We start from the raw sequence: 57671 nt of genomic DNA, 5'->3' as shown, positions 1-57671 counted from the left end.
CTATTTAAGAAAGTGTGTGGTTCGGGTAGATGGGTTGAATGAGATGATAAATGACTTATTTGATCTTGCTCAACTTGATTCGGGACAATTCAATTTTAACTTTGATATCGTACCAGTGGATCGATTGCTTAAACGGTTATGTGAGCAGTTTGAATATGATGTAAAAAGAAAAGGTTTATTTTTCTCACTTGAGCTTGAACAAATTGGGGAGGAGAGTTATCCAATGGTTCAAGTAGATGTGAGGAGATTCAGTCAAGTTTTCTCTAATATTGTATCAAATGCAATTAGACATACGAATGCGGGAGGAATTTCAATTTCTTTGCGCATTGACAATAATCTCGGAGATGCATACATGTCAATCAAAGACAGTGGAGAGGGGATAATAGCCGAAGACATCCCTTATCTATTTGATCGTCATTTCACCAAATCAAGACATGGCAATGGATTAGGTTTAGCCATATGTAGAGAAATCATCCTATTACACGAAGGTGAAATCTGGGCTGAAAGTAAGCCTGTTGAAGGTTCAACCTTCCATATAAAACTACCAGCTTTTCAGGTTGATCCTATACTTGTTTAGAATTGCGAGTTTTTTCAAAAAGATTTAAGGAAATCAAAGCTTTATTATTCTAAAGATTTATCATAGAGAATATATTGACTAGGTGTTTGTGCAGATATTTGATTGTGATAGGAGGTTAAGGTCATCGAACAACAAAATTATCAGAATCATAGAAAAGCAGATCCTGTATTTCTAGGTATTGTATTAACTTCTTTTAGTGTGGTTATCTTATCAATTTTCTTCTTTATTAATCATGTTAGTAGTGATTGGTTATTAAGTACAATCGTTACATTAATTGCGATTATCATTTTACTCTTGTCAGTAAAACTTAGAGGTTATGCAGTTTATCTTCAAGACCGAATTATTCGTAACGAAGAAAATTTTAGGTATTACCGATTAACAGGGGAATTATTAGATTCTAGGCTTACTTTGAAGCAGGTGATTGCCCTTCGATTTGCTGATGATGAAGAATATCTAGGATTAGTTGAACGTGCATTGTCAGAGAATCTGTCACCAGATGGAATCAAGAAATCTGTTAATAATTGGAAGTCAGACTATCATCGCGTATAATAGGATTTAAAATAAACAGCTCAATAAGGGCTGTTTATTTTTTGAAAAAATAAAAAGTGAAGCTATTCACATTTAGTATATATCTAGGAATGCTGTTCTCAAAAGTGTTAAGGAAATGACCAGGGAGGCTAGTTCATGATTAATGAAACAATGGTTGAAGTAAAAGGACTTGTTAAAAGGTACGGCTCCTTTGTTGCCGTTAAAGGCGTTGATTTCCAAGTGAAGAAAGGAGAAGTTTTCGGGCTGCTTGGGCCAAATGGCGCGGGGAAAACGACAACAATTGAAATGCTTGTTGGTCTCAGAAAGCCAGATGAAGGAACAGCCATACTGGCGGGATTTGATGTCAGGAAAGAAGTGAATAAAGTCAAAGAGGTAATTGGTGTACAGCTTCAGTCTACATCATTATTCGAGCTATTAAAGGTAGATGAGATTTTACGATTATATGCAAGTTTCTATCCGAGTCATGTGAACATTGACGGACTAATAAATGATATGCTACTAACTGAAAAGAGTAAAGCTAGAATTAAGGGCCTATCAGGTGGACAAAAGCAACGGCTTGCGATTGCTTTAGCTCTTATCCACGATCCAAACATTGTATTTCTCGATGAGCCAACAACAGGACTTGACCCCCAAGCAAGAAGAACATTATGGGATATAGTCCTCAGGTTAAAGGAACAAGGAAAAACAATTATTCTATCAACTCATTACATGGATGAAGCTCATGTTTTATGTGATCGCATCGGAATTATGGATCAAGGGGAACTTATTGCGCTCGACACTCCAACGAATTTGGTGAAAAACTTACAATCTACCAGCACGATAGAATTCCACTTGAACAATCCTCCTGAGCAAGACTGGTTTACGAAAATGAACGGAGTGAAAAAAGTTTCAATGAAGGATACTTTTATACAGCTTTACACGGACGATCTTCAGATCGCATTAACATCTCTTATTCAACTATCAACTGAACATAACCTAGAGATTGAGGATTTGCAAACTCGTCAAGCAACTTTAGAAGATGTCTTTATACATATGACAGGAAGGAGTATAAGAGAGTCATGAGTGCATATTGGCAATTAACTTTAGCGCAATTACGAATTTTTGCTCGTAATAAACAAGTGTTATTTTTCACGCTACTCTTCCCAATTATATTAATGCTGGCACTTGGTTCATTTATCGGCGGTGCAAATTCGATAGAACTTACAATAGGAATTATAGATGCTGACCAAACAGATTCATCGAAAGATTTAGGGCAGTTATTCTATGAAAATGAGGGAATTGAAACCATTGATTACGAAGAAGTTGAAATAGGGAAGGAAGCGATTGAAAATGGTGATATTCAACTGCTGATTGAAATACCAAAAGGCTATGAAGATAAATTAGAGAGCGGTGACCAGCCTTCCTCACTTCCTGTTTATTATAATGAAAAAAACCTTACTGTTTCAGAGCTTGGGCTGACGGTTGTTAACGGGATAGTTGATCAATTTAGTAAAGATCTTGTTGACTATAAGCCTTTGGTGACGATTGAAAAGGTTGGGATTGAAGCCCTAAATATTCGATATGTCGATTTTTTAGTACCTGGCATTGTTGCGATGATGATCATGAGTAACAATATGAATGGTGTCGCAGGCCAAATTTCAGCTTGGCGTGAGAGAGGTATATTAAGGAGGATGCAGGGCACGAGATTGAAAGCATCAACCTTTATAGCGGCACAAATAACGGCGCGTTTACTTCTCAATGGATCACAAGCTTTGTTAGTCGTGTTAATCGCAAATCTCATTTTTAAAATAGAGGTTGTTGGTTCATGGCTGGCATTAATCTTTTTTATCATTCTTGGAACACTAGCATTTATGTCACTGGGTTTTATCATTGCTGGAATTGCAAAAAATCCAGAAAGCTCTGGACCGATTGCTGGTTTTGTTACATTTCCAATGCTGTTTCTTGGTGGAGTCTTTTTTCCGATAAGTAATATGCCTGACTTCATTCAACCTATTGTGAAGGTCTTACCAATTGCTCACCTTAGCTCAGCCCTAAGAGAGACGATGAATATAGGAACACCATTCCTTCAATTAGGAACTGAAACTCTAGTTCTAGGAGCCTGGCTAATAGGAGGATTTACCTTAGCTAGTTATGTGTTTAAGTGGGAATAGTTAATGGGGACGTTATTAGGCGCAATCCTTGAAAAGGATCGCGCCTACTTTAGACTTATAAAGTTGCCTTGATTGAAAGAAGCGTTCTTGTTACTGGTTTTTTTTGTTCAAATTATACTTCTATCTAGATGCAATCGGTAGATCGGCGCCATTCTTTAAAAACAACGGAATTCGCTCTAACGGAGCTTCCACAGTCAAATATTGTCCACCTTCAAACGTTTGTCCAGAATAAGGATTCTTCCATTCGGCACCATAAGGTAAATATACACGACGATTTCTGTGCCCTTCATTCAAGATAGGGGCTACTATGATATCTGGACCAAACATATATTGATCATCAACTTCCCATGCTTCCTTATCGTTTGGAAAGTCATAGAATAATGGACGCATAGGAGGTGTTCCTTTTTCATGAGCTTGCTGCATAAGCTCTGAAATATAAGGACGAAGACGCTCACGTAGGTGTAAGTATTCCTTGAAAATTTCATAAGCTTCTTCTCCATAACTCCATACTTCATTCGCCGCACCACTATGACATTGACCTCCGCCAGTCGTACCTATCGGTTTCTGCATCGGCATTCTGTCACCATGTAATCGAAAGACAGGACAAAATACACCATACTGGAACCAACGAATCATACATTCACGAAAGGAAGGATCATCTGGATTCCCTCCATGGAAGCCTCCAATATCCGTTGTCCACCATGGAATGCCCGCAATAGCCATATTTAAACCAGCACGAACCTGATTATTTAGAACCTTAAAACTGGAGTGAATGTCACCAGACCAAGTTAGAGCACCAAACCGTTGGCTCCCAGCCCATGCGCAACGAACAAGATTTATAATGTTTTCTTGTCCTTCAGCTTTCATTCCATCATAGAATGTCTGGCTATATTTGCTTGGGTAAATATTACCCACTTGTAAGCTAGAACCAAGATGATAACGATATATATCATGGTCATAAACGGTAAATTCAGGCTCTGCTTCATCCAACCAGAATACTTTTATTCCTTTATCATAATAATTTTTCTTTATTTTATTCCATAAAAATTGGCGAGCTTTCGGGTTGGTCGCATCAAAGATTGCATTTTGACCTAAGAATTGGAATTGGGTGCGAACACCTCGATCAGATCTAACAAGATATCCTTTTTCAATCATTTCTTGATAATTCTCACTCTCTGTTTGCACTGTTGGCCATACGGATATCATCAGTTCAATCCCCATCTCCCGAAGCTCTTTAACCATTCCCTCTGGATCAGGCCAATAGTCAGGGTCAAACTTCCAATCTCCCTGATTTGTCCAGTGGAAGAAATCAACGACAATCACAGAGATAGGAAGCTCTCTTTTTTTATACTCTCTTGCAACTTCCATTAATTCTTCTTGTGTTTGATACCTCAATTTACATTGCCAAAAGCCCATCGCATAATCAGGCATTATAGGTACAGTTCCGGTCACAGAAGCATACGACTCTTCTATTTCTTGTGGAGTATCTCCAGCAGTAATCCAATAATCTAATTGTTTAGTGGAAGGAGCCTGCCATTCGGTTACATTTAGATTAAAGTTAACGCGCCCCACTGCAGGATTATGCCAAAGCATACCATATCCTAAGTTAGACAAAACGAAAGGTACGCTTGCTTGGCTATTTCGGTGTGTCAACTCTAACATACAACCCTTAAGATTTAGAAAAGGCTGTTGATATTGACCCATTCCATAAAGTTTTTCGTTTGGATCAGACTCCAGGCGAAGCGTTAGTCGATAATTACTGCTTCCTGGATGTGGGATTAACTCCCTACCACCGTATTTTAATTGGTATGTGTTTTCTGATTCTCTAATTAATACTTCATCCTTGTGGTTATAAAAAGTAACTTGGCCAGTACGCTTTATTTCAGCTTTTATTTTGCCATTTACAATCGTTGCGACTTCCTCATCAATCTTAATTTCGGTTTTTATATCATTCATAGGCAAAAGCGCCCAATCGGAATCTTCTATTGTCGTGTACGATGCACGCACACGTAGAGAATTCTCCCCCCAAGGCTCGATCCATAATTTTTCTGAGTCAAATTCTCGGACGAGGCGATTTCGATCTGCTTTAAACATAGTACTATTCTCCTCCTTGCAGATAGGTTTCTATCTGTTTACTTCAAAGTGAAAATCATATTACAATTAGAAGTATACTAATCATATAGAGTAATAATCTATGTCGAGGATTACGGAAGGCTCGAACAATATTACGTTTTGAGGAGGTTATACATTGGAGATTACGTTATCGAAGAAAGAGCATACTGTGATTCCTGACCAAACCTTTCCTATTAATATCTTTCATATTCATTACCCTGACCCTCACATTATTCCACTTCATTGGCATGAGCATCTAGAATGGATTGTTATTGCTAAAGGGTCGTTTCGTGTTCAAGTAGGCTCTACATTTCAAGACTTACATGAAGGCGATCTTATATTTGTAAATACAAAACAAATACATTCTGCCTTTCCTGAATCAAAGGATAGTGAGCTATATGCAATTGTTTTTAATGAGTCCCTAATTAGAAATACCGGGTTAGACAATACAGAAAAGAAATACATATTACCCTTACTATCAAACGATGTAAGCGTACCGACCTATTTTAAAGCTAATGAGCCCCAGTCACTAATAATAGAGAATTGCTTAATGAAATTAAGGGATGTCTATTCTGAAAAGCCATACGGTTATGAACTAATAGTAAAGGCAAGACTGCTAGAATCTATTGGCTATGCTTTTCAAAAAGCGGAAGAAATGCCCCTTCGAAAACGGAATCAGGATAAAGGCTCTATTGATCCGGTTCTGGTACATCTGAGTAATCATTTCCATGAGCCTCTTTCTGTAAAGCAAGCGGCGAGCATATGTTGTATTAGTCCTAATTACTTTTGTTATCTTTTTAAGAGGGCAACCGGGAAAACTTTAACGGAATACATGAATATGCTACGTATTCATGAAGCTGAACGTTTACTTCGAACTCATCACTACACAGTGCAACAGGTTGCTTTTACAGTTGGATATACGAACTTAACTTATTTTGGACGTGTCTTTAGAAAATTGAAAAATGCTTCCCCAAGTGAATTTCTAAAAAATAATTAAAAGATTCTGAAAAACTAACCTATAGTTGGAATAAATCCCACAAAAATAGCGTTGAATCCCTTAAGGGGTCAACGCACTTATTAGCTGAATATCTTCTAGATATTTTTTTGATGCGAAAGTCTATACTGGTGTGGTGTTGTTCCGATTGTTTTTTTAAATAAATGGATAAAGTATGACACATTTCCGATACCGACTTGTTCACCAATTATTTCAACAGGGTCATTCGTCATTTGTAGTAAGTGACAGGCTTGTTTTATTCTGCGAACAGTTAAGTATTCAGTAAGGTTACTTCCGGTTTCGCGTTTGAAGATCCTCGAGACATAAGGCTTTGATAAATGAAGCTCAGTAGCAAGCTTTTCCAAGTCAAAGCTTTCCATATAATGCTCTTCAATCCACTTCATAATCGTTTCCGAATATCGAAGAGAACGTAACTTATTATGCTGAAGCGAACTTGATAAATCTTGGGTGTTTAATCGGATGCAAGAGAGGGTTTGCATAATAAAGAGCTGACAATCTTCCTCCCAATTATTCGTTATAGTGGATTGGTTAAAAGCATCAACCATCTCAGAAAAATAGTTAAAACGATTGGATAAGTCAAATGCTTGATTTTCATCTATACCATTCTGAAGTCGATTTAATAAGGAATTTAGCCCTGGGAATTCATGTAGATTTCTCCCTTGGGATATTGGGTCAAAATGTAAGATACTTCGCTCGTAAGGGGTCTGCTTTGATACTTCAACATGTACCATATGTAATTGAAAGGGTTGGAAAAAGAATAGCATACCTGGTTTAATATCATAGGTCTGTTGATTTACAATAACACGTCCTTGTCCACGGTGAACGAATAAAAATTCACAGCCTTGATGCCAGTGGTAGAATCCTCTAAAATTATCATCTGATACCCGTCGATAAACCCAATGAAAAGGCTTTATATCGAACAATATAGATTCAAATAAACCATTCATGATATCCCTCCTAATAGAACAACAGAACCATATTATTAGTTATTATACTACAACTTTTAATTGTTGAGAGAGGTTATACTTTATTTATTAACAGATGTAGGAGGGAAAACATGCACAAGCTTAATCAACAAGAAATATTAAAAATGCTTGAAGAAAAAGTAGAGCGTATGGTAGATCAAATAGGTGATAAAGCACCACATGTAGCAAGGGCTGATGGGGTTTATGACGATATGCCTCATGTTTGGTGGACATCAGGATTCTGGCCAGGGTTACTGTGGGTATTATATGATATGACTGAAAATGAGAAGTTTAAGAATGCTGCAATGCATTGGGATGAGGAGCTGCAAAAATGTTTATTTAAGCACCCAGTTGGATTGGATCATGATGTAGGTTTTCAATTCCTACTAACAGCTGTAATTAAACATGAAATTCTAGAAAATGAGAGTAGCTTTGGAATAGGAATGCAAGCAGCGAACTATTTAGCAGGACGTTTTAACCCGGTTGGGAAATTTATCCGAGCTTGGAATGGTGATAAAACAGGTTGGGCGATTATCGATTGTATGATGAATCTTTCGCTTTTATTCTGGGCAAGTCGTGTAACTGGGGATCCTAGATACAAGCATATTGCTACACTTCATGCGGACACGATCTTGGAGCATGGTGTTCGAGAAGATGGTTCAGTTTGTCATATTCTATCATTTGATCCTGAAACAGGTGAGTTTATTGAATCGATTGGTGGTCAGGGAAATGCATCAGATTCAGCATGGAGCAGGGGAAATGCATGGGCGGTTTATGGATTTGCTAACACATACCGACATACCGGAGATTCCCGTTATTTAAATGCGGCTAAACGAGTTGCAAATCATTTTATTGCTGGTCTTCCAGATGATCATGTTCCATATTGGGATTTCCGTCTAGATTCAATTGAAAATGAACCAAGAGATAGTTCTGCTGCAGCAATTGCCGCTTCTGGTTTGTTAGAAATTGCCGATTTAGTTCCAAGTAATGAAAGAAGAATCTATGCAGATGCAGCAACAAACATATTAGCTTCCTTAACTGAAAATTATGGGACGTGGGACCAACCAGAGCAACAGGGTATTCTATTAGAAGGAACAGGAAATAAGCCCGTTAATGAGAATATAAATACTTCGCTCATTTATGGTGATTATTATTATGTTGAAGCGATAGCTAAGCTTAATGGATGGAAACGACGAATTTTTTAATTGTGTGAAAGTTGCTCTATAAGGGAAATTTTTAACACTTAATGGATATATAAATAGATTCACAGAAGCTTTCTAAAAGTTAACTAGACATTTAGAAAGCTTCTTTTATTGGTGAATATGACTTAGTGAAACTGTACTCATATATGCTTAAATGTTTTTGAATATTCAAATAGAGCAACAGAACGATATTATTGGTAATTAAATGTTAACTTTTATTAGATTAGCCAACGTATAATTTACTTAATGAATTGATATTTAGTAAAGACTTCCATTTAAAATAATAGAACGTGCAATAACACAAATATGAGGTGAGTAATATGTTGGGATGTAAGCGCTTTATTTTAAAGGGGAAGATGAACGAGACCCCTAAAACTGTTTATGTAAAACTACTTATTTCCTATTTAGTTGTTCTACTTCTACCTGTTATTATTGGCCTTTTATTATTTGACAGGGTTGAATCAATCATGGTCAAGAATGCAACTGAATCAAATACAACGATGTTAGAGCAAGTAAGGCTAGTTTTAGATAACAGGTTTGAAGAAGCCGAGCAATTATCCTTGCAAGTTTCATTAGATCAGAGGTTGAATCATTTAATGACTAACCAACAAACGGTAAGTAATTATGAATATATTAATTTTATTAAGGAACTGAAAAAGTATCAAACTGTTAGTACAGATATTGATGATTATTACATCTATTTTGCGGAGTCTGATGTGTTATTATCATCAACAATGAAAACAAATTCCTCTTTGTTTTTTAACCACATTAAAAATTACGAAAACTCTACTTATGATGAGATTATGAGTAAGTTATCACGATTTCATATGAGAGATTATTTTCCTTCAGAAAAAGTAAACATGCTTTCAGGAGAAAAAAATATTATCACACTTGTTCAATCATTGCCCTATGGAGAGGTAAAAGAAGTAAAAGGAGTACTCATGGTCCACATTGATGAAAAGCAGATAAGAGAGATGCTTCAGCAACTGGAGGGCTTAAATCAAGGGGTCATATATATAGCAGATGAGAATAAAGAAATTATGATGTCAACTAGTGACTATGAAGGTGCGTTTGAAGGGATTAAACCACTACTGAATAAAAAAGAAGGTTCATTTGAAAAAGAAATCGGTGAACAAGCCATGATTGCTTCTTATACAACATCAGAAAAAAATGGTTGGACTTATGTATCTCTTGTTCCAAGGGAGATTGTGTTATCAGGAGTAAATTATGTCAAATCATGGGCTTATGGTTTGTTGATCCTTTTTATCGTTATAGGAATTGTGGTTTCCTATTATTTAGCAATGCGGAATTATCGGCCAATTCGTGAAGTGGTTAATACGGTTATAGGACATAACCGTCCAAAAGGGAATTTCTCAAACGAAATGGATTTGATAAAGGAAAGTATTGTAAGCTCTATAAATAAACAATCTCAATTACATAGGATTGTAGCACAACAAGAGCCAGTAATTCGATCTAATTTTATTTTACGAGTCATTAGGGGACAAGTAGATATTGCAGCAATGCCTACAAAAGAACTGGATGTTATGGGTGTAAGCTTTCACTCAGATTTTTTCAGCGTAATGATTATTCAGGTCGATAAATACTGTCAATTCACGAAAGAAAATATGGATACACAATGGGTATTAACAAGATTTATTATTTCTAACCTTAGCGAAGAGCTTTTCGCTGACAATGGATATACCATTGAAATAGAGCGAGACAAGCTTATTATCCTAAATAACCATCCTAATGATACTGTGAGTGAAAAAACGAAACAATTAAATCGTGTAAAAGAATTGAACGACATTTTAATGGAGCGATTTGGTATAAAGGTTTCCGTAGCAATTAGTCAAATACATCAAGGTTTAAATAAAGTATCAGAATGTTATGGAGAAGCAATCATGGCTCTAGATTATAGGGTGATAAAGGGCCCAAGTTCAATTATTTTTTATAATGATATTAAGAATAATAGTGGATATGATTATCATTATCCAGTGGAAACAGAAGTCCAGATCCTTAATTTTGCAAGAAACGGAGATCGTGAAAATGTAGAAAAATTACTCAATCAGGTGTTTATTAATAATGTGCAACAAGAAATGACACCTGAAATTAGTAAATGCTTGTCTTATGACTTAGTTAGTACCTGGGTAAAGCTTCTTAGTCATTTAAGTATAGAAGATAAAAAAAGGTTCATAGATATGCATCAACCGTTTAAAGTGATTTCAGAATGTAACACAGTTGAAGAATTACAAGAAAAAATTAAATGTCTATATCATAACTTTTGCCATGAAATACAAGAAAATCAATCTAATCAATCTAGTCAAGGAGAACGCCTATATAAAGAGATTACTATTTTTATTGAAGAAAAATATCATGACAACATGCTTAGCCTTGGTATGATCGCTGACCATTTTGGTATGAATTCATCCTATTTGTCTACTTTTTTTAAGAAGCAAGGTGGTCTCACAATTACTGATTTTATTACCAAAGTGAGAATCGAAGAATCGAAAAATTTATTGCCAAATCGAAAACTTACCATATCAGAGATTGCAACTAAAGTAGGTTATGCAAACAGTGTTGGGTTAATTAGAGTTTTTAAAAAAGTTGAGGGTGTAACACCTGGGCAGTATCGGGAGATTAGTTAAAGGTATATAGAAGGATTTTTTATTATAGGAAATGTATATGAGTGTTTTTAGATAACCCTCTGCCAGTTTAGTCTTATGACAAACATTTGAGTAGAGGGTTTTATATGTAGGTTCTTTTCTAAAAGATTGTTGTTTTAAGACTTATTTAATTTGGAGAGCTCGTTGATTGGAACGGAAGGTATGTGACTCCTGCGGGATGCGCAGGAAGGATGAGACCCCGCAGGAGCAAAGCGACGAGGAGGCTCATCACCTGCCCCGCGGAAAGCACATACCTGGAGTGCAAATCAACCTAACCTAGTGTAAATAGCAACAAAGTTTGCGAAAAGAGCCTATATGTATATCAAGCTGATTTTCTATATATAAAGATTTGATAACGCTATAAAAATGAGATAATCAGCCATTTCTAACAATCTGATAATCAATCAAAAGAATGTACTATATCGTTTTAGTCCATTGAGACTTATGATTAGGGCGAACAAGTTTCAAATTGCAAAATAAAAGGGAGGAATGAATCAAAATGAAGAGAGAAATGAAAACGTTATCAGCTTTTGCCATACTACTAGTGTTTCTTCTATTAGTTGTTGGGTGTTCTGGCAATGAGGCATCTAATGCAAAGGAGAACGGTGACGGGGAAAAAGCAGAAATGAAAAACCCGGATGAAGTTAACTATCCAGAAGTACTTACTTATTGGGGGGAATTACATCCCAACGCTGCACAAACAGCACAGACTCTTAATGATGTTCGAGCATATCAAGCAGTAGAAGAGAAGACAGGTACAAAGGTTGAATTTAAACATCCTTCAGGTGAAGGTACAGATATTACGGAACAATTTAACTTATTGCTTGCATCTGGTAAATTACCGGATGTGATCGAGTATAACTGGAGAACAGTTCCGAAGGGTCCAGATAATGCGATTAAAGACGGTACAATTATTCGTTTAAATGAACTAATCGAAAATTATGCGCCGAATCTTAATAAATATTTAAATGATAATCCAGAAGTTAAGAAAATGGTAACAACTGATGACGGTAATATTTATTCATTTCCTTTCCTACGAGGCGATGAAAAATTAATGGTATTTATGGGTATGATCATCCGTCAAGATTGGTTAGATTCGCTTGGTTTAGAATCTCCAACTACGATTGCAGAATGGGAAGAAGTTTTAAGGGCGTTTAAAACGAAAGACCCTAACGGAAATGGCAAGCAAGATGAGGTTCCATTATTGGTTCAACCAAATGACTTTAAAAATATTGGTCCATTTGTTGGGGCATACGGAATCCATGCTCAATTCTATAACGACAATGGTACTGTTAAATACGGTTCTATCCAACCTCAGTTTAAAGAGTTCTTAACAACAATGAATAGATGGTACGAGGATGGATTACTAGATGCGGACTTTGCTGCTATGGATGGTAAATTATTGGATGCAAAGGTAACAAATGATCAACTTGGTAGTTTATTTGGGTACACGGGTGGTAGTATCGGTAGATATACGGGGTTAATGGAAGACCATCCTACGTTTAAACTAACGGCAACTTCTCATCCAGCCCTAGAAGAAGGTGGAATCTCTGCTACAGCTCAAAAGGCGTTTCCATATGAAGGTTATCATAGTGTAGCGATTACAGGAAAAGCGGAGAATCCAGAGGCAATTGCTAAATGGCTTGATTTTGCATACTCAGAGGAAGGTCATATGATTTTCAACTTTGGTATTGAAGGTGAAAGTTACGAAATGGTCGATGGGTTTCCTACTTACACAGAGGAAATCACGAAAAATCCAGATGGTTTACCAATGGCAAATGCTCTAGGTAAATACATTCGAGCAAATTATGGAGGACCATTAATACAGGATGTTCGTTATTTAGAGCAATATTTGCCACTACCTGAACAAAAAGAAGCGCTAGACATCTGGGGCAAAACAGCAGAAAACAAAATCAATTTGCCTCCAACGACATTGAATGCTGATGAAAGTGATGAGTTTAATTCCATTATGAGTGATTTGAACACTTACTATGATGAAACTGTTATCAGATTTATTATGGGAGAAGAGCCATTAGACAACTTTGATGAGTTCGTTGCAACATTAGAAGGAATGGGTATTAATAGAGCAATTGAGCTTCAGCAAGCTGCTCTAGACCGTTATTTAGCAAGATAATTAATGTTTGATGCTGTTGCGCTGGAGAAATCTTTGGCGCAACAGCTTTTAATACTTAATAAAACAGGAGAGAGGGGTGGAGGAAATGGCTAATTTGGAAAAGGGAGTTACTTCGCTTAACTCCAAACCGAATAGTAGTTTAGGTACGAAAATGAGTAACTTCAGGGAGAAAGTAATCAAGGACTTTAAAAGAAATAAAGTGATCTACTTGATGGTTTCTCCGGTTGTACTATATTATCTTATCTTTCAATATGGTCCTATGTACGGTTTGCAAATAGCGTTTAAAGATTATTCACCTGCACTTGGTTTTCATGGAAGCCCATGGGTAGGTTTTGCCCACTTTAAGGAGTTTTTTGATAGTTTTTTCTTTTGGCGACTATTGAAGAATACGCTTCTTCTTAGTTTCTATAGTTTAGTTTTTGCATTTCCAGCGGGAATCATTCTTGCACTATTATTAAATGAAATAAAAGGTAGAGTATTCAAAAGAACTGTTCAAACAATTACGTATATGCCGCACTTTGTATCACTAGTTGTTATAGTGGGTATTTTATTTGACTTCATGGCAAGAGATGGTGTAATTAATGACATGTTAGTCTTTTTATTTGGCATTGAGCCAGTTGCTTTTATGAGAGAATCTGCGTGGTTTAGAACACTTTTCGTCGGTTCGGATATTTGGCAGAACGTTGGATGGAGTTCAATTATCTTCCTTGCTGCGATGTCAAATGTTGATCCAGCATTATATGAAGCTGCAAAAATGGATGGTGCTGGCAGGTTGAAACAAATGTGGCATATTACGTTACCAGGAATTATGCCAACTGTTGTCATCTTACTAATCTTGTTAATTGGTAAGTTCATGACAGTAGGTGAGGAAAAGATATTATTAATGTACAATCCAACAACCTATGAAACTGCTGATGTAATTGGAACTTATGTGTACAGAAAAGGTATTTTAGAAAGTAACTTTAGCTACAGTGCTGCAGTCGGACTGTTTAAGGCAATGATAGCCTTTACGCTATTACTCATAGCAAACAGTATAGCAAGAAAAGTTGGAGACACCAAACTATGGTAGGAGGGATTACTTGATGAGGAAATCACTGGGGGAGCAATTATTTGACTACTGCAATATCATTTTTCTTTGCCTTTTGTCATTGGTAACAATCTACCCATTAATTTATATATTATTTGCGTCATTAAGTGATCCCACTTATGTTGCGCAAAATAGAGGTCTTATGCTCTACCCAAAGGAGATTACCTTTGATGCATATCGAATGGTATTTAATAATCCAATGATTGTTACTTCTTACCTGAATACATTCTTTTATGTAATTGTTGGTACGACTTTAAACATTCTTTTAACATCACTAGGAGCCTATGCGCTATCTCGAAAAAATGTAATGTGGGGAAACACCATCATGTTTATGATTGTTTTCACAATGTTCTTTGAGGGAGGATTAATTCCTCTTTACTTGCTTGTAAGTGAATTAAATATGATTGATACACGTTGGGCATTAATTCTTCCAACAGCAGTTAGTGCATTTAACTTAATTATCATGCGTACAGCATTCCAAGGGATTCCGGCCAGCTTAGAAGAGTCTGCGCGTATCGATGGTGCCAATGATTTTACCATTCTTTTTAAGATTATTCTTCCGTTGTCACTACCAGTTGTCGCTGTTATGGTTCTGTTCTATGGTGTGTATCATTGGAATTCTTGGTTCCATGCGATGATTTTCTTGCAAAATAGAGAGCTATTCCCGGTACAGCTGATCTTACGTGAAATCTTAATTGCAAATGATACAAGTAGTATGGCAACCGGAGTAAGTGCAGTAGATGCTATGCCTATCGGTGAAACGATAAAGTACGCCACGATTGTTGTGGCAACATTACCAATTCTGTGTTTATATCCTTTCTTACAAAAGTATTTTGTTAAAGGTGTCATGATTGGTGGAATCAAAGGATAAGAGGAAACTAGCTTTTAGTTAATAGCTGTTTCTAGACTATATCTAACGGTATCTTCATATGAATAAAATAGATAAAGCTGGCTCGATTAGATATTGGGTCAGTTCTTTTGCTATAGAAGTTTTCTCAAGGGTTTGTTGTTTCTGACATAAAACAACATTGAAATGGTAGTTACAAGCAGGTTGAATACACGTAGACTCCTGCGGGATCAGTGGCCAAAGTGAGACCCGCAGGAGCACTAGCGACGAGGAGGCTCACTGGTCACCCGTCGGACGCGGAGTGTATTCAACCTGCGGCTTTAAAAGCAACAATCTGTTCGAAAACAGCCTTTACTGTAGAAGTTCGAATGATGTGTCTGAACCAGAGCATAGGAGGATAAGAGATGAATTTTGCAATTATAGGATGTGGCCGAGTAGCGGAAGTACATGCTGCAGCAATTATGGAAACAGAAGGAGCTATATTGTACGCTACTTGTGATATAAGTGAACATCGACTTGAACCTTTTCATTCAAAGTTCAAAGCGAATCACCTTTATACAGACTATCAATTGATGTTAGAAAATCCAAATATTGATGTAGTTAACATTTGTACACCAAACGGAATGCATGCAGAGATGGCAATTAGGGCAATTGAAAAAGGAAAGCATGTCATGATTGAGAAACCAATGGCTATTACTGATGAGGACGCTGTACGAATAATTGAAGCTGCCCAAAGACATCAAGTAAAAGCAACAGTCGTTCATCAAAATCGTTTCAATGATGCAATTCTAATGACAAAAGAAGCTTTAGAGGGTGGGAAATTTGGCAAGCTTGCATATGGTACTGCAAGTGTAAGATGGAATCGTAACCAGGATTATTATGACCAAGATGCCTGGAGAGGTACAGAAGAAATGCAAGATGGTGTGTTAATGAATCAAGCTATTCACACGATTGACCTACTAATATGGCTGATGGGACCAGTCAAATCTGTGACTGGAAAAACGGTAACTCGCATAAGAGATATTGAGATGGAAGATGTCGGAACAGCTTTACTTGAATTTGAGAGCGGAGCCATTGGGGGTGTTGATGGGACTAGTACAACATTTGCTATTGATTTAGGTGCTAGTATTAACTTATTTGGCGAGTTAGGAACTGTCTGTATAGGTGGAAATGCAGCCAACCGGATTGATAAATGGAGGTTTACGCAAGATTTTAAAGCAGAAGAAGAGAGCGTTTTAGGTGTTCAAAAAGAACTCCCTGAAAGCGTCTATGGTGATGGACATAAGTTAATCATTAGAGATTTTGTTTCAGCTGTTAAAGAGAATCGAGAGCCATTTGTCTCGTTGGAAGCTGGAAGAGACGCAGTTAGAGTTATTCTATCAATCTATCAATCTTCTAAAACAGGAAAGTCTGTTGTTTTTTAACTTTTGAAAACCGGGATACATAACTAAATTGTGAAAGGGTGTCCTATTCATGAATCAGGTTAGATTAGGAATAATTGGTGTCGGTAACATGGGTACGCAACATGCAAGGTACTTGCAAAAAGGAGGAATAGAGGGTGCGATCTTAACAGCTGTTTTAGATAATAGTGAACAGCGTACCGAGGAATTGCAATCGATTTTACATAAGGATATTCAAGTGTTCAATTACGAAGATGAATTTTTTGAATCCGGTTTAGTTGATGCCGTTTTGATCGCAACACCCCACTATGATCATTCCTACTTAGCTATAAAAGCATTTGAGCATGGCTTGCATGTTCTGTGTGAAAAGCCTGCTGGTGTGTATACAAAACAAGTAAGAGAAATGAATGAAGCAGCTGAGAAAAGTGGCAAAGTCTTTTCAATGATGTATAACCAACGGACAAATCCACTTTATCAAAAAGTAAGAGATCTTATCCAGACAGGTGAATTAGGTGAAATTCGAAGAATCAATTGGTTGATTACAAACTGGTATAGGTCACAAAGTTACTATGACTCAGGTGGCTGGCGTGCAACATGGGCTGGAGAAGGTGGCGGAGTATTGATTAACCAGTGTCCTCATCAACTAGATTTATGGCAGTGGTTAACTGGAATGATGCCAACACGGATGCGAGCCTTTTGTCAATTTGGAAAATACCGTGATATTGAAGTTGAAAACGACGTAACTGCTTATGCGGAGTATGAAAACGGTGCAACGGCTGTTTTTATTACAACTACTTGTGAAGCACCGGGGACGAACCGATTGGAAATTACTGGTGACCGTGGAAAAGTTGTTGTTGAAGATGGCAACTTACATTTTTGGAGACTCCGTGTTCCAGAGACTGAGTTTAATCGTGAATATAAAGGTGGATTCGGAGAGCCAGAATGCTGGAAGGTGGAAATACCTATTATAGGAAAGGAAACATCACATGCTGGAATTACGCAAAATTTTGTTGACGCTATTTTAAAAAACACACCACTATTGGCTCCTGGTGAGGAAGGGATTAAAGGATTATCATTATCCAACGCCATGCAGCTGTCAACTTGGCTAGATGATTGGGTAGAGTTTCCACTTAATGAAGAGTTGTACTACAAGTATCTGCAAGAGAAGATAGCTAATTCTAAAGTTAAAAAAGAAGCTTACAACATCTCTTTGAATGTGGAAGGAACCTATTGAAATTTTAATAGAAAGGGTTATCATAATGAATAGACATGATGGCATGAACTATGCTCCTAAAGGAAAGATAAATAGAGTTGTTGCGGAAAATGAATTTATATTTGCTGCAATTGCGCTGGACCACGGTCATATTTATGGGATGTGTAATGGGTTAATTGAAGCGGGTGCCAATCTAAAGTGGGTGTTTGATCCAGATCCTAATAAGGTGGAAGCTTTCATAGAAAAGTTCCCACAGGCTAAGGTCGCATCGTCAGAGGATGAGATCTTTGAGGATTTAGAGGTTCAATTAGTTGCTGCTGCTGCTATTCCCTCTAAGCGTTGTGAATTAGGTCTGAAGGTAATGAACCATGGTAAAGATTACTTTACCGACAAAGCACCGTTTACAACATTGGAGCAGTTAGAACAAGCGAAGCAGAAAGTAAAGGAAACTGGAATGAAGTACATGGTGTATTACAGTGAACGGCTTCATGTTGAAAGCGCTGTGTTTGCTGGTCAGTTAATCGATGAAGGTGCTATAGGGAAAGTGATTCAAGTAACTGGCTTTGGTCCACATCGCTTAAATGCCACGTCAAGACCAGACTGGTTCTTTGAAAAAGAGTCTTATGGTGGCATTTTATGTGATATCGGAAGTCACCAAATAGAGCAATTTCTATATTTTACAAAAAACAATAATGCTAGGGTGTTGTCTAGTAAAATAGCAAACTATAATAACCCTAATTACCCTGAGCTAGAAGATTTCGGGGACGCTACATTAATTGGCGAGAATGGAGCAACTCACTACTTTAGAGTTGATTGGTTTACACCTGATGGCTTGGGAACATGGGGTGATGGAAGAACTTTTATTGTAGGAACGGATGGATATATTGAAATTCGTAAATATATTGATGTGGCTAGAGAAAATAGTGGTGACCACCTATATCTGGTTAATGGTGAGGGTGAAAAACATTTTCACTTAAGTGGTCAGGTAGGTTATCCGTTCTTTGGAGAACTCATCTTAGATTGCATCAATCGGACAGAGAACGCGATGACACAAGAACACGCGTTTAAAGCTGCAGAGTTATGCTTGATTGCCCAAGATCAAGCGCTCAGAGTAGAAGATTACACAACATCTATAGACAATGGTATGTCAATCAATAAAAGGGGGGATGTAATATGAAATTTTCAGTGTTTTCAGTAATGACACCGGATACAACTCCTGAACGCTTGGTAGGTTATCTTAAAGAAACAGGCTATAATGGAGTTGAATGGAGATTTAAAGACATACCAGAAGAGTTAAGAAAAGAACAACATAGTTTCTGGGGTAATAACTTATGTACGATATTACCAGAGATCACAAATCAAGAGATTGACGATTTAAGATTGAAGGCGGAAACTAACGGAATTGAAGTGGTAAGTATTACGCCATACTTAAATGCCGGTGATTTAGCTTCAACGGAACAAGTGCTACAGGTTGCTCAAAAATTCGGTGCGTCCACAGTTCGCATAGGGGTTCCAGTATATGACCGTTCACAAAACTATAATGACCTCTTTAAAAAGGCAGTTGCGTATTTAAAAGAGGTAGAGCAAATGTGTAAGCAATACAAGATTAAAGGTCTAGTCGAAACACATCATGTAACAATTGCACCTAGTGCGAGCTTAGCTCATCGGTTAGTTAGTCAATTTGATCCAAAACACATTGGTGTATTGTATGATCCAGGAAATATGGTTCATGAAGGCTATGAGAATTATCGTATGGGATTAGAATTATTAGGAGAGTACCTTGCACATGTTCATGTGAAAAATGCATGTTGGCAAAAGAGACAAGAGCACGAGGATGGAACAGTGGATTGGTCTGTTGAATGGGCTTTAGTAGAAAAAGGAATAGTAGATTGGAAGCAAGTACTCCATGACTTAAAAGCAGTAGGTTACGATGGATATGTTGGCATGGAGGATTTTAGCCGTGTATTAAGTACGAAAGAATCGTTAAAGCACAATATTGACACTGTTAAAAGATTACTTGCTGAGATTGAGTTGGGTTAATGGGATAATTCGAATCCTTGGGCCTGCGAAGCATAATAATGTTCCAATTTTTCAGGACATAGTCCTTAATAAATAAACCAAATCTATTAAATCGTTTGAGGGGGATAATATGTTAACATTACAAACTACTGATAGAAAGTTCTGGCTTGAGTCAATGTTGAAAATAGCAAGTCCGGTTCTTCTTCATTTAAATAATAGAACGTTAAAACAAGAAATGCCAGTTGAGATGCATGAAGGAACAAGGCGCGAGCAGTTTTCACATCTTGAAGCTTTATCTCGATTGTTGGTTGGTATGGCACCTTGGTTGGAAAGAGAATGTGAGGATGAAGAGGAAGAAAATCTTCGCTTGAAGTATGCAGAGTTAGCTAGATCGGCGGTTGATGCGGGAACAGACCCGAAATCACCAGATTATATGAACTTTTCGGATGATTTTCAACCAATTGTTGACACAGCTTTTCTTGCCCATGCATTCCTGAGAGCTCCTAACGAGTTGTGGGAAAAGCTTGATGATAGAGTGAAGGAAAACGTGATTACAGCATTAAAAGCAACACGTTCAAGGAAGCCGTTTTTTTCTAATTGGTTACTATTTTCAGCAATAATTGAAGCATTTTTATATAAAGTAGGAGACAAAAGTTGGGATCCAATGAGAATCGATTACGCTCTTAAACAGTTTGATCAATGGTACTTAGGGGACGGGATTTATAGTGATGGGGTAGAATATCACCATGATTACTACAATAGCTTTGTCATTCATCCGATGCTCGTAGATTTAATTGAAATAGTCGGTGATGAATATCCTGAGTGGGCAATACTTAAAGAGTCGATTATAAAGAGATCTCAGAGATATGCTGTCATTCAGGAGCGAACCATTTCACCTGAGGGAACTTTTCCACCAGTAGGAAGGTCACTTGCTTATCGTTTTGGTGTGTTTCAAGCTTTGGCTCAACATGCACTTCGAGGGGATTTGCCAACTGAACTTCCTCCTGCGCAGGTAAGAAGTGCTTTAACTGAAGTGATCAAAAAGACACTTTCGGCTCAAGGTACTTTTGCTGATTCCGGATGGCTGAATATTGGCTTTTGTGGACATCAACCGGGAGTAGGTGAAGGGTATATTTCCACAGGTAGTCTCTATTTATGTGCGGCAGCATTTTTGCCATTGGGATTATCAAATTCGGATTCGTTTTGGAGTGGACCACCAATGGAATGGACATCTAAAAGGGCTTGGTCTGGGAAGGAATTTCCGATAGACCATGCGTTATAGGGCAGTCTTTTTTTGAAATGATGAGACGTGAGAACCGTCCCCATGTTACATGAGTTGAAAGCGTTCTAAATTTTATGTAGAATAACGGTATACTGAACATGGGGGATGCGTTCAATGGATTATATCTACCAAAAGTCTCGTTATCTAGTTGTGATTGACCAAATAAAAGATAAAATTAAAAATGGTGAATTAGAGCCTGGTGAACGCTTGCCTTCAGAGACTGATTTTGCGAAACAGCTTCACGTTTCCAGAACGACCTTAAGAGAAGCGCTCCGAATTTTAGAAGAGGAAAATATTATCACTCGAAAACATGGTATTGGCACCTTTGTGAATAAAAGGCCAGTCATTTCTGGTGGAATCGAAGAGTTGTTTAGTGTTACGAATTTAATTGAACGTGAGGGGAAGACTCCTGGAACAGAGCTTTTGTTTTCTGGATATGTTGAACCCCAAGAGGAAGAAATTAACGAATTAAAGTTGCAGAAAAATGAAATGGTCCTACTAGTTAAGAGGGTACGTACAGCAAATGGAATGCCACTAGTTTACTGTATAGATAAAATTCCTGCACACTTATTTCCTGGTGGATACCAACTGAATGATGAGTCTTTGTTTGATTTTTTAGAAGAAGAGGCTAATGTGAGAATTACTCATGCAAAGGCTTTTATCGAGACAATGGGCTATCATGAAGAGATATCAGATATTTTAAAATGTGAATCAGGGACTCCATTATTGATTTTAAAACAAGTCCATTACGCCTCGAATGATGAACCAGTTTTATATTCAATCAACTTTTTTAGAGCAGATCAAATTAGCTTTAATGTTTTTCGCAAAAGAATCTTTTAAAACTAATAGAATCGCTAGTTTACTATTATATTAGCAAACTAGTTTCTAAATGGAACACTACCACAAGGATGTTTATAGTTCTAGTGGTGAGGTTTCATTTTGGAGTTTTGTGTATTTAATATGTCAACTTTTTTAGTACCAGATAATTTTTTTAAAAAAAGTGTTGAGTTGTTGGACCTCCTACCTTTATAATGTGATTGAGAAGTTGTTAAATGGAATGAAAGGGGTTACAAGGGACGAGAGCCAGGTGCTTTTTCATTTAAATGTATATTATTGATTTAGGTTGTTGGACGTCTGATAACAAACGTCCGACGAAAAAGAAGGGTGAAAGTTTTTATAATGAAAGCATTCGGTATTTCTGAATATGCTTTTTAACGTTTTACACTACATTATAGAGGTGAAATCATGAATGTACTATGGGGAATATTTGGGATTTTTGTTGTTTTAGGAATAGCATTTCTTTTGTCAAATAAAAAGAAAGCGATTAATTATAGAACGATTCTAGGTGGTTTAGCGATTCAAGTAACGTTTGCGTTTGTCGTATTGAAATGGGAAACTGGGCGAACTGCCTTACATTGGTTCACAATGAGAATCCAAGATGTTATTAATTATGCGAATGAAGGACTTTCGTTTGTTTTTGGGCCACTAGCAGGTTCTGATAAAATTGGATTTATTTTTGCATTCCAAGTCTTAGCAATTATTATTTTCTTTTCATCGTTAATTTCGGTTTTATATTATCTAGGTATCATGCAGTGGTTTATTAAAATTATTGGTGGAGGATTATCAAAGCTATTAGGTACAAGTAAAGCTGAATCAATGTCAGCAGCTGCTAATATTTTCGTAGGGCAAACAGAAGCACCACTTGTTGTTCGCCCATTTATCGATAAAATGACACAATCAGAATTATTTGCAGTTATGACTGGAGGACTAGCTTCTGTAGCGGGTTCAGTTCTTGTAGGTTACTCTCTTTTAGGAGTTCCGCTTGAATATTTACTAGCTGCTAGTTTCATGGCAGCTCCAGCTGGTTTGATTATGGCTAAATTAATGATGCCTGAAACTGAACAATCAGAGACTGCTCATGAGTTAAAAATGGAAAAAGATACAGAATCAGTTAATGTAATTGATGCAGCTGCTCGTGGAGCTGGAGATGGTTTAAAGCTTGCTTTAAACGTAGGAGCAATGTTGATCGCGTTTATTGCATTGATTGCATTAGTAAATGGTATTTTAGGTGGTATAGGTGGATTATTTGATTATGAAGCTCTGTCACTTCAAGCAATTTTAGGAATATTGTTTTCCCCTATCGCGTTTGCTGTGGGAGTACCATGGTCTGAAGCAGTAGCGGCAGGTAGTTTTATTGGTCAAAAACTAGTTTTAAACGAATTTGTTGCCTATTCTGCTTTTGCACCACAAATTGACGAATTAAGTCCTAAAACGGTTATTGTAGTAAGTTTTGCACTTTGTGGTTTTGCGAACCTAAGTTCAATGGCGATTCTTTTAGGAGGGTTAGGTGGACTAGCACCGAGCCGTCGATCTGATATTGCTAGACTTGGTCTTCGTGCAGTAGTGGCTGGGATGTTAGCTTCCTTACTAAGTGCAGCAATTGCTGGAATATTTATTTAGGTTAAAGGGGCTATCCCCTTTTAAATCCCCTTATTTAAAAAAACTTATTTGTAAGGATGAGAATTTATGAGAATGGTCGATTTAATAGAGAAAAAGCGTGAGGGTCATGAACTAACTAGAGAAGAAATTAGTTTTATGATTAAGGGTTATACGGATGGAGATATACCAGATTATCAAATGTCTGCAATGGCGATGGCTATTTTCTTTCGAGATATGACCATTTCAGAACGAGTAGATTTAACGATGGCAATGGTTGAATCAGGTGACCAAATTGACCTTTCTTCCATTGAAGGAATAAAAGTCGATAAACACAGTACAGGTGGAGTTGGTGATACAACAACACTGATTCTTGCTCCATTAGTTGCTTCTGTAGGTGTACCAGTTGCGAAAATGTCTGGACGTGGACTTGGACACACAGGAGGAACCATTGATAAATTAGAGTCGATAAGTGGCTTTCAGGTTGAGATTGATGGTGAAACGTTTAATAACCTAGTGAATAAAAATAAAATTGCAGTTGTTGGTCAAAGTGGGAATTTAACACCTGCTGATAAGAAGTTATATGGATTACGAGATGTAACGGCAACGGTTGATTCAATTCCACTAATCGCAAGCTCCATTATGAGTAAGAAAATTGCTTCAGGTGCAGATGCAATCGTTTTGGATGTCAAAATAGGATCAGGCGCATTTATGAAGGATTTAGAATCTGCAAAGGAACTTGCACATGCCATGGTACAAATCGGTAATGGTGCTAGTCGTAAAACGATTGCCGTTATTTCTGATATGAACCAGCCGTTAGGCTTTGCAATCGGAAATGCACTAGAAGTAAAAGAAGCGATTGACACTTTAAAGGGTAAAGGACCAGTCGACTTACATGAGTTGTGTTTAACACTTGGAAGTAAAATGGTCTATTTAGCAGGTAAAGCGGAAAATGTTGACGAAGCACGTGAAATGTTAGAGAAATCTATTGAAACAGGGAAAGCGATTGAAACCTTTAAAACCTTTATTGCTGCTCAAGGTGGAGACGATTCAATTATTGATGACCCATCAAGGCTACCAACAGCTTCTTATACCTTTGAAGTGGAAGCAAAAGAGGATGGTTATATTGCAGAAATCATTGCTGATAAAATTGGAATTGCTTCAAGTATTTTAGGAGCAGGAAGAACAACAAAAGAATCAGAAATTGATTTAGCAGTTGGGCTTGTATTAAATAAAAAGATTGGTGAATTAGTAAAAAAAGGGGAGTCACTTGTGACGATTCATAGTAATACGCCAGAAGTTACTGAAGTAATCAATCGAATTTATGATGCTTATTCTATTTCTCAAAGAAGTGTAGAATTAAACCCTTTGATTTATGACATTATTTATCAGTAGAAATAAAGAGAGGGCCCGATTAGTGGGCCTATCTTTCATTTAAGAGAGTGAGTACCTGTTTAAGTTGTTTATTTTTCAATTAAGGAGAATGAAAATGAAGGAATTGTTATTGAGTATATTAGCTGGAATTGTGATAGGTGTTGCCTTTAAGTTTATGCGTCTTCCATTACCAGCTCCACCTGTTCTTTCAGGTGTGTTAGGTATTTTTGGTGTTTATATCGGTGGAGTGGCTTTTGACTATATTATGAAAACTTTTACAAACTCATAAAGGTCTTTTCAATGGAATTAAAATGATAGACAGGGGGAAGAAGGATGAACGATCAATTCATGTTTGAAGAAGCGAAAAAGGCAAGAGAGAAGGCATATACTCCATATTCAAACTTTAAGGTGGGGGCTGCATTACGAACAAAGGAGGGGAGTGTATACCATGGCTGCAATATCGAAAATGCAGCTTATCCGATGTGTAATTGTGCTGAGCGAACCGCCCTTTTTAGTGCGTATGCAAAAGGAGATAAGGAATTTGATCTACTTGTTGTCGTGGCAGACACCGATCGCCCTGTTCCCCCTTGTGGTGCATGTCGCCAAGTGATTTCAGAGCTATGTAATCCAGATATGATGGTAGTTTTAACGAACTTAAAGGGAGACGTAGAGGAACTGACTGTTAAAGAACTATTACCTGGCGCGTTTTCTCCGCAAGATTTATTGAAGTAGGAATTCGGATTTTAAAGAGTACCTTTTGAATACATGCACTGTAACACATATTGTTATGGTGCTTTTTCCATGTTTAGAAGTGATTTTAGTGGGGGATTTTGTCGGTTGAGAGAGTGAAATGTGCATATATTAAAGAGGTCGTGCATATATCGGAAAAAGTTGTGCATATAATTGTTATTCTGTGCATATATCAGATTTCTCGTGCATATCCAACATGTAGTCGGTATTTATAGTAGGAAAAAACATCATTTATCAAAAATAAACACATTTTGAGTGGCCTCGACACCTTGTCAAATTAAGGACTGATACGTTTTTTTAAAAAGATAAGAAAGCATAAAACTCAGTTGAAGTGTCTGCTCCAGCGCTTAGCCCATTGGGGCTGAACAAGGCGCTTGCGCTTTTCTTGTATGTTTACTTAACAAAAGGATGGGTATTGTTATGTATACACTTCAAAGAAGGGCGTGAACATGATGTTAAAATGGTCAATTATATTTATTATCATTGCACTTATAGCAGGATTTTTTGGCTTTATTGGTATAGCTGGTGCAGCAATTGAAATAGCTAAATTTATCTTTTACATTTTCATCATTCTGTTTATTATGTCGCTTATTGGTAGCTTTATGAGGCGGAGATAAGGATGAATGTATTCTAATTCTAGAGACCATAATTAATGGTCTCTTTCAATTTGTTATAAGCGAAGACAAATTGAAAAACATCGATGCATTTATTAAATGCACCGATGTTGTCAAAGGTCGTTTCTTATGGTTTTAGCCCCAAATTTCTTTCGCAACATCAGCAATATACTTTAACTTTTCCCATTGCTCTTCTTCAGTTAAGATATTTCCATGATGTGTGGAAGCAAAGCCACATTGTGGGCTGATACAAATTTGTTCAAGTGGTACGTAGTTAGATGCTTCTTGAACACGAGCTTTGATTGCCTCTTTATCTTCTAATTCCCCAGTTTTAGATGTGAATACACCTACTACTACCTGCGGTCCACCTGCTGGAACATGTTCTAATGGCTTGAAGTCTCCAGAACGCTCATCATCATATTCTAAGAAGAAGCCGTCTACTTTTTCTTTTGCAAAGAAGCTAGGTGCAATTCGGTCATATGGACCTTCAAACGCCCAAGCTGATTGATAGTTTCCACGGCAAAGGTGAGTTGTAACAATTAGGTCTTCCGGCTTTCCTTCTAATACTCCGTTTACAACATCTAAGGCAAGGTCAATTAATTTCTGTCTATCTAAATCACTTGTTGCAAATGGAAGGTCTGTTGCACAAAGTCCAGCGATATACACATCGTCTAGTTGTAAATAACGGCAGCCTGCCTCATAAAATGCATGAAGTGCATCACGATAAGCTTGGATCACGTCTTTAGCAAATTCCTCAACAGTTGGATAAATTTCTTCATTACGAATACCAGCATTGAAAAATTGATTTGGACTTGGAATCGTCATTTTTGCAACTGCACGGTCTCCGACAATCTCCTTAAATTCAATAAAATCTTTAACGTGTGGGTGATCAGGATTAAAAGAAACTTTTCCTGTGACACGTACATTATATGCTTCAGTTTCAATACCTTTAAATTTATAACCATGCTCTGGCACATAACCCTCAACCCCGTTTAGGTGTTCCATGAAATCAGTATGCCAAAATCTACGACGGAACTCACCATCAGTTACCGCTTCTAAACCAACTTCAATCTGTTTATCTACAATTCTTTTAATTTCCTTTGTTTCCACAGCACGTAATTCTTCAGCCGAGATGATACCTTCTGCAAATTTCTTTCTAGCATCATGGATTGATTGAGGGCGAAGTAAACTTCCAACGTGATCTGCTTTAAATGGAGCTTTAACAAGTGTCTTTGTCATTTGAATTCCTTCTTTCTATTATGGTTAATTTCGTATTTAATAAACTAGTAGTCGATTTCCGTTCCAATCAACAGTTTTCCTTTTTTAATGTGAGTTAAATGTAACATGATGTGAGTGTTATAGGGTAGAACAAAGATCCTATGGCTGGTTATAGCTTTTAGTTATAACCTTAATATCAAGGGGGCTATATAGAGGTTTTTTCTGAATTTTTAGCGGGTATTGATAACCCAGATCATCGTGAGCGCGAACAGAGAAAGTGTTGATGTGGATTGCTAATGAGTTCCCAAATTTAAAACCACAAATCAAGTAGAATACGCCGATGTTTACCGATCATGGTACCTTTATTTTAGGTATTTCCATCGCCAAACATCATATGAGTGTTTCGCCTGAAGAAGCTGGCATGGCGACCTTTGCTGATCCAATTGCCGAAGCTGGCTACAGTGCTACCAAAGGGTTGTTTCGAATTCCTTGGAATCAGCCTGTTAATTATGAATTGCTTGCAAAAATGATTGAATTTAATATTCAAGATAAAGAAACTTGTGCGGGCTTTTGGCGAAAATAAAATACCCTCTTAACAAAGGCGCATGACATGATATAATGTCATGCGTTTTTCAAGTCTGACAGATAATAGCGGTTAAAAAGACTAGACTTTTAACCACCATTTGTCCCTAAAAGTCCCTTATTGATGAGATTGGTTAGGATCTCTGCCATTTCTTTTGGTGATTTGTCCATTCCATTGGATAACCAATTTTTCATAACATGGATACTTCCGCTGATAATAAATGTACTTAAATACTCAGAAATTTCCACATCATGATGGTTTCCTGCTTTCCAGTTCTGCATGAAGAATTGATGTGCGAAAATCATTACTTTTTTCTGGAAGGTTGTATCAGTATTTTCACTTAGGAGGGTCTTACATATTTCTTGTTTTGATGCGAAGTAGTCTAGTAATCTTTCAAGAATCTGGAGCTCATCCTCTTCATTTTCAAATGTGAAACGACTTAAATATCCTGCCATCTCCTCGATTATTTCTTCTTCGATTTTATCAAGTAGGTCAAAGTGATCCGCGTAATGGGAATAGAATGTAGAGCGGTTGATATCTGCCCGTTCACATATTTCTTTGACTGTAATTGAAGACATGTCCTTTTCTTTTAAAAGCTGTATAAGACTGTCCTTTAGAACCATGCGAGTGTATTTTTTGCGTCTGTCTAATTTAGAAGTAGTCATTTAAGAAATCCTTTCTTTTTACTGATAAGCAACATAATTTATGAAAGTGTTGCCTAACTCACGGATGTTAAAGAACTGACTGTTGATTAGGCAACACTGTGTCAATATAATGATATGGTGTATATGAAAATAAGGCAAGAGAGGGTGAGTTCTGATAAACATTGCGGCACGAATTATTAAACATAAAAAGATCATTGTGATAACATTTATGATTCTTACAGTACTTAGTGCCTTAGCATCTATTACTGTATCGGTCAATTACGATATGAAAGAGTACTTGCCAGAAGATGCTCAATCAACCATTGCGATGGAGATTATGGAACAGGAATTTGAGGGTAGTGTTCCGACCAATCGAGTGATGATGAATGATTTGAGTATACAGGAAGCACTTGATTTTAAAGAGAAGCTATCTTCAATTGATGGTGTATCAGATGTCACTTGGTTAGATGATGCAATTGATATAAAAGCTCCACTTGAAATAGCTGATGAAGAGGTTGTGGAATCTTATTATAAAGATGGTAAAGCGTTATTCTTATTCAGTATTCTAGCTGGAGATGAAGTAGCTGTTACGAGTGCGATTTATGAGCTCATCGGTGAAGAAAATGCGATGGCAGGTGAATCGGTTAATACAGCAACACAGCAAACGATGGCTGGTAAAGAATCGATGTATGCAGCTGCCTTATTAGTCCCTATTATTATCCTGATTTTAGTTTTATCGACCAATTCTTGGGTCGAACCGTTATTTTTCTTAACAGCTATTGGTGTCTCTGTCTTAATTAACATGGGTACAAATATTTTTCTTGGAGAAGTCTCGTTTGTTACTCAGTCGGTAGCACCTATATTACAGCTTGCTGTTTCATTAGATTATGCGATATTCCTTCTTCATAGTTTCTCTGATTATCGAAAGAAGGTAGCGGACCCTCATGAGGCCATGCAGCTTGCGATGAAGAAATCCTTCTCGGCAATTACGGCAAGTGCCTCAACCACTTTTTTTGGTTTTATGGCACTATCATTTATGGAGTTCGAAATTGGTTCAGATTTAGGAATCAACTTAGTAAAAGGGATAGTATTAAGCTTTATTAGTGTCATGGTCTTTTTACCTGCGCTGACTCTTTTACTTTATAAATGGATTGATAAAACACAGCATAAACCATTGCTTCCTAGCTTTAAGAGAATTGGTGGTGCTGTAACTAAATCAAGATTAGTAAGCTTACTAATTATCATCCTTCTAATTGTACCTGCCTTTTTAGCACAAAGTCAGACGCGTTTTACCTATGGGGTCGGAGACCAACCGGAAACCACAAGAGCTGGAAGTGATATTGCTAAAATTAAAGAGAGCTTTGGTGAGAGTACTCCGATTGTCTTACTTGTTCCCAAAGGGGAAATTGCTAACGAAGAGGAATTAGTTCAAGATTTAGAAAAAATTGAGCATGTTTCTAGTGTTCTTGCGTATGTAAATACAGTTAGTGCTGCGATTCCTCCAGAATATTTGGATGCATCGATTACAGAACAATTTTATTCCGAAAATTATAGTCGAATTATCCTTCAAACGGAAACAAAGACAGAGGGGACCGAGGCTTTTCAATTAATTGAAAAGGTCCAACATACGGCCGAGAAATACTACGGTGATGATATCTACTCGGTTGGAGAAAGTGTTACATTATACGATATAAAAAACACCGTTCAAAAAGATAATAAATTAGTCAATTTATTAACCATCATTACCATTGCCATTGTACTAATCGTGACATTTAAGTCGATCGGAATCCCTTTGATTCTTCTGCTAACGATTCAGTCAGCTGTTTGGATTAATTTATCGGTCCCTTATTTTACTGATTCTCCTTTGGTATATGTAGGGTATCTACTGATTAGTATTATTCAACTTGCGGCAACAGTCGATTATGCAATTCTACTGACAGATGCGTACAAAGAATACCGAACGGAAATGACTGTACTTGAAGCGGTAAAGAAAACAGTTGATGAGAAAATATTCTCAATTGGGATCTCAGCTTCCATCCTATCAAGTGTAGGTTTCATCTTATGGATTACGTCATCTAACCCAATTGTTTCATCAATCGGGTTATTGCTTGGAAGAGGTGCGTTACTTGCCTTTATTATGGTGGTGTTTTTCCTACCAGCATGTCTGTTAGTGTTTGATAAATTGATTATGAAAACAACGTGGAAAGCAAATTTTTATAAGGGGAAATGATGATGAAGAGATTAAAAAAGAGTCTACTCGTACTTGCTGCCATCCTTTTTGCACTTCCTTCATTTCTTGTAACGGCTGCTTCTAATGAAAGTAAGCCAGGGGAAATCTCCTCAAAGGATGAAGTGGTGTATGCAAAGCTAAGTGCCAATGGGGAACGACAAGAAATATATGTTGTTAACATTTTAGATATTAATAAAGCGGGAAAAATTGTTGATTATGGACATTATTCAAATCTGAAAAACTTGTCAGACTTAGCTCCATTAGAGCAAATCGACAATACAGTAGAATTTACTGCAACTGAGGGGAAATTCTATTATCAAGGAAACATGAACGAGAAAGCTCTGCCATGGAATATTTCGGTTTCATACCTGTTAGACGGAAAACAAATAGCACCAGAGGAACTTGCTGGAAAAGAAGGGCATGTAGAAATCCGAATTGCAACATCTGCTAATAAGGAAGTAGATCAAGTGTTTTTTGAAAACTATCTACTACAAATCTCTCTAACTCTTAATCTAGAACTTTTCAGTGATATACAGGCCCCTAATGGCATGCTAGCCAATGCGGGTAAAAGTAAACAAGTTACATTTACCGTGATGCCAGAGAAAGAGGAAGAGCTTGTTGTTGAAGCTGATGTTGTTGATTTCGAGTTAGATGGCATCGATATCACTGCGATCCCGTCTTCTTTGCCAATTGACGCACCTAATATAGATGATATGACAGGTGAAATACACACTTTAACAGACGCAATTAAAGAAGTCGATGACGGTGTTGGGGCATTAGCAAATGGTGTTAGTGAATTAAACAATGGCGTTAAAGGTCTAAGTAATGGTTCTAAGCAATACAAAGATGGTATGTATGCAATTGCTCACTCCTCTTCAGAACTGGTGAATGCATCTGGGCAAATTGAGGGTGCACTTGATAAATTATCAACTAATCTTAGTGCTAACTCAGAGAATATGAATCTTGGTGATGTGAAAAAGCTAGAAGAAGGACTTGTTCAAATCTCAGGTGGGTTAAAAGAAACAACAAAGGGATTAACGACATTGAAGGAAAACTATGCTACTGCATACAGTGCATTAAATACCGCTATGGCAGCAATTCCGGAATATGAGATTTCGGAAGAGCAAATCCAACAATTGTATGGAAGTGGAGCTGATCAGCAAGTCCTTGATCAATTAATTGAAACATATTCCACTGCCCGAACAGCAAAAGGGACTTATTTATCTGTACAGGAAGCTTTTGTTGCAGTTGATGGAACTTTAGTGCAGGTTAGTGGAGCATTATTAGAAATGGCGAGCCAACTAGAGCAAATAGCAAATGGGCTATCAACTTCTCTTGAAGAGATGAATATCGCAGAATCCATTACACAATTGCGTGATGGAGTAAGTCAATTGTCTTCGAATTATCGTGCGTTCCATTCAGGGTTGGTGAAGTATACAGGTGGGGTGAGCCAATTATCTAGCTCATATTCCGAGTTGCATAATGGAGTTGTCGCACTGTCAGATGGCACTGGTAAATTAGAAAGCGGTGCAAGCCAGCTTCATGACGGAACCACCGAACTTTATGAAGCCACAAGTGATTTACCAGAACAAATAAAAGAAGAAGTCGATCAGATGATGAGTGAATACGACAAGTCTGACTTCGAACCAGTATCCTTTGTTTCATCAAAGAATGAAGATATTAATTCTGTCCAATTTGTTCTGAAAACCGAGAGTATCAAACAAGAAGAGGCAGAAGAAAGTGAAAAAACGGTGGAAGAAGTGAAAGGATTTTGGGCGAGATTGGTGGAGTTGTTTAAATAAGAAAATAATTAAAGGGGTTCAGTAAATGGACTTCTTTTTTTAATTTTTACTAATTGATATGACTGAGTAATAGATGATTCCGCTCTAACTTGATTTTGGGAAAAAGTTACCAGAAGTTTCTGAAAATTATTTACAATATAATGGAGAAAAGAAAGGGTTTTCTGAGCAACATGGAGAATAAAACAATATTCTAAGTGTGCTCAGGGGGATTAGGATGAAACCAACTTGTGAAGGGTGTAATATTAAAACTTGTCTAGAAGAAAATAGAAAGATATTAATGAATTTAGTATCTGAAAAAGGCAATATCCTGGATGATATGGTTGTTAAAAGAAGTCAAGTGTTAGACCAATTTATTTTAGAGTGTGTCAAATGTGATAAAAGAAGAATGGAGAGCAAAGTTGAGACTCTAGATAATATATTTGGTATTCATTCCACCTTTTATTATTATGGCCGTGAGCATCTTTTAATAAATCTACTACCTTATATAAAGCATGGGGTAGATAATAATGAACTTGTTACGGTTTCTTTAAATAAAGATATTTTTAATTAACTAATGGAGCTATTGGACTTTCATGGGATTAATAGAACTGGTGTAATACATTTTCCGGTAAAAAACATGGTAATCGCTAATAATACAAATGGGATTGATGGTGTAAGACAGTTAATTTCATCTTTACTAAAAGAAGTAGAAAGTAATAGATTTAGAGGAGCAAGAGTAATTGGACAACCTTCGTATGCAATTGGAGAAACGTCAAAAGAGGATTTCCTCAAGCTAGAAGAGGTGCTAACAGAAGTCCTTATAGGAATTAATGTTTCAGGACTTTGCTTATATGATGCATTTGATTATATTCATAATGGAGAGATTATGGATGAGAAGATCATGATGGAGTCATTAAAAACTCATTCACACCTTTTGTATGATAACTCTCTATTTAAGATTCAGTTATAATGCTAGGTTCAATTTTGGTCTAGGTGTATGCTTTACCAATATAATTCAAATGAAGAAGGAGCCTAAAAAAGACTTCTTCTTTTTGTTCAATAGATTCCATAATAAACTAAATAGAAAATTATTAATCTTATTGACAATTAAGTGTGCAACCTATAGCATTGATAACAGTTATCATTATCATCTGAAGAGGAGCATGTGTTATGAAGAAATTACCATTAACAAAACAAACTTTATGTATGTCATTATTGATTCTCATTCTATCTATCACCTTACTAGGCTGTTCAACTGGTTCAGTTGAAAAATCAGATTCTACTAGTGATAGTGAAAGTAGTAATATGGTCACTTTTGCTTGGCCTAGGGATATAGGTGATTTGAATCCACATCTGTACAATCCATCCCAATTATTTGCTCAATCGATGGTCTTTGAACCTTTAGTGAGCTACGGAGATGGAGGAGAGCTAAAACCACATTTAGCAGAGTCTTGGACTGTTTCAGAAGATGGGAAAGAGTATGTGTTTAACATACGTCAAGAAGTAAAATTTTCTGATGGAACTACTTTTAATGCAGAAGTTGTGAAAAAGAATTTTGATGCTATACTAAATAATGTAGATCTGCATAGTTGGTTAGGATTTATTCCTATGGTTTCTCAAACAGAGGTAGTAGATGAATATACCTTTAAATTAACATTAACAGAACCTTATTATCCCACGATTCAAGAGTTAGCTGTTGTGCGCCCAGTTCGATTCTTAGGAGAAGCAGGTTTCCCAGAAGATGGTGACACTTCAAAAGGTATAGAAGAGGCAGTCGGAACAGGTCCGTGGGTATTGGATGAATATAAAGTAGATGAATATGCGATATTTAAACGTAACGAAAATTATTGGGGAGAGCTCCCAAATGTAGAGAAAATTAAAGTTAAAGTAATCCCAGATGCGGAAACACGCGTACTTGCTTTTGAAAAGGGAGATTTAGACCTTATCTATGGTGAGGGTGTTATTAGTTTGGATGCTTTTAAACAATTAGAATCAACAGGATCATATGGGACAAGTATTTCTGAACCAGTGGCTACTAGACAACTAGTTTTGAATACGAATAAAGAGCAGCTTTCAGATGTGCGTGTTCGTCAAGCATTACATTATGGATTTAATAAACAAGCGATGGTTGATGGAGTAACATCTGAAGTCGAAGAGAAAGCTGACTATATCTTACCAATAAACTTACCATATACGTCTGATATCGACGTAACGATGATTGATTATAATGTTGAGAAAGCAAATGAGTTATTGGATGAAGCAGGTTGGAAGTTGCCAGAAGGTAAAACTGTTCGTGAAAAGGATGGGCAACCACTAGAGTTTGAGTTAATGTTTAACTCAGCTGAATCAATCCAAAAAACAATGGCTGAAACTTTACAGTCAGAGTGGGCAGGATTAGGTGTGAAGTTAAATATTGTTGGTGTTGAGCTTACAACTCAAGTTGAAAGATTCAAAGCAAATGAATTTGATATGAATTTCTTTAGTAACTATGGAGCTCCATATGATCCACATACTTTCGTGAATATTGTTGCTACAGAGGGATTTGGATTTAACGAAGCAATTACTGCTTATCCTAATAAGGAAGAGATTCTAAGCCAGATCGCACAAGTGAAACAAACAACAGATGAAGCTGAGCGTCAAGAATTATATACAACAATCTTAGGATCACTACAAGAGCAAGGTGCGATTGTACCGATTTCATATATTAAGAAAATTGCTATATATCAAAAGGATGTATCTAATTTCACATTCCCTGCCAATCGGGATGAGCATCCATTTTATAATATCGACAAAACGGAATAAACGATAGGAGATTTGTTTATGGGTACTTATATAGTGAAACGAATAATGACAATAATTCCAATTTTCCTTTTAGCTACCCTACTAACATTTGGAATGATTCACCTATCACCAGTAGATCCAGCAGAGGCATACTTAAGTGCTGCACATATTCAACCAACAGATGAGATATTAGAGCAGAAAAGACAAGAATTTGGCTTAGATCAGCCTCTGTTTGTACAATATATGAACTCCGTTGTTAAAATCATCCAACTTGATTTTGGGACATCTTATGTATCGAATAAATCAGTATGGGAAGAGGTATCCTCGCGATTGCCAGCAACTATTCAGTTAACGGTAGGAAGCCTTCTCATAGCAATCCTTGTTAGTGTCCCTATTGGTTTTTTAGCGGGTATAAAGAAGAACGGTGGAATTGACCATTTTAGTCGATTCCTTTCTTTTTTGGGGGCATCAATTCCGTCATTCTGGCTTGGGTATTTATTAATCTTCTTCTTTTCTGTTAAGCTTGATCTGTTCCCAGTAGAAGGAACTGGAACTTTTGCTCATTTAGTTTTACCTTCTGTCACTTTGGCATTACCTTTAATCGCTTTATATACTCGCCTTCTTCGTGCAAGTGTGATTGAAAATTTACAAGAGCCATATGTGCTTTTTGCACGGACGAGAGGGATTCATGAGAAAATCATTCTGGGGAAGCATGTCTTAAGAATTGCTATTTCTCCTATGATAACCGGCCTTGGTATGAATTTAGGAAACTTAATGACTGGAGCGATCATTGTAGAGGCAGTCTTTTCATGGCCAGGATTTGGTCGATATTTTATCGAGGCGATTTTTAACCGTGATGTTCCTGTTATTCAATGCTATATACTTTTATCAGCAGGACTATTTCTTATAAGTAACTTAATTGTAGACATTATTCAAATGTATATCGACCCACGTATTTCTAGAAAAGGAAGGCAGTATCAATGATTGCAATGTTTCGTGATAAATTAAGAAATCAAAAAGTGATCGTTATTTGTTCTGTAATACTGAGCGTGTTATTTCTTATCACGATATTTGCTCCGTGGCTTGCACCTAATGATCCAATCCTTGTTAATATCGCTCATAAATTACAGCCACCATCTCTGGAATATCCATTAGGAACAGATCATTTAGGTCGATGTACGCTTTCACGTATCCTATATGGGGCTAGAATTTCGTTAGGATATGCTATGTTAATTTTTATTTCAGCTTTAAGTATTGGTTTAATCATTGGTATCATCTCTGGTTATAAAGGTGGTTGGATTGATCAATTATTAATGAGAATCGGTGATGGCCTGATGGCGATCCCAAGTCTTTTGTTTGTACTTGGTTTTGTTGGTATTTGGGGAGCAGGTCTCAAACAAGTTGTTTTAGGACTAATTCTCGTACAATGGGTTTATTACGCAAGGGTTATTCGTGGAATGGTTTTAAGCCTGAAAGAACAGAACTATATTACTGCAGCTAGGATTAGTGGTTCTTCTACATGGACCATAATGAAGAAACATATTATTCCTAATGTTCTTCCATCACTAGCTGTTATGGGAACATTGGAAATGGGTTGGGCGATTATGAATTTATCATCCATGTCCTTCTTAGGCTTAGGTGTGCAACCACCTACTCCAGAGTGGGGAGCAATGATTCATGAAGGAAAGTCATATATTAGAACCAATCCTTCTTTAATGATTTATCCAGGTTTAATGATTATGCTAGTTGTTGTCACCTTTAATTTACTAGGAGAGGCACTATCAGAACGGTTTGGGGTTAAACGCCGCTAATAAAAAGGACTGGTTTAATAATGGAACAATTTATTTTAAGTGTATCCGATTTACAGGTAGCAGTAAAAAACAAAGAGGGTTTTTTTACTACACTTGTTAAGGATATTAATTTTGAAATGAAAAAAGGGCAGATTTTGGGTGTTGTTGGTGAGAGCGGTAGTGGGAAAACTGTAACAAGTATGTCTATTTTACAGCTGCATGATCGGAAGACTACTCAAGTTGGGGGAAGTATTAAACTTCACGGTAGGGAACTAAATGGGATAGGAAACAATGATATGAGGAATATTCGAGGGAAGGATATAGCCTTTATTATGCAAAATCCGATGAATGCATTTAGTCCAGTTTTTACAATTGGTCATCAGTTTGTTGAAACGATTCAGTCTCATACTCCTTTAAAGAAAAAGCAGGCAAAGGAGCTTGCAATAGATGTGATGAAAAGTGTGAATTTGCCAGAGCCTGATAAACTGTTGAAGAAATATCCGTTCCAGTTAAGTGGGGGAATGCTTCAACGAGTGGTGATTAGTATGGCTGCTTGTTTACACCCATCTGTTATTATTGCTGATGAACCCACGACAGCACTTGATCTTCATAACCAACTATTAGTACTTCGTCTATTAGATAAAATTCGTACTGATTATGGAACCTCTATTTTACTTATCTCCCATGATCTTGGTGTCATATCAGAGATGGCAGATGATGTCATTGTTATGAAACAAGGAAGAATTGTAGAAAAGGCAAATGTGTTTGATTTATTTGATCACCCACAACATGAGTACACAAAGAAGTTGTTAAAAACAAGACCGACCTTATATCTTCAAAAACAGCCGTATACCTATCAATTTTAATAGAAGAAATGATTTTTCAAGGGGTGAACCCAGTGAGCTTATTGCAGGTAAATGAAGTATGTCATAGCTATAATTCTAAGAAGGTTTTTAAATGGAAGGAGCCATCCAAGAAGGTTCTTAATAATATTACGTTTGCGATTGAAGAAGGCACATGTTTAGGGTTAATTGGTACAAGTGGAGCTGGTAAAAGCACCTTAGGGAAAGTAATTCTTGGTATTCAACGTCCGCAGCAAGGACAGATTTTATTTCAAGGGCATGACATCTATCAAGCCGATAAATCTATCCAACGAAAAATACGTCGAGATCTACAAGTTGTCTTCCAGGATTCATATTCTTCGGTAAATCCTAGGATGACTGCTGAACTAATTATAAGTGAACCGTTAGAGAATTATGAAAAGCTAACGATGGCTGAACAAAAAAGTAAGGTTATCTATCTATTAGAACGAGTTGGCTTAAGTGAAAAAGATTTAAAAAAATATCCCCATCAATTTAGTGGTGGTCAATTACAAAGAATTAATATTGCTAGAGCAATCGCTCTAAAACCGAAATTAATCGTTCTAGACGAATCGGTCAGTAGTTTAGATATGGTTACACAAAGCTTAATTTTGGATTTATTAAATGAGTTAAAAGAAGATTTTGGTTTATCTTATCTCTTTATTACTCATGATATTAAGGCAGCTTTTACCATCTCAGATAAGTTAGGTGTACTGGAAAAGGGAGAATTAGTAGAGTTTTACGATGAAAAAGATGGTTTCTTTTCTTCAAAACACGCTGTTGTTAAACGAATGAGAGAATCTATTCTTGGTGAGCACCCTCGTTTCCGATCACTTTCAACAAAGGAAAATAATGTATAGGGTAGTAGAAAACTCCTCTTAAGGTAGTCAGATTTTAGTTGAATCTGTTCACCTCAAGAGGAGTTTTTTAGGTTTATTTCTTCATTCACGAGACTAGTTTGGTTTGCTGAAAATAGTTTGAGAAATACGTCTACAATGTCAGGGTCAAACTGTGTTCCTTTGTTTCTATTGATTTCATTCAAGGTGTATTCCAAATCAAGTTCTTCGCGATAGATACGTCTAGATGTCATGGCGTCGAAAGTATCTGCAATGGCAACGATTCGAGATATTAAGGGAATGTCATCGCCTTTTAGTCCAAACGGATAACCTTTACCATCATATCGTTCGTGGTGATAGAGAACGATATCTAGTACACCGTTTTTATGAAAACCTTCGACATGCTTTATAATTTCATATCCGATTTTTGGATGTGCTTTAATAAATTCATATTCGTCATTAGTTAATTTGCCTGGTTTCGTTAAAATATTCTCGGGAATTCCAATCTTTCCAATATCGTGTAACAGACTTCCCATGCGGACGGTATTACATAAATCGTTGGGTAAGTTCATTGCTTTGGCTATTTTTTCAGCGTACTTTGCGACATTTTCAGAATGGTGAAGTGTATAAGTATCTCTGGAATCTAAAGCGTTTGCCAGTGCTGTCGTTAATTCTATATTATCCTTTTTCACTTTCTTGAGATTTCTCATAAATCCAGCGGATATAAAGGTAAAAAGAAGATAGGTAAACAAATAGATGATGAAGGTAAGTAGGTTGTCGTCTAATTCTGTGATAAGAAAGTATCTACACTTAACTACTAAGAGTGTGAGTAAAGTTAAGAACCATGCTGGTTTGTTATAATAACCGATTCCCAAAAAAACGACAGTGAAAATGTAGAGGATAAAGAAATGACTGTCGTTTTGAAGAATAACTCCATTCAAAAACACACTAATAATCAGAAGGATATAAAAACCATAGCGAAAGTAAACAGGATGATCCAACCACTTATTAAATATATTCAACATACCATTTACTCCTTCTGACCAGTGAATTTTTTGAAGGTAATAACCAAATAGAAGCGTATTCCTTTGCTGTCTATTCTAACACATTCAGTAATGTCGATAAATGGTTAAACTTGTAATAAATTGTCGAATTTGTATCATTTACTTTAGCAAATTGTACTAGAATTCACAAGATATACTAATAGAATATAACGATTAAAATTACTTATATAACTCTATTATTAATTACAATATGATATAATTCAGTAGGTAAAAAACCACTGATCCTCTTTGGATCCGTGTTAAATAAAGCAGGTGGACATATAAATGAAAACGCAAAGTGTAGTATATCGATGTCCCTTAGCATTAACAAATAAGGCGAAAGATAAGATACGGGAACTCGGGACGAATGAGGGCTCGTTTTTTTCGTTGGAGACATCATTTAACGTTTATATAGAAAAGTACCCAGAGACGACAGACCGTCCACTTTCAGTCGCAATATTCCTTGACAAGCAGGCGAGTGGGAGGGTATCTGTTGAAAACAATGGTCTTATAATCGTACTCCACTGTGTAGTAGAAAAGGACAGGTTCATTACGACGAATGTTACGACGAGATCAGGGCATTTGTCTGTGGAAACAAATTGGCGCCGTCCAGTACACCTCAAGTTTGATTTAACCGTACACCGTGGAGGAGCGGTTCCGTTAGATTTATTAAATTTGATTCATGAAATGCCGGTTGCACAGGAAAGCTCAGAGTATGTGAAAAAGCGGATTGCAAGCTGGGAAGGCTATTTGAAAATACAAGAGCGGTCTGCAGATATACCTGATATGATCTCACCTTATTCAGGGCTTACATTCAACCGAGATTTCAGCAGGATGACCATTAGCGGCTGTAAGTTGAATGATAAGGAGTGGAAATCACTTAAAGATTTAAGTGTCAAATTAAAAGGAATCGATCAGGATGTCGGGAAAGTCCTGAAAGCGAACCGTACTAGTCTTTCAATTGAAATAGAGCTGAATGGTTATATGGAGGATAGGGCCCGCCAGCAGCGTTTTAATTTGAAAGAAAAAGAAGTAACCTTCAGTAACTTTGCGACACTTAGCCAGGTTAAGAGACTTCGTCAAGGCTTTAGGCTTTTAGAAAATGGGCTGGCTGCTAATCCAGAGTTAGAGAGACTTCTGTTTGAAAACAAACCACCAGTAAGTATCCCAAAAAAGAGAGCAACTCTTAAGTTTCATAATCGACTGAACGAATTCCAGCAGGAAGCTGTTATAGGTGCGATGTCTGCTGAAGATTTATACGTTATTCAAGGCCCGCCTGGAACCGGAAAGACAACGGTCATTTCCGAAATTTGTTTGCAAAATGCCAGGGCTGGGCTGCGTACGCTAGTTGCTTCTCAATCCAACTTAGCGGTCGATAATGCTCTTGGCCGATTACTGGCAAATAAGGATATCCGGATTCTTCGAGTAGGCCGGACAGAGAGCATTGAAGAAGAAGGCAAAAAGTTCATTGAAGAAAATGTAGGTCAGTATTGGAAAGACCATACATTAGAAGAGGTTTCATCTCAATATGAAGCAGGTAGAACTCGAATAATTGAAATAGAGAGTGAATGGGATGAGGTTGAACAGAAGCAAAAGGAGTTAGAACCACTTCTATTAAAGACCCAGTCTGAGGTCAAAGCGAAGCAGGAAGCGGAAAAGAAGTTTAGTGAAATCCAATCCATTCTTGATGAACAAAAACAGAAGTTAGAAGTGGCTAATCATGAGAAGCAGGTTGCTGCAATCCAAGTGAGAGAGAGTCAGGAAACTCTCCATTCATTAAATGCAGCAATTGAAGACGATGAACTTTTTTTGATTCGTCATGATGACAGTGAAACCATTCAAAAAAGATGGGATGACAACGAACAAGCTATTAAAGCTTTAAGGCAAAGTATCACATGTGGAGAGTTAGAAATTAAGATGGATGAAGTAAAACAAGCCTCAGAACAAGCGAGCAGTGAATGTGAAAAATGGGCTGAGGCCATAAATCAGTTGAATGTGCTGTTTGAAAAAATTGCTGGTGTAAAAAGAGTTGATGGTTTGAAATGGATCATCCTTGAACAAAATATCAAGCGCACTTTCAAAGTTAGGGAGCTCGTTGAACAGTTGGAGGAAATTCGCGGATCAATCGATCAGCTTGAAAAATTAAAACAATATAATGATAAGTTAACTAAGGCTATCACATATGTTGAATCTCTTCTAAATCAGTACAACGTACAATTTCAGCAATTTGAGCAACGCCAACACTATGCGTATTCGGCAGTGGAGATTGATCAATTTCTAGCCGAACTGAGAAACAAGTTAACGGTTCAGAGATCAAACATCAATCCGGGCTTGCTTATGAGTTCTCTTGAAGGGTTATACAACAGAAGGGGATTTTTGGCGCAAAAAAGAGAGCGATTATTATCGTTTGATAATTATAAACGTAAGGCACAGGAAGCTTTCGGACAACTGAAGAGTGAAATTGTTGAACAGCTTCAGCAAAAGCAGAATGAAAACAAACAATTTCAGCAAAAGTGGGCAAAAACACTTCAAGTCCAAAGCAGTGAGCTTGATTCTTTGCAAAGTAAATACCGTGAAATGACAGAGTCAGCAGAAGTTATTCCTAACGCAAAAGAGATGCTACAGGAAAAAGAGGCGACAGGGATTGAGCTTAAGGAAAAGATAGAGACATATGAGGGAATTAAACAAAAGGTTGAAGACAATCTCCAAAAACGAGAGGAGGAGGTTCAACTACTTGCCTCAAAGTCGAAGGAGCTTGAACAGGTCGAGGCTCGTTTAACTCAGTTGGAACATTTGAGTCTTGAAACAGAAAAAGAACTTCTTCCCCTAAAGGAAATCCTCTCATCCCAACCTGAGAAAGAGCATGAAAAAGTATTAACTTCACTTGCTAGTCTTTCTTTTAAAAGAGAGTCGTTAAAGCAGGAAAAGTTAAAGCTCCCATTATTTCAGTCGGTTCAAGGAAAGTGGCTATCTTTACTAGAAGAAGCAAATGAACATGACCTGGATGAGATACGGAAAATTTATGTAAAGCATGCGAATGTGATTGGGACAACCTGTGTTGCTTCGGCACGAAAAGATTTTATCGACAACTACCCTGAGTTTGATGTGGTGATTATTGATGAGGTGTCAAAAGCGACTCCACCTGAACTGCTATTACCAATGTTGAAAGGTAAAAAAATCATTTTAGTTGGCGATCATCATCAGCTACCACCTCTCTTAGGAAATGATACGCTAGAAGAGACATTACAGGAAATGGCGGATGAGAGTGATGATTTTGAAGGGAAAGTGGAATTAAAAAGGCTGTTGAAAGAATCACTTTTTGAACGATTATATAAAAATTTGCCAAATAGCAATAAAACAATGCTTGCGATTCAGTACAGAATGCATGAAAAGATAATGGAGACAATTGCTCCATTTTACGAGCATGAAAGCGACAGACTACAATGTGGCTTAAATCATTCTGACTTGGAGCGAGATCATCTGCTAGAGTCTCCGCTGATTAAGCGAGACAACCACCTCTTATGGATAGATATACCGAACGAGCCAACATTTTTTGAAGAAAGAATGAAAGGTGGTAAAAGTCTGTATAATCCAGCAGAACTGAAAGAAATAAGTCGTTTGCTTTTGGAATTGGATGAGTCGACAGAACAGGCGAAACTAGCTGGAAGACTGGAAGCTAATCAGAAAAAGAGTATTGGTGTGATTAGTTTTTACGGTGAACAAGTCAAAAGGGTTGACCGATTAATCCAGCAGGAACTTAACCTAAGAAACTTAACAATTCGGACTGGAACAGTGGATAGGTTCCAGGGAATGGAGATGGATATCATTCTATTAAGCATGGTTCGTAATCATGACCATAAACAGGATGATATAGGGTTTGCCAAAGACTATCGTAGGCTAAATGTTGCTCTATCAAGAGCGAAAGAGCTACTTGTTTTAATTGGCAGTACGAAAATGTTTACTGAGCGGACAAAACAAGAGGATACGAAACGAATGTACACGCATGTGTTAAATACTACTAAGAAACAACAGGGCTTACGGATGCTACAAGAGGTGAGATAGTATGGAGAAATTAACGAAACGTTTACGGTCAAGCTTGGTTGAGAATCCTTCTATAGAAATAAAGAAGTCTGATATTTGGAGTTTACCGGTACTGACCTTAAGTGTTGAGTATAAACGGGTAAGGAAATCTAAAATGGACATCCTTATGAAAATGATGCTTCTCACCTTTGAGGAAGCGGATATTCGGCGGGCAGCGAACTTGTCGGAAATGTTGCTGGTAGAGGAACTGTTTATTGAAGATTTAATAAAAAAAATGCAAAGAACTGACTTAATTCAGATTGATAAAGGCAACTACAGGTTAACTATGAAAGGGAAAGAGCAATTAAAAAGTGGAATTGTAGAAGAGGATATGGATCTAGAAGGAACAGATGTAATATACAGTCCTAATCATGATGAATTTTGGTTAGAATTGAATGGTTCTGTTCCAAAAACAGATGAAGAGTTAACGGTGTTTCGGTATGAGAATAACGAGGATAACATCAATCATAACCGTATTTTAGAGGTTCTTTCTGAAAGCAAAAATGGCTTGGATGAAAACGGCCTTCAATTAGTAGTAGCTGATATCTTAAGCTATGAAAAACAATCGGTGCTACATGTACCTTGTCTAGAATTTCAGCTCTATCACAAAGAACAAGACATTTTCTATTCACGTGTTTGGAATACATTACTTGGACAATGGGATCATACGCTTGAAAGACAAATTGAAGAGCGTGAACTAGTCACGTGGCGAGAGAAATGGGAAATGAAAGAACCTATTAGTGAGTGAGTTGGATATTATATTCCAAAGGTGCCAGGCACCTTTGGAATACTTGTATTATTCAAATTCCTTATTAACTGTAGCTAATGCCGCACCAATGACTTGATGCATATCGTAATATTTATAAGTTGCGAGTCTGCCACCAAAAATCACTTTATCTTCATTGTCTGCTAACTCTTTATATTTCCTGTATGTTTCATTGTTTTTGTCATCATTTACTGGATAATAAGGTTCATCTCCGGGTTTCCATTCTCCCGGATATTCCTCCGTAATAACAGTAGCCTCTTGAGTACCGAACTCAAAATGCTTATGTTCAATAATACGTGTATATGGTGTTTCTTTATCTGTATAATTTACAACCGCATTTCCTTGAAAATTGTCTGTATCTTCAAGGACCTTAGTTTCGAATTGTAAACTTCTATAATCTAAGATGCCGTATTTGTAATCAAAGTATTGGTCGATCATCCCTGTATACACGACTTTTTTTGCGAGACTTTCAAATTCTTCTCGTTGTTCGAAAAAATCAACATTTAATCTAACCTCAATACCCTCTAGCATTTTTTCAATAATGCTCGTATAACCACCAATTGGGATTCCTTGATATCGATCATTAAAGTAATTATTATCATATGTGAAGCGTACAGGTAGGCGCTTAATGATAAAGGATGGGAGCTCTTTTGCTGGACGTCCCCATTGTTTTTCAGTATAGCCCTTAATTAACTTTTCATAGATGTCTGTACCTACTAAAGAGATGGCTTGTTCTTCTAGATTCTTTGGATCTGTAATGCCAGATGCTTCTTTTTGTTCTTCAATTTTTTGTTTTGCCTCACTTGGGCTGATGACACCCCATAATTTGTTAAATGTGTTCATATTAAAGGGAAGATTATACAACTCGCCTTTATAGTTGGCGACAGGGGAATTGGTATATCGGTTAAATTCCGCAAAGCTATTCACATAATCCCAAATCATTTTATTGTTTGTGTGAAAAATATGTGCCCCATATTTATGTACGTTAATGTCTTTGACTTTTTCAGTATAGACATTTCCACCTATGTGATTTCTTTTATCGATTATAAGACACGTTTTCCCTCTTTTTATTGCTTCATATGCAAATACTGATCCGAACAAGCCCGCACCAACTATTAAATAATCATACATGATGATTTTCTCCTTTTTTGTTTGTAGTTAAATTATTTATTTGATAATTTGTGTATTTTTCTATTTATTTGTTGTCATTCTTGAATATAAGCTATATCTTTATATTATTTATATAGAAACTTTTACAACTTATTTTTCCACATAAATTGTGATTTAGCAATAAGAGTTAACGATGCAGTAAATTATTAAAGCCTTAAGCTTATTCATAGGTTTACCCAATACGCACAGTGCATTCGCGCTTTTAGTGTCATTCGTACTACTAAAAAATATGCTATACTTGCTATACAATCATGCCTGTTGACAAACGAAAGGACGCAATATGAATACAGAAGCATTGGAATATTTCATAAAAGTCTATGAGAAAAAAAGTGTTACTTCCGCAGCCAAGGACTTATATATTACACCACAAGGGATGAGTAAGACCATAAAGCAACTGGAACTTGAATTAGAAACGGAACTATTTTACAGAGGCCCACGAGGGATGGAAGCTACTGAAGCGGGGGAGCTTTTACATGCAAGAGCAAAGCATCTCTGTTACCTCATGGATGACATAAAAAAAGAAATCAGTATTATAAGCGGGAAAAAGGGTGTATTAAGTGTTGTGGTTACTTACTCAACAACAACAATCCTCCCTGTAGAGTTTTTATATCGATTTTCTGAACTCAATCCAGACATTCAAATAAAGTTAAGAGAATTTCCAGATGAGTATCCTGTAGATGAGCTACTTTTTCAAGAAGAGGTCGATGTTGGCTTAGTGATGGGGAATGATGAAAATGAAGAAATTGAAAACTGTGAATTCGAGTTAATTGCATCCGGAGAAGTGGTTATTGTCGTTTCTAAAGAACATCCTCTAGCTCAGAAGGACGAGATCTCTGTCATCGATTTAGAACATGAATCTCTGGTCGTCAAAGCGGTAGGAAAAGGGAAAGATCATAGCTTTCTAATGAAATGTATTGAATACGGATATACACCGAATGTTGTTCATGAATATGGTAGTCTTATGACTGCTCATCGATTATGTGAGTCTAATGGTTTTGTCACAGTCTCAGTTGATTTTGTTGAAGAAGCGGTGAAGAATGAGAATTTAAAAGTTATTAAACTGAAGGAGAAAATCCCACAAAATATTTATCTTATTTTTAGAAAAAGAGGAATTCAATCAAAGTCAGTGTCACTGTTCCAGAGCTATGTAAAAGAAAGAATAAAGTCGTTTTGAGATATGAACCATTCAAAACGACTTTTTGTATGTATTAATATTCTCACTTTCATCTGGTATCGATTTCATAAAATGCTAAGTAGATATTAATTTACTACATTTTTATTGAGTGAAGCGTAGTCACTGGTTGGAGAGAATGCTGTTAGAACAGGCTTTTGGGGGCATGGTAAACTAAAAGTTACTACCCCCTAACTTTTGGTTGATAGCGGTTTATATATGAATAAGTTATGATTTTTTTGTAAGCGTTACATGTTCACTCCTTAAAGATAGATTGAAAACGGTTAATTATGTATACCGAGGAGTAAGAACTGTATTTATATTTGTAAGGGCTGAATTACTTTTTGTGAAATAGGGGGAGAAAGAAGATGGCAAGGAAAAAGATGAGTAAGAAAAAATTCCGTATAGTGTGGAGCTCAGTATTGAGTGTGCTGCTTGTTCTAGCTATTGGTGTAAACGTTGCCTTAGGTTATTATGCTGAAGTAATCACGGCATATTTTACAGAAATTGATATGACTAGCAGTGAAGCTATTGATGCACGTGAGGGTTCAACTGCAGTTGTAGAGAAAATAACGGATGAAGGTGTCATTCTTTTACAGAATGAAGAGAACGCTTTACCTTTAGCAGCTGGATCAAAGGTAAACGTCTTCGGCTGGAGCTTTACTGCCCCAATTTATGGTGGAACTGGTTCAGGTGGTACAGATGCAACAACTTCCATTACACCTAAAGCGGGATTTGAATCAGCAGGAATTGAGATTAATGAGGAATTATATAATGCTTATACTGCAACCGATCTTACAAGACCGGTATTAGGAATAGAAGGTCAAGACTGGACAGTTCCAGAGCCTAAGCCTGAAGAATTTTATACTGAAGACCTTTTGACTCAGGCAAAAGAATTTTCTGACACAGCTGTTATCTTTATAGCTCGTGCAGGTGGAGAAGGTGCGGATCTTCCAAAAAGTTTGTTTGGACCAGATACTTATGACATAGATGGTCTTCCACACTCACCTACCGGACAAAAATTTGGTTTTGAAGATGATCAAGATCCGAACAAACATTATCTTGAGCTTACTAACAGAGAATTAGGAATGCTAGAAGCTGTAACAGCTAACTTTAGTAACATCATTGTAGTTGTTAACAGTGCAAATACATTTGAACTTGATTGGGTAAATCAATACGAACAAATTAAGGGTGTAGTAAATATTGCTGGTCCAGGACAAACTGGATTTGGTTCTTTAGGTAAGGTGCTTTCTGGTGAGTTAAATCCATCAGGTAAAACAGTTGATATCTATGCTAAAGATGTTCTTGATGCACCTGCTGCTACCAACTTTGGTAATTTTGATTATGTTGTTGAAAATGCTGATGGAACGTATTCAACAGCAAGCGACGCTAAAGGTGTTCCGTTAAAGTATGTGGATTTAACAGAAGGTATCTATGTAGGTTACCGTTATTATGAGACAGCTGCTGAAGAGGGCGCAATCAATTATGACGAAAAGGTACTTTATCCATTTGGTCATGGTTTAAGCTATACAAGCTTTGATCAACAAGTGGTAGCTGACAGCTTAACTTGGAATGATACTGACATTACAGTTGATGTAGAGGTTACTAACACAGGTTCAGTTGCAGGTAAAGAGGTTGTGCAGCTTTATTTCACGCCACCTTACACTGGACAACTTGAAAAGTCATCTATTAATCTAGCAGCATTTGGAAAGACAGACGTACTTGAACCAGGTGAGTCTGAGGTAGTTACACTAACTTTCAAAGTAGAAGAAATGGCATCTTATGATGACCAAAAATTATATACTGCTGATGGTGGATATGTACTTGAAGCAGGCGAATATAAACTTATGTTAATGAAAAACTCTCATGAGAAAATTGCTGATGTGGGAACACAAACACTTTCAGAAGTCGTTTATGATTCTGGACGTTCTACAGATCAACAAGTAGCAGTAAATCAATTTGATGAAGAAGTTACAGGCGAAGGAAGTATTGACACATATCTTTCCAGAGCTGATGGTTTTGCAAATCTAAATGAAATTGATCAAAATGAAACTTTTACAGTTACAAATGAAGATGGAACAACTAAAGAGGTAGTAGGTACATTAGTAGACTCGGCATTTGTTGATATGGTTAATAGCAAGCGCTATGACGTGCCAGCTGATACACATGATGAAGCGCCAACTACAGGTGCAGACAATGGATTAGAGTTACCTGACTTTACAGGTGTGGCTTTTGATGATGAAAGCTGGGAGCCTTTACTAGATCAATTAACTGTTGCAGACTTAGTTAAAATCGTTTCAAACGGTGGTTATAAGACAGCTGAAATCGCATCTGTTGGAAAACCAGCTACAGCAGATTACGATGGACCTGCAGGTATAAGTAACTTCATTTCTGCTAATCCAGTTTATGGTATTCCATTCCCTGCAGCAGTAATGCTTGCATCTACTTGGAATCTAGACCTTGCTCTTGAGATGGGTGAAGCAATTGGTGTTGAAGCTAAGGCTTACGGCATAACTGGTTGGTATGCTCCAGCGATGAATATTCACCGGACAGCATTTGCAGGAAGAAACTTTGAGTATTATTCAGAGGACCCATTCCTTTCAGGTAAAATGGCAGCTGCTAAGGTTGAGGGTTACCAAAGTCAAGGTGGATTTGTTTATGCAAAACACTTTGCTTTAAATGATCAAGAACAAAATCGTACGCTTGGTGTCTTAACTTGGGGTAATGAACAATCAATCCGTGAAATTTACTTGAAACCTTTTGAGATTTCAGTTAAAGAAGGCGGAGCAAAAGGTATGATGTCTTCATTTAATAGCATTGGTGATGTATGGGCTGGTGCAGATGAGAGCTTACTTACAGAAGTATTACGTAATGAGTGGGGCTTTAAAGGGGTTGTTAACACAGACTTCTATATCCTAGACGCATATCCGTACATGAATGCTGAACTTGCTGTACGTGCTGGTAATGATATCCTTCTGACTGGTGTTGCACCATATGGTGTTCCAGAGTTTAACACAGACAGTAATGATACATTATGGGCAATGAGAGATGCTGCGAAAAATGTCTTATATAATGTAGCAAACAGCAGCGCAATCGATGATGGCTTAAGTACAGATAAACCACAATGGGTTGTTAACACAATCATCATTGATAGTATTGTAGGTTTAGGAATTCTTCTTGGTTTCTTCTTTACATTCCGCAATAGCAGAAAAAGAGAAGATGTTGAAGAAGTTGCCAACATATCTGGAAAATAAGTGTAAATAGATTAACAAAAATATATTTTGGCGGTACTTCCATAAGGGGTACCGCTGAAATTGTAAATGAGGCATAGATATGAAGTACAAAGACTTAATCAATAAGATGACACTAGAAGAAAAAGCATCATTAATGTCAGGAAAAGACTTCTGGCAAACACAAGATATTGAGAGACTTGGAATAAATAATATATTTCTTGCTGATGGACCTCATGGTATTAGAAAACAAGCAGAGGCTGCAGACCATCTAGGACTAAATGCAAGTCTTCCAGCAACATGTTTTCCAACTGCTGCAACTGTAGCCAATAGTTGGAACGTGGAACTAGGCGAAAAAATTGGTAAATACTTAGGTGAAGAGGCAGTTGCACAGAAAGTTAATGTCTTGCTAGGGCCTGGTATTAATATGAAAAGAGATCCTTTATGTGGACGTAACTTTGAATATTTCAGTGAAGATCCATATCATGCAGGTAAAATGGCTGCAGGCTATATCAAAGGAATTCAGTCACATGGAATATCAGCATGTGTAAAGCATTTTGCTGTTAATAATCAAGAGGAAAGACGTATGTCTATTGACACGATTGTTGATGAAAGAGCTCTTAGGGAAATATATCTAACGGGCTTTGAAATTGCAGTTAAAGAAGGTAAAACAAAGACTGTTATGTCTTCTTATAATATGCTCAATGGTACGTACACAAATGAAAATATTCATTTAATGCAGGAAATTCTACGTAATGAATGGGAATATGATGGAGTAGTTGTAACCGACTGGGGCGGTAGTAATGACCGTGTGGCAGGATTAATTGCAGGAAATGAGTTAGAAATGCCAACTACTGCAGGGGAGACCAACTTAGAAATTATTCAAGCCATTAAAAATGGAGAAATCTCAGAAGAAGTATTGGATGTATGTGTTGATCGACTGTTGGACCTCATTTTTTCAACAGAGGAAGTTTTTAGCAAGCCTTACAAAAAGGATTTTGATTTAGAAGATCACCACAGAGTAGCACAGGAAGTTGCAGAAGAATCAATTGTTCTTCTTAAAAACGAAGGAAATATCTTGCCGCTGAAAACGGGTGTGAAAGTTGCTACAATCGGAGAATTTGCGAAGGAGGCACGCTATCAAGGAGCTGGTTCTTCAATCGTTAATCCTACTAAGTTAGATAATACCTTGGATTGTTTAGAGGAAACAGGGTTTGTTAATATAGGCTTTGAAGCTGGATTTGAACGTTATGGAAAGAAGAATCAGAAAAAGATAGATCATGCATGTGCGCTTGCAAAAAAAGCAGATGTTGTTCTTTTATATATTGGTCTAGATGAAGCAACTGAGGCTGAAGGGCTAGATCGACAAAGTATGAAAATTCCTGAGAATCAAATCGATTTATTAAATGCAGTATATGAAGTAAATCAAAATATTATTGTCATTCTTTCTTCTGGTGCTGCTGTTGAAATGCCGTGGATTAATAAAGTAAAAGGACTTATACATGGATATTTAAGTGGCCAGGCAGGGGCTAAAGCAATTCTAAGAGTGTTAACAGGAGAGGTTAATCCTTCTGGAAAATTAGCTGAAACTTACCCAATTCGTTATGAAGATACACCAGCATACCACCAGTTCCCAGGTAAAGAAGTGAGTGTTGAATATAGAGAAGGAATCTTTATTGGCTATCGCTATTATGATACAGCAAATGTAAATGTGCTCTTTCCATTTGGCTATGGACTAAGTTATACATCTTTCGAATATTCCAACATGGAAGTTGATAAAGATGGTGTGAGTTTCCAAATTACAAACACTGGAGATATGGCAGGAAATGAAGTAGCGCAACTATATGTTGGTTGTGAATCTACAGATATATTTAGACCAAGTAAGGAATTAAAAGGGTTTGTGAAGGTTGCGCTTAATGCTGGAGAGACAAAGCGAGTGACCATTAGTTTTGATGATAAAACATTCCGTTATTTTAATGTAAAAACAAATAACTGGGAAATAGAAGAAGCAGAATATAAATTAATGATTGGTGCGTCAAGCGCGGACATTAAATTAGACGATACTTTGTTTGTAGAGGGTACAGGAGCTCCACTTCCTTACGAAAAGGATCAACTCTCATCTTATTATTCTGGTAAGGTAAACACTGTTGATCAGGATGAATTTGAACGTCTGCTTGAAAGAAAGGTGCCTGTAGCTACATGGGATCGTTCCCAACCCCTTGGTTATAACGATACGATTGCTCAGTGTGAGTATGCAAAGGGAGTATTTGCTAGGTTTGCTTATAAGGTAATAGTTTTCGCTTATTGGTTCCTAAGAAAAATAGGGAAAAGAAGTACGGCGAACATTATTATGATGTCGATCTATCATATGCCGTTCAGAGGTGTGGCGAGAATGACTGGCGGTGTGATTAATATGCCGATGTTGGATGGGATATTAATGATGGTAAATGGTCACTTCTTTAAAGGCTTGAGTCATTTACTGAAAGAGAGAAGTAAAATGATGAAGTTTACAAAAAGCCAACAAATTACACTAGATAAAGCAACAAAGGAGATGTAAAATGAGTAAGGTAAACAAAATTGCTAACGGCCCGCTAGGTTTTTGGACTAGATATAAAGAGAAGCACCCAAACACTGCGCAGTTTTTAGTATTCTTTATGCTTAGTAATGGGATAACGGTGTTACAACTTGTTCTAATGCCTGCTTTTAAAAGTATTTTTGCTCAAACATCTCTAGTTAGTACTAGTTTTCAAGTTTTGCAGTTTGGTCAAAACTTTGATGGTAGCCCTTATTATATATTCGACTATGCAGCAGGTGCACTTTCAGCAGGTGGTGGAGGTGGGCTAGCCTACTTCCTTGCCGTTCAATTAACAATCGCAATTGCTCAAATTATAAACTTTTTTGCACAAAGAAGTATTACATTTAAATCAAACAGTAATATTTGGAGAGCTGCCTTTTGGTATGTTATTGCTTATATTTTAATTACGATAGGTGCTGCTGCAGCTCAAGGATTTTACAAAGCCCCAATCTATAATTTATTAATGAATACGTGGGGTATGGGGTCATTTGGAGAAACAACTGCTGACATGATTACGATGATCATTAACAGTGCGATTTCGTTCTGGGTGTTCTTCCCAATTTTTAAACTTATTTTCAAACAAGAACCTGAAAATCAGGATGTAAAGGTAGTGTGAGAATGAAATTATTATCAGTAGTTATCCCTTGCTATAATTCACAGGATTATATGAAATATTGCATAGAATCCCTTTTACCAGGAGGGGAAGACGTAGAGTTACTGATAGTGAATGACGGCTCCGTTGATAAGACTGCAAATATTGCAGATGAATATGCAAAAAGATATCCAACCATTGTCAAAGCAATTCACCAAGAAAACGGTGGACATGGGGAGGCTGTGAATGCCGGCATTCGTCATGCATCTGGCTTATATTTTAAAGTTGTTGACAGTGATGATTGGGTTGATATTAGAGCCTACCTGAAAATCTTAGAAACATTAAGAGATTTAGTTCAACAAGAAAAGTCAGTTGATATGGTGATCAGTAATTTCGTCTATGAAAAAGAAGGCACAAGATATAAGAAAGTGATGAAGTATGATAATGTTCTTCCGGAAGGGACGATTTTCACATGGAATGACATAAAGTCTTTCCGAAAAGGACAATATATTTTGATGCATTCTGTCATCTATAGAACACAGTTGCTTAGAGATTGTGGACTAGAACTACCGAAGCATACTTTTTATGTTGATAATTTGTATGTATATACACCGCTTGAACATGTAAAATCGATTATTTATGTCAATGTTGATTTTTATCGATATTTCATTGGTCGAGAAGACCAGTCAGTTCAAGAGAATATTATGATTAGAAGAATTGATCAGCAGATCAAAGTTAATAAACTTATGATCGAACAAGTAGATTTAGAGAAGGTTCATCATCCTATGTTACGTGACTATATGCTTAGACATTTAGAAATCGTTACGGTCGTTTCTACGATTTTATTAATACGTTCCGGAACAGCCGAAAATCTTAAAAAGAAGAAAGAGTTATGGCTCTATATAAAAAATAATGATATTGAGCTATATCATTCTCTTAAATATGGTCTTATGGGTGGATTAATTAATTTACCAGGTCGAGCTGGACGTAGTATATCTGTAGGTGCATATAAAATCTCTCAAAGATTAGTAGGATTTAATTAACTTAAATTAATTATTTATCATATTTAAAGAGGATGTCCAATGAGTGTGTTAAGCACAGAAGGGATGTCCTCTATTTTTATTTTCGTAATGTTATTTCCAGATAATGATGAGAGGATAGGATGTAATCGCTTCAATAGAATCTTACCATATCAAGGAAAATAATGGAATCGATTACTAGGATCTGAAATTGATTTCCTTTTATTAGTGAAAATCCACTGTATGTATAGTAGAATATTTTTTATAGTGAATTTGTTGTTTAAATCTAATTTTAAAAAATAACTGTATCAGTGGTAGTTTTTTAGAGTACCACCTCAAAATACAAAAGAGGAATAGAGATGAAATATAAAGAACTAATTGCAAAGATGACGTTAGAAGAGAAAGCGTCGTTAATGTCAGGGAAAGATTTTTGGCAATCGCAGGATATAGAACGTCTTGGAATTAGCAGTATATTTTTTGCTGATGGACCTCATGGTATTAGAAGACAGGCTGTAGCGGCTGATAAACTGGGCCTTAACGAAGGAAACCCAGCTACATGTTATCCAACAGCAGCTACTGTTGCAAATAGTTGGAATGCTGAACTAGGAGAAAAAGTAGGAGAATATCTTGGCGAAGAGGCGATTGCTCAAAAAGTTAATGTCCTATTGGGTCCTGGTGTTAACATGAAAAGAAATCCATTATGTGGCAGAAATTTCGAGTATTTCAGTGAGGATCCATACCTAGCTGGAAAAATGGCTGCAAGTTATATCAGAGGAATTCAATCACAAGGCATTGCGGCTTGTGTAAAGCATTTTGCAGCAAATAATCAAGAAGAAAGACGGATGTCTATTGATACGATTGTCGATGAAAGAACACTTCGGGAGATTTATTTAACTGCATTTGAAATTGCAGTCAAGGAAGGTCAGACTAAGTCGATCATGTCTTCTTACAATAAGCTAAATGGTACTTATACAAATGAAAACCTCCACTTAATGCAAGATATCCTCCGTGGTGAATGGAATTATAAAGGAACGGTTATTACGGATTGGGGAGGAAGTAATGATCGTATAGCAGGGTTGATTGCTGGTAATGAGTTGGAAATGCCAACAACGGCTGGAGAGACAGATGCAGAAATTGTAGAGGCTATTAAAAGTGGAAAAATCAAAGAAGAAGTACTTGATGAATGTGTAGACCGATTACTAGATCTAATATTTACAACAGAGAAAGTGTATAAAAAACCTCAATCTGAGTTTGATATAGAGCGACATCATAGAGTGTCACAGAAGGTTGCTGAAGAATCAATCGTTCTTCTTAAAAATGAAGGTAATATTTTACCGTTAAGGTTTGGCAAAAAGGTTGCCGTCATTGGAGATTTTGCTCAAGATGCAAGATATCAAGGAGCAGGGTCTTCGATCGTCAATCCAACCATTTTAGATCATACCCTCTATTGCTTTGAGGAATCAGGAATTGTAAGTATCGGGTACGAACCAGGCTTTGAACGATATGGGAAGAAGAGTCAAAAATTGATAGATGATGCATGTGCTCTTGCGGAGAAGGCAGATGTTATTCTGCTATACCTTGGTCTAGATGAAGCGACTGAAGCTGAAGGGTTAGATAGGCATAGTATGAAGATTCCGGAGAATCAGATTGAATTATTAGATGCTATATATGAAGTGAATAAGGATATTGTGTTAATTCTTTCATGTGGGTCAGCAGTGGAAATGCCATGGATTGATAAAGTAAGAGGAGTATTACATGGATATTTAGGTGGACAGGCTGGAGCACGAGCAATCCTAAGAGTTCTGTCAGGGGATGTGAATCCTTCAGGGAAATTGGCTGAAACCTATCCACTCCACTATGAGGACACACCTTCCTATCGCAATTTCCCTGGTGGGGAAGCTAGCGTAGAATATAGAGAAGGAATGTATATTGGTTATCGGTATTATGATACGGCGAATGTTAATGTACTGTTTCCTTTTGGTTATGGATTAAGTTATACAACCTTTGAGTATTCCGATCTTCAGGTTAATAAAGATGGAGTAAAGTTTAAAATAACAAACTCTGGTAAAATTGCTGGAATGGAAATTGCACAGCTTTATGTGGGCTGCAAATCTGATGAGATATTCAGACCTAAAAAGGAATTAAAAGGCTTTGATAAAATTTTCATAAATGCGGGCGAATCGAAAACGGTTTATATCCCTTTTGATGACAAAGCATTCCGTTATTTTAACGTTAAGACAAATCAATGGGAAATAGAAGAAGCTGAATATACAATCATGATTGGTGCTTCAAGCATTGATATTAGGTTGGTGGACACTATTTTTGTGGAAGGGACAGGAGCACCAATTCCATATGATAAGAAGTTACTACCATCCTACTATTCTGGGTTAGCACACAATGTCAGTGTAGAAGAATTTGAAACTTTGATGGGCCGCAAAGTTCCTGTTTCTACATGGGATCGAACAAAGCCGCTTGGCTATAATGATACGATTGCACAGTGTCAGTATGCCAAAGGATTAATAGCAAGAATGGTCTATCATTTAATCTTATTTTCATATTGGTTCCTAAGAAAGATTGGAAAAAGAAATGCGGCAAATATCATCATGATGTCGATTTATAATTTGCCGTTTAGAGGAATTGCCAGGCTGACTGGTGGACTTGTTAATATGCCAATGTTAGATGGAATTTTGATGATTGTAAATGGAAATACTTTTAAAGGTTTGAACCATGTGTTTAAGGAAAGAAGAAAGATGTTAAAGATTTCAAATGCGAAGTTAAATAGTTAAAATTAAGTAGTAATTCACACATTGGTGAATTGCTACTTTTTCTTTAGACAAGGAACATATTCAATTTAGTGTTAGATCTTTATTAGACAAAACGGTCGGAATCGGGAAAGAGTTTGTTCGATAGGAG

Annotated in this window: 44 protein-coding genes and 1 pseudogene (1 of these 45 running past the window's edge); 39 read left to right on the top strand and 6 right to left on the bottom strand. The window is 36.9% G+C overall.

The genetic code is table 11. From position 1 onward, the window contains the following. From BLQ56_RS15870 to BLQ56_RS15855, 4 genes are all read left to right on the top strand, one after another. Positions 1-577: the final stretch of an ATP-binding sensor histidine kinase gene (locus tag BLQ56_RS15870; RefSeq protein ID WP_175490333.1), read on the top strand. Its footprint begins 4616 nt before the window's first position; 577 of the gene's 5193 nt are visible here — the last part of the coding sequence; its start codon lies beyond the left edge, outside the window; the stop codon is at positions 575-577. Positions 578-700: 123 nt separating this feature from the next. Further along, positions 701-1126: a DUF6526 family protein gene (locus BLQ56_RS15865; RefSeq protein WP_274380241.1), complete on the top strand. Its 426-nt coding sequence runs from the start codon at positions 701-703 to the stop codon at positions 1124-1126. Between the two features lie 135 nt (positions 1127-1261). After that, positions 1262-2188, top strand: a complete 927-nt coding sequence (locus BLQ56_RS15860) for an ABC transporter ATP-binding protein (RefSeq protein WP_090856431.1) — start codon at positions 1262-1264, stop codon at positions 2186-2188. Continuing rightward, positions 2185-3276 carry an ABC transporter permease gene (locus BLQ56_RS15855; RefSeq protein WP_090856429.1) on the top strand — a complete coding sequence of 364 codons (1092 nt, stop codon included), beginning with the start codon at positions 2185-2187 and terminating at the stop codon, positions 3274-3276. Before BLQ56_RS15860 ends, BLQ56_RS15855 begins: the two co-directional genes overlap by 4 nt. Before the next feature lie 120 nt (positions 3277-3396). Here BLQ56_RS15855 and BLQ56_RS15850 read toward each other — a convergent pair whose 3' ends face one another. Then, a complete protein-coding gene (locus BLQ56_RS15850; protein WP_090856426.1) occupies positions 3397-5370 on the bottom strand; it encodes a glycoside hydrolase family 31 protein in 1974 nt (657 codons plus the stop codon). A gap of 154 nt (positions 5371-5524) precedes the next feature. On the opposite strand from BLQ56_RS15850, the gene BLQ56_RS15845 reads away from it, so the two are divergent. Beyond that, positions 5525-6385, top strand: coding sequence for an AraC family transcriptional regulator (locus BLQ56_RS15845; protein WP_090856423.1), 861 nt, complete (start codon positions 5525-5527; stop codon positions 6383-6385). A gap of 95 nt (positions 6386-6480) precedes the next feature. On the opposite strand, the gene BLQ56_RS15840 is transcribed toward BLQ56_RS15845, so the two are convergent. Continuing rightward, positions 6481-7350 carry an AraC family transcriptional regulator gene (locus BLQ56_RS15840; RefSeq protein WP_090856420.1) on the bottom strand — a complete coding sequence of 290 codons (870 nt, stop codon included), beginning with the start codon at positions 7348-7350 and terminating at the stop codon, positions 6481-6483. 110 nt (positions 7351-7460) lie between these two features. Here BLQ56_RS15840 and BLQ56_RS15835 point away from each other — a divergent pair, with 110 nt between their 5' ends. From BLQ56_RS15835 to BLQ56_RS15760, 16 genes are all read left to right on the top strand, one after another. Continuing rightward, complete coding sequence (locus BLQ56_RS15835; protein WP_090856417.1) at positions 7461-8573, top strand: glycoside hydrolase family 88 protein; 1113 nt, start codon at positions 7461-7463, stop codon at positions 8571-8573. A 317-nt stretch (positions 8574-8890) separates the two neighbouring features. Beyond that, positions 8891-11215 (top strand): AraC family transcriptional regulator, encoded by a 2325-nt coding sequence (locus BLQ56_RS15830; RefSeq protein WP_090856415.1) that lies wholly within the window; start codon positions 8891-8893, stop codon positions 11213-11215. A 517-nt stretch (positions 11216-11732) separates the two neighbouring features. Then, a complete protein-coding gene (locus tag BLQ56_RS15825) occupies positions 11733-13367 on the top strand; it encodes an extracellular solute-binding protein (protein ID WP_090856412.1) in 1635 nt (544 codons plus the stop codon). Between the two features lie 151 nt (positions 13368-13518). After that, positions 13519-14436: an ABC transporter permease gene (locus BLQ56_RS15820; protein ID WP_090856491.1), complete on the top strand. Its 918-nt coding sequence runs from the start codon at positions 13519-13521 to the stop codon at positions 14434-14436. A 13-nt stretch (positions 14437-14449) separates the two neighbouring features. Beyond that, positions 14450-15325 carry a carbohydrate ABC transporter permease gene (locus BLQ56_RS15815; RefSeq protein WP_090856409.1) on the top strand — a complete coding sequence of 292 codons (876 nt, stop codon included), beginning with the start codon at positions 14450-14452 and terminating at the stop codon, positions 15323-15325. A 380-nt stretch (positions 15326-15705) separates the two neighbouring features. Further along, the gene (locus tag BLQ56_RS15810; RefSeq protein ID WP_090856406.1) at positions 15706-16725 is read left to right on the top strand and encodes a Gfo/Idh/MocA family protein; all 1020 of its coding nucleotides are present in this window, start codon (positions 15706-15708) and stop codon (positions 16723-16725) included. A 49-nt stretch (positions 16726-16774) separates the two neighbouring features. Next, a complete protein-coding gene (locus tag BLQ56_RS15805) occupies positions 16775-17935 on the top strand; it encodes a Gfo/Idh/MocA family protein (RefSeq protein WP_090856403.1) in 1161 nt (386 codons plus the stop codon). A 25-nt stretch (positions 17936-17960) separates the two neighbouring features. Next, positions 17961-19091 carry a Gfo/Idh/MocA family protein gene (locus BLQ56_RS15800; protein WP_090856400.1) on the top strand — a complete coding sequence of 377 codons (1131 nt, stop codon included), beginning with the start codon at positions 17961-17963 and terminating at the stop codon, positions 19089-19091. After that, positions 19088-19954 (top strand): sugar phosphate isomerase/epimerase family protein, encoded by an 867-nt coding sequence (locus BLQ56_RS15795; protein ID WP_090856397.1) that lies wholly within the window; start codon positions 19088-19090, stop codon positions 19952-19954. The genes BLQ56_RS15800 and BLQ56_RS15795 overlap by 4 nt, the downstream gene beginning before the upstream one ends. Positions 19955-20063: 109 nt before the next feature. Then, entirely contained in the window at positions 20064-21215 is a 1152-nt protein-coding gene (locus BLQ56_RS15790; RefSeq protein WP_090856395.1) for a DUF2264 domain-containing protein, read from the top strand. Positions 21216-21329: 114 nt separating this feature from the next. After that, positions 21330-22055, top strand: coding sequence for a GntR family transcriptional regulator (locus BLQ56_RS15785; RefSeq protein ID WP_090856392.1), 726 nt, complete (start codon positions 21330-21332; stop codon positions 22053-22055). A gap of 405 nt (positions 22056-22460) precedes the next feature. Then, a complete protein-coding gene (locus tag BLQ56_RS15780) occupies positions 22461-23675 on the top strand; it encodes a NupC/NupG family nucleoside CNT transporter (RefSeq protein ID WP_090856389.1) in 1215 nt (404 codons plus the stop codon). A gap of 66 nt (positions 23676-23741) precedes the next feature. Beyond that, a complete protein-coding gene (locus tag BLQ56_RS15775) occupies positions 23742-25046 on the top strand; it encodes a pyrimidine-nucleoside phosphorylase (protein ID WP_090856387.1) in 1305 nt (434 codons plus the stop codon). Between the two features lie 94 nt (positions 25047-25140). Next, on the top strand, positions 25141-25314 hold the full coding sequence (locus BLQ56_RS15770; RefSeq protein WP_090856385.1) for a XapX domain-containing protein: 174 nt from the start codon (positions 25141-25143) through the stop codon (positions 25312-25314). 44 nt (positions 25315-25358) lie between these two features. Next, on the top strand, positions 25359-25757 hold the full coding sequence (gene cdd, locus BLQ56_RS15765) for a cytidine deaminase (protein ID WP_090856382.1): 399 nt from the start codon (positions 25359-25361) through the stop codon (positions 25755-25757). A gap of 467 nt (positions 25758-26224) precedes the next feature. Continuing rightward, on the top strand, positions 26225-26392 hold the full coding sequence (locus BLQ56_RS15760) for a DUF1328 family protein (protein ID WP_090856379.1): 168 nt from the start codon (positions 26225-26227) through the stop codon (positions 26390-26392). A gap of 132 nt (positions 26393-26524) precedes the next feature. On the opposite strand, the gene BLQ56_RS15755 is transcribed toward BLQ56_RS15760, so the two are convergent. After that, the gene (locus tag BLQ56_RS15755; RefSeq protein WP_090856376.1) at positions 26525-27628 is read right to left on the bottom strand and encodes a 5-methyltetrahydropteroyltriglutamate--homocysteine S-methyltransferase; all 1104 of its coding nucleotides are present in this window, start codon (positions 27626-27628) and stop codon (positions 26525-26527) included. A gap of 188 nt (positions 27629-27816) precedes the next feature. Here BLQ56_RS15755 and BLQ56_RS15750 point away from each other — a divergent pair. Beyond that, positions 27817-28190: pseudogene (locus tag BLQ56_RS15750) on the top strand (iron chaperone). 89 nt (positions 28191-28279) lie between these two features. Here BLQ56_RS15750 and BLQ56_RS15745 read toward each other — a convergent pair. After that, positions 28280-28855, bottom strand: coding sequence for a TetR/AcrR family transcriptional regulator (locus BLQ56_RS15745; protein ID WP_238457287.1), 576 nt, complete (start codon positions 28853-28855; stop codon positions 28280-28282). A 208-nt stretch (positions 28856-29063) separates the two neighbouring features. Between BLQ56_RS15745 and BLQ56_RS15740 the strand changes: the two genes are divergently transcribed. The 9 genes from BLQ56_RS15740 to nikE all read left to right on the top strand — a co-directional run bounded on the left by BLQ56_RS15740 (position 29064) and on the right by nikE (position 39136). Then, entirely contained in the window at positions 29064-31064 is a 2001-nt protein-coding gene (locus BLQ56_RS15740; RefSeq protein WP_090856373.1) for an efflux RND transporter permease subunit, read from the top strand. A gap of 2 nt (positions 31065-31066) precedes the next feature. Beyond that, positions 31067-32866, top strand: coding sequence for a hypothetical protein (locus BLQ56_RS15735; protein ID WP_090856370.1), 1800 nt, complete (start codon positions 31067-31069; stop codon positions 32864-32866). 214 nt (positions 32867-33080) lie between these two features. Next, on the top strand, positions 33081-33416 hold the full coding sequence (locus tag BLQ56_RS15730) for a Spo0E family sporulation regulatory protein-aspartic acid phosphatase (protein ID WP_090856367.1): 336 nt from the start codon (positions 33081-33083) through the stop codon (positions 33414-33416). Between the two features lie 3 nt (positions 33417-33419). Next, positions 33420-33815, top strand: coding sequence for an MEDS domain-containing protein (locus BLQ56_RS15725; RefSeq protein ID WP_090856364.1), 396 nt, complete (start codon positions 33420-33422; stop codon positions 33813-33815). 200 nt (positions 33816-34015) lie between these two features. Beyond that, positions 34016-35647: a nickel ABC transporter substrate-binding protein gene (gene nikA, locus BLQ56_RS15720; protein ID WP_090856361.1), complete on the top strand. Its 1632-nt coding sequence runs from the start codon at positions 34016-34018 to the stop codon at positions 35645-35647. Between the two features lie 18 nt (positions 35648-35665). Continuing rightward, the gene (nikB, locus tag BLQ56_RS15715; RefSeq protein WP_090856358.1) at positions 35666-36610 is read left to right on the top strand and encodes a nickel ABC transporter permease subunit NikB; all 945 of its coding nucleotides are present in this window, start codon (positions 35666-35668) and stop codon (positions 36608-36610) included. Next, the gene (gene nikC, locus BLQ56_RS15710) at positions 36607-37437 is read left to right on the top strand and encodes a nickel ABC transporter permease subunit NikC (protein ID WP_090856356.1); all 831 of its coding nucleotides are present in this window, start codon (positions 36607-36609) and stop codon (positions 37435-37437) included. Before nikB ends, nikC begins: the two co-directional genes overlap by 4 nt. A gap of 20 nt (positions 37438-37457) precedes the next feature. After that, positions 37458-38282, top strand: coding sequence for an ABC transporter ATP-binding protein (locus BLQ56_RS15705; RefSeq protein WP_090856352.1), 825 nt, complete (start codon positions 37458-37460; stop codon positions 38280-38282). A gap of 32 nt (positions 38283-38314) precedes the next feature. Beyond that, the gene (gene nikE, locus BLQ56_RS15700; protein ID WP_090856349.1) at positions 38315-39136 is read left to right on the top strand and encodes a nickel import ATP-binding protein NikE; all 822 of its coding nucleotides are present in this window, start codon (positions 38315-38317) and stop codon (positions 39134-39136) included. Positions 39137-39189: 53 nt separating this feature from the next. Here nikE and BLQ56_RS15695 read toward each other — a convergent pair whose 3' ends face one another. Beyond that, positions 39190-40137, bottom strand: coding sequence for an HD-GYP domain-containing protein (locus tag BLQ56_RS15695; protein ID WP_090856346.1), 948 nt, complete (start codon positions 40135-40137; stop codon positions 39190-39192). Between the two features lie 303 nt (positions 40138-40440). On the opposite strand from BLQ56_RS15695, the gene BLQ56_RS15690 reads away from it, so the two are divergent. Then, entirely contained in the window at positions 40441-44217 is a 3777-nt protein-coding gene (locus BLQ56_RS15690) for a DEAD/DEAH box helicase (protein ID WP_090856343.1), read from the top strand. A gap of 1 nt (position 44218) precedes the next feature. Further along, complete coding sequence (locus BLQ56_RS15685; RefSeq protein WP_090856340.1) at positions 44219-44983, top strand: hypothetical protein; 765 nt, start codon at positions 44219-44221, stop codon at positions 44981-44983. 48 nt (positions 44984-45031) lie between these two features. Here BLQ56_RS15685 and glf read toward each other — a convergent pair whose 3' ends face one another. Next, positions 45032-46132: a UDP-galactopyranose mutase gene (gene glf / locus BLQ56_RS15680; RefSeq protein ID WP_090856337.1), complete on the bottom strand. Its 1101-nt coding sequence runs from the start codon at positions 46130-46132 to the stop codon at positions 45032-45034. Positions 46133-46451: 319 nt separating this feature from the next. On the opposite strand from glf, the gene BLQ56_RS15675 reads away from it, so the two are divergent. The 6 genes from BLQ56_RS15675 to BLQ56_RS15650 all read left to right on the top strand — a co-directional run bounded on the left by BLQ56_RS15675 (position 46452) and on the right by BLQ56_RS15650 (position 57544). Further along, positions 46452-47345, top strand: coding sequence for a LysR family transcriptional regulator (locus BLQ56_RS15675; protein WP_090856334.1), 894 nt, complete (start codon positions 46452-46454; stop codon positions 47343-47345). Between the two features lie 365 nt (positions 47346-47710). Beyond that, on the top strand, positions 47711-50596 hold the full coding sequence (locus tag BLQ56_RS15670) for a glycoside hydrolase family 3 N-terminal domain-containing protein (RefSeq protein ID WP_090856331.1): 2886 nt from the start codon (positions 47711-47713) through the stop codon (positions 50594-50596). 79 nt (positions 50597-50675) lie between these two features. Further along, the gene (locus BLQ56_RS15665) at positions 50676-53129 is read left to right on the top strand and encodes a beta-glucosidase (protein ID WP_090856329.1); all 2454 of its coding nucleotides are present in this window, start codon (positions 50676-50678) and stop codon (positions 53127-53129) included. Between the two features lies 1 nt (position 53130). Further along, complete coding sequence (locus BLQ56_RS15660; protein WP_090856326.1) at positions 53131-53763, top strand: hypothetical protein; 633 nt, start codon at positions 53131-53133, stop codon at positions 53761-53763. 2 nt (positions 53764-53765) lie between these two features. Further along, complete coding sequence (locus BLQ56_RS15655) at positions 53766-54782, top strand: glycosyltransferase family 2 protein (protein WP_090856323.1); 1017 nt, start codon at positions 53766-53768, stop codon at positions 54780-54782. Positions 54783-55117: 335 nt separating this feature from the next. Next, positions 55118-57544, top strand: coding sequence for a beta-glucosidase family protein (locus tag BLQ56_RS15650; protein ID WP_090856320.1), 2427 nt, complete (start codon positions 55118-55120; stop codon positions 57542-57544). The last annotated feature ends 127 nt before the right edge of the window (positions 57545-57671 follow it).

It is taken from the genome of Litchfieldia salsa, from assembly GCF_900104555.1.
Classification (GTDB): Bacteria; Bacillota; Bacilli; order Bacillales; family Bacillaceae_L; genus Litchfieldia; species Litchfieldia salsa.
This window is presented reverse-complemented; position numbering and strand designations above follow the sequence as displayed.

What these genes read in the sequence shown, in the direction of transcription:
- BLQ56_RS15745 (WP_238457287.1), bottom strand. Translation starts at nt 28,855, where the DNA reads ATGACTACTTCTAAATTAGACAGACGCAAAAAATACACTCGCATGGTT.
- BLQ56_RS15695 (WP_090856346.1), bottom strand. Translation starts at nt 40,137, where the DNA reads ATGTTGAATATATTTAATAAGTGGTTGGATCATCCTGTTTACTTTCGC.
- BLQ56_RS15830 (WP_090856415.1), top strand. Translation starts at nt 8,891, where the DNA reads ATGTTGGGATGTAAGCGCTTTATTTTAAAGGGGAAGATGAACGAGACC.
- BLQ56_RS15670 (WP_090856331.1), top strand. Translation starts at nt 47,711, where the DNA reads ATGGCAAGGAAAAAGATGAGTAAGAAAAAATTCCGTATAGTGTGGAGC.
- BLQ56_RS15850 (WP_090856426.1), bottom strand. Translation starts at nt 5,370, where the DNA reads ATGTTTAAAGCAGATCGAAATCGCCTCGTCCGAGAATTTGACTCAGAA.
- BLQ56_RS15825 (WP_090856412.1), top strand. Translation starts at nt 11,733, where the DNA reads ATGAAGAGAGAAATGAAAACGTTATCAGCTTTTGCCATACTACTAGTG.
- BLQ56_RS15655 (WP_090856323.1), top strand. Translation starts at nt 53,766, where the DNA reads ATGAAATTATTATCAGTAGTTATCCCTTGCTATAATTCACAGGATTAT.
- BLQ56_RS15795 (WP_090856397.1), top strand. Translation starts at nt 19,088, where the DNA reads ATGAAATTTTCAGTGTTTTCAGTAATGACACCGGATACAACTCCTGAA.
- BLQ56_RS15650 (WP_090856320.1), top strand. Translation starts at nt 55,118, where the DNA reads ATGAAATATAAAGAACTAATTGCAAAGATGACGTTAGAAGAGAAAGCG.
- nikA (WP_090856361.1), top strand. Translation starts at nt 34,016, where the DNA reads ATGAAGAAATTACCATTAACAAAACAAACTTTATGTATGTCATTATTG.
- BLQ56_RS15705 (WP_090856352.1), top strand. Translation starts at nt 37,458, where the DNA reads ATGGAACAATTTATTTTAAGTGTATCCGATTTACAGGTAGCAGTAAAA.
- BLQ56_RS15675 (WP_090856334.1), top strand. Translation starts at nt 46,452, where the DNA reads ATGAATACAGAAGCATTGGAATATTTCATAAAAGTCTATGAGAAAAAA.
- BLQ56_RS15685 (WP_090856340.1), top strand. Translation starts at nt 44,219, where the DNA reads ATGGAGAAATTAACGAAACGTTTACGGTCAAGCTTGGTTGAGAATCCT.
- BLQ56_RS15665 (WP_090856329.1), top strand. Translation starts at nt 50,676, where the DNA reads ATGAAGTACAAAGACTTAATCAATAAGATGACACTAGAAGAAAAAGCA.
- BLQ56_RS15820 (WP_090856491.1), top strand. Translation starts at nt 13,519, where the DNA reads ATGAGTAACTTCAGGGAGAAAGTAATCAAGGACTTTAAAAGAAATAAA.
- BLQ56_RS15790 (WP_090856395.1), top strand. Translation starts at nt 20,064, where the DNA reads ATGTTAACATTACAAACTACTGATAGAAAGTTCTGGCTTGAGTCAATG.
- nikC (WP_090856356.1), top strand. Translation starts at nt 36,607, where the DNA reads ATGATTGCAATGTTTCGTGATAAATTAAGAAATCAAAAAGTGATCGTT.
- BLQ56_RS15735 (WP_090856370.1), top strand. Translation starts at nt 31,067, where the DNA reads ATGAAGAGATTAAAAAAGAGTCTACTCGTACTTGCTGCCATCCTTTTT.
- BLQ56_RS15805 (WP_090856403.1), top strand. Translation starts at nt 16,775, where the DNA reads ATGAATCAGGTTAGATTAGGAATAATTGGTGTCGGTAACATGGGTACG.
- BLQ56_RS15770 (WP_090856385.1), top strand. Translation starts at nt 25,141, where the DNA reads ATGAAGGAATTGTTATTGAGTATATTAGCTGGAATTGTGATAGGTGTT.
- BLQ56_RS15840 (WP_090856420.1), bottom strand. Translation starts at nt 7,350, where the DNA reads ATGAATGGTTTATTTGAATCTATATTGTTCGATATAAAGCCTTTTCAT.
- BLQ56_RS15740 (WP_090856373.1), top strand. Translation starts at nt 29,064, where the DNA reads ATGATTCTTACAGTACTTAGTGCCTTAGCATCTATTACTGTATCGGTC.
- BLQ56_RS15760 (WP_090856379.1), top strand. Translation starts at nt 26,225, where the DNA reads ATGATGTTAAAATGGTCAATTATATTTATTATCATTGCACTTATAGCA.
- BLQ56_RS15800 (WP_090856400.1), top strand. Translation starts at nt 17,961, where the DNA reads ATGAATAGACATGATGGCATGAACTATGCTCCTAAAGGAAAGATAAAT.
- BLQ56_RS15755 (WP_090856376.1), bottom strand. Translation starts at nt 27,628, where the DNA reads ATGACAAAGACACTTGTTAAAGCTCCATTTAAAGCAGATCACGTTGGA.
- BLQ56_RS15780 (WP_090856389.1), top strand. Translation starts at nt 22,461, where the DNA reads ATGAATGTACTATGGGGAATATTTGGGATTTTTGTTGTTTTAGGAATA.
- glf (WP_090856337.1), bottom strand. Translation starts at nt 46,132, where the DNA reads ATGTATGATTATTTAATAGTTGGTGCGGGCTTGTTCGGATCAGTATTT.
- BLQ56_RS15810 (WP_090856406.1), top strand. Translation starts at nt 15,706, where the DNA reads ATGAATTTTGCAATTATAGGATGTGGCCGAGTAGCGGAAGTACATGCT.
- BLQ56_RS15690 (WP_090856343.1), top strand. Translation starts at nt 40,441, where the DNA reads ATGAAAACGCAAAGTGTAGTATATCGATGTCCCTTAGCATTAACAAAT.
- cdd (WP_090856382.1), top strand. Translation starts at nt 25,359, where the DNA reads ATGAACGATCAATTCATGTTTGAAGAAGCGAAAAAGGCAAGAGAGAAG.
- BLQ56_RS15860 (WP_090856431.1), top strand. Translation starts at nt 1,262, where the DNA reads ATGATTAATGAAACAATGGTTGAAGTAAAAGGACTTGTTAAAAGGTAC.
- BLQ56_RS15785 (WP_090856392.1), top strand. Translation starts at nt 21,330, where the DNA reads ATGGATTATATCTACCAAAAGTCTCGTTATCTAGTTGTGATTGACCAA.
- nikB (WP_090856358.1), top strand. Translation starts at nt 35,666, where the DNA reads ATGGGTACTTATATAGTGAAACGAATAATGACAATAATTCCAATTTTC.
- BLQ56_RS15855 (WP_090856429.1), top strand. Translation starts at nt 2,185, where the DNA reads ATGAGTGCATATTGGCAATTAACTTTAGCGCAATTACGAATTTTTGCT.
- BLQ56_RS15815 (WP_090856409.1), top strand. Translation starts at nt 14,450, where the DNA reads ATGAGGAAATCACTGGGGGAGCAATTATTTGACTACTGCAATATCATT.
- BLQ56_RS15835 (WP_090856417.1), top strand. Translation starts at nt 7,461, where the DNA reads ATGCACAAGCTTAATCAACAAGAAATATTAAAAATGCTTGAAGAAAAA.
- BLQ56_RS15725 (WP_090856364.1), top strand. Translation starts at nt 33,420, where the DNA reads ATGGAGCTATTGGACTTTCATGGGATTAATAGAACTGGTGTAATACAT.
- BLQ56_RS15660 (WP_090856326.1), top strand. Translation starts at nt 53,131, where the DNA reads ATGAGTAAGGTAAACAAAATTGCTAACGGCCCGCTAGGTTTTTGGACT.
- BLQ56_RS15730 (WP_090856367.1), top strand. Translation starts at nt 33,081, where the DNA reads ATGAAACCAACTTGTGAAGGGTGTAATATTAAAACTTGTCTAGAAGAA.
- BLQ56_RS15775 (WP_090856387.1), top strand. Translation starts at nt 23,742, where the DNA reads ATGAGAATGGTCGATTTAATAGAGAAAAAGCGTGAGGGTCATGAACTA.